Source organism: Arthrobacter sp. E1SS-5, assembly GCF_057073715.1.
Genome location: NZ_CP172703.1, coordinates 2,899,057 through 2,955,817, shown reverse-complemented (window position 1 = coordinate 2,955,817; position 56,761 = coordinate 2,899,057). Strand labels below are relative to the sequence as shown.

The following is a 56,761-nucleotide window of genomic DNA, read 5'->3' as shown; positions in this document are numbered from 1 at the left end:
TGGCCAACGAGCAGGAGCGCTTCCTCTCGGCACTGGCCGGCGTCAGTGACCCCGAAACCAAGCGCAAGATCATTGGCCGCGAGTTCATCCGCGCCTTCGAAGAAGCCGAACTGGCCATCATTGCCGAGGCCGCCGCGCACGGCGAGAAGATCAAGTTCCTGGTCCAGGGAACCCTGTACCCGGACGTCGTCGAATCCGGCGGCGGCGAAGGTGCTGCGAACATCAAGAGCCACCACAACGTGGGTGGCCTTCCCGAGGACCTGCAGTTCGAGCTCGTTGAGCCGCTGCGTGCGCTGTTCAAGGACGAGGTCCGCGCTGTCGGCGCCCAGCTGGGCCTGCCGCAGGAAATCGTTGGCCGCCAGCCGTTCCCCGGCCCGGGCCTGGGCATCCGGATCGTCGGCGACATCACCAAGGAACGGCTGGACCTGCTCCGCAAGGCAGACGCCATCGCCCGCGCCGAACTGACCGCGGCCGGCCTGGACAACGAGGTATGGCAAATGCCGGTAGTGCTGCTGGCGGACGTCCGCAGCGTCGGCGTCATGGGCGACGGCCGCACCTATGGCCACCCCATCGTGCTGCGTCCCGTGTCCTCCGAGGACGCCATGACCGCCGACTGGTCGCGCCTGCCCTACGATCTCCTGGCCAGGATTTCCAACCGGATCACCAACGAGGTGGACGGCGTCAACCGCGTGGTGCTGGACGTCACCAGCAAGCCGCCGGGAACTATCGAGTGGGAATAGCATCCTAAGTGGCCGGCCTCCGCCAGCGGGGGCCGGCCACTGCTTTTCCCCAACGAATCCTCCGCAAATTCCCGTGCTCCAGTGTTGCGGTCGCTCAAGTCCGGTGCCGAAGCGGCTACTCTCGAACCTATGCCGGTATGGTCCAGGGCGTCACGTGCAAACGCAGAAAAGAAGGCAGAAGTGTCAGTTGGTCAAGGCCACCCGGAGGGCTCGGAAGAGCTTCGTAAATGGCTGTCCGGGCTCAAACCCGTCACCGGCGCGGACACGATGCTGCGCTTCACCAAGACGCCCGAAGGTTCCATCGACCTCACCTCGGCACACCCCTCCGGACTCGCCCAGCTCATGGCCGGGCGCCGTACCCGCCTCTCCACCCTGATCCGGGACCGGCAGCAGTACGTGGTGGCGGCCAGGGCTTCGCGCAACATCCGGTCCAAGATCTTCGAGCTCGCCAACGACCGCGGCATCGACGCCGGGTACCTGTCGGCGGGCACCGTGGTGTGGACCTCCGCCGTCGGGGGTAAGCCCCAGCGCATCTCCGCTCCTGTGATGCTGACCGCCATTTCCCTCACGGTCCGGCCGGGGGAGGACGACTTTGAACTGCAGCTCACCGAGCAGGCGCAAATCAACCCTGCATTGGTGCGGCACCTGAAGAACATCCACGGCATTGTCTTTGACGTCAACGCCGTCACCCGCCTGGCATACAGCACCGCCCGGTTCGACCCCCAGCCGGTCCTTGACCGGCTGGCCACCCTGATTCGGCCCATCCACGGAGCGGAAACCCAGCACAACCTGCTCGTTTCCACCTTCGCCGACCTCTCCGGCAACCTGGACGACCCCTGGATCAACGACACCCACCCCATCGTGTCCGCGCTGGCCACCGCGGCCGGCGGCGAGATGGTGGACGTCGAGGAACCGGACCCGTCCCGCTTCCCGAACCTGGACAACCGGCACCCCAAGGATGAGCTGCTCCTGCTGGACGCGGACACGGACCAGCAGTATGTGATCGACGCAGCCCGCGCCGGGGACTCCCTGGTGGTCAGCAGCCCGCCCGGCACCGGCCAGACACAGACCGCGATCAACACCATCGGCGCCCTGGTGGATGCCGGCAAGACAGTGCTGGTGGTGGGCGACCGCCGTGCCAGCCTGAACGAGGTCTCCGGGAACCTGGAGTCGCTGGGCCTGGAGTCCATCCTGTTCCAGCTCACCGGGAACGTCACGGCCCAACAGCTGAAGGGCCAACTGGTCCGGGCGATTGTCCGCAACGAGAAGTCGTTGGAACCGCAGCTGGGGAACCTGCACAACACCCTTACCGAGCACCGGCACGCGCTGATGGACCACGTGGCATCGCTGCACAACGTCCGCGAACGCTGGGGCTGCTCGCCCTACCAGGCCATGCAGTCCCTCGCCGAACTTACCTCCATCCACCCGGCACCGGCCACTACCGTCCGGCTTAAGCGCAGCGTGCTGGACAGCATCCGGGACCGTGAGGAACTGGCTGGCCGTCTGCGCCGGGCTGCCGAGCTGGGCAGCTTCAGCAAGGCGGCCACCACCAGCCCCTGGCACGGCGCAAGGTTGCTGACCCGCAAGGAAACCGAGGAAGCGCAGGACCTGGTCCGGTCCGTGGCCAAGAGCCTTCCCATCCTCCGTGACCGCATGGACGCCGTTGCCGAGCACGCCGAAATCCGCTTGGGCGAATCCTTCGCGGAGTGGGGCGAACAGCTTGAACTGCTGCTTGCCGTCCGCGGCAGCCTGGACAAGTTCACCCCGGACATCTTCGACCGCCCGGTGACGGACCTGATCTCCGCCACTGCGCCGTCCTCGTGGCGGCGTGAGCGCGGCATCGAATTGACCGCCATGCAGCGCTCCAGGCTGCGCCGGGTGGCCAAGGAATATGTGCGCCCCGGCGTTCACATCGCGGACCTGCACTCGTCCCTGCTGCTGGTCCAGGAACAGCGGGCCCTGTGGGCGGGCTACGCCACAACACAGCGGCACCCCGCCGTTCCATCGGGCCTGGCCGAAATGAACGCCATGTACCGCTCCCTGGACAAGGAGCTGGCGCAACTGGGCGAGGCGCTGCGGCATACGGAAGACGGCGGGTCACTGACCGGTGTTCCCTACCGGCAGCTGATGGAACGCCTGGAACGCCTGGTGGCGGACACCGACACGCTCAAGACCCTGCCCGAACGCACGCTCCTCATCGAGAGCATGCGCGAGAACGGCCTCGGTGAACTCCTTGCCGACCTTGCCGAACGGGAAGTGCCCGAAGGATCGGTCGCGGCCGAACTGGAACTGGCGTGGTGGCAGTCCGCGCTGGAGGCCATGATCAGCGGTGACGACTACCTTGCCATGTCCGACGGCGACGCCCTGCGCCAGCTCGAAGCGGAGTACCGCCTCGCGGACAACGCGCATATTGCCAGCGGCGCAGCCCGGCTGCGATGGGCCCTGGCGGAGAGGTGGCGCACCGCTATTGCCGCCCAGCCGCGGCAGGCCGGCCTTTTGCGCAGCCTGCTCAAGGACGGACGGGTCTCCCTGCCCGCCCTCACCGCACAGGCTCCGGACCTGATCGGCATACTGGTTCCCGTCTGGTCTGTCAGCCCCTACCTCATGACGGGCCTGCTTCCAGCCGAACAGCACTTCGACGCAGTGGTGATCCTCGATGCGGAGGCCACCTCCCTGCAGGCGGTCCTGCCCTCGATTGCCCGTGCCCGGCAGGTCATTGCCTTCGGCGATTCCCGCATTGCCACGCCGCGGACCTTCACCGTAGGGGTGGAGCGGCTGGCGCCCGGAGAATCGGCGCACCACCGTGTGGAAAGCGCCTTTACCGCGCTCTCCGCCGTCCTGCCGGTATGGCAGCTCAACGTGGTGTACCGCGCGGTGGATGAGGACCTGGTCCTCCAGCTGAGCAAGAGCTTTTACGACGGCGGCCTGCGCCGTCTGCCGGAAGGCCAGTCCGCCACGGGGCTGGACCGCTCCCTGCTGGTTGAGTACCTGCCGGACGGCACCGGTCTGCCCAGTGCCGACCACGAGGGCGTGGAATCCGTGGTGGCAGAGGTCAACCGCGTTGTGGAACTGGTCTTTGAGCACGCCCGGCTGCGTCCCCGCACCTCGCTCGCCGTGGTGACCGCCAGCCTCCGGCACGCGGCCCGGATTGGCGAGTCAATACGGCTCCAGCTGTCCAATCAGCCCGGCCTGGCCGGATTCTTCGGGGCCGGCCCGGAGTCCTTCCGGGTGGTTGACCTGGAACGCGCCCAGGGCCTGGTCCGTGACCACGTCATCTTCTCGCCGGGATTCGGGCGGACCCCGCACGGCCGTGCCCTCCACAACTTCGGGCCGCTGTCCGCAGAGGGCGGCCGGGAGAAGTTTGCCCTTGCCATGACCCGGGCACGGCGCTCCCTGCACGTGCTGACCTGCTTCCGGCCGGAAGACCTGGACCACACCCGCCTCACCCATGGCGCGGTGGACCTGTACACGCTGCTGGACCGGGAGATCTCCGGCAACACCGACCTCGGCACCCCGGCGTCCCGTGCCGCTGCCAGCGAACAGGCGCTGGGAGCGGACCCCCTGGTGGCGGACCTGGGGGACAGGCTCCGCGCCCGCGGCGCCAGGGTTTGGCACCAGTACGACGGCGCCATCGACGTTGTTGCCGCGGCCGACCCCCTGAACACCATGGGCCAGGACGACCTGGACCTGCCCCGGCCTGTTGCCATCGAGTCCGACGGCACCAAGCAGTACCGGGCCATGAGCGTGCGTGAACGCAGCAGGCTGCGGCCGGAACTGCTGGAACGCCTGGGCTGGCGCTACATGCCGCTGTGGACCATCGAAGTCTTCACCGACCCCTCCACCTGCGCCGACCGCATTGCCGGGTACCTGGGACTTGAGAACATCGTGCTGCCGGGCAGGAGCACCACCTCCACGGGATTCCTTGACGACGACGTCCACCAGGCGCTCAATGGAATCGATACTGCACCATCCGCCGCCTCCTACCTGCCCGGCGGGGCGGCCGGAAACCTGGACAGCGACGGGGACCGCCAGGAAGCCGGGACAGTCCGGCACAGCGCCGACGGCAACTCGGACGGGTCCGGCGCGGACCGCTCCGGCGCCGGTTCGGGTCAGCACGGCCAGGGCAGGCGTGCCGGCAGCCCGAAAACCGAGGAGGCAGACCCCGTGAGCAACGAAAACCCGAGTAAGGAAGACAGGGCCGGGAACGCCGGGCCCGAGGAAGATATGCACCACGACCGGAACAAGAACCAAGAGACTGCACCAGGTGCTGGCCCTGCCTCCTCCGGGGACACTGCGGCATCCGCCCCGGCCGCACGCACAGCACAGGGTGGCAGTGAGGAAATCCTTCCGAGCAAGGCTGCTGAGGACGATGCCCGCAGCTGGGGTGACCGGGAGGACGATCACGACACCTGGCTGAAGGAACAGAAGCCACCGCACTGGGGCTGACCGCACTGTGCCTGATCGCACGGGGGCGGACCGCGGGGTCCGGGTTGGACGTGCGTATGGGTTGGCCCGGACATGCGGGATCGACTACCCGGCGTCCGGCTGGACCCGGCATGCGGGTTCGTCTAACTGGCGCTCCGGCTCTGCCCGGCGCGGCTCATGTCACGGCGGGCCGACCAGGACGAAGAACAGCCGGCCCTGGGTTGAGGCTCCGGCCAGGCGGGACGATTGTTCCGCGTTGGCGGCTACCACAATCAGTCCATCGGTCTCGGTGGTACCCAGCCATTGCCCGCCCTGGCCGCCGTTGTTCGACGTCCAGAGGACGGGGACGGCTGATGCCAGGACCTGGGAGGGGCCCTGCTGGTCAAACCCATTGGCCGATGTCAGCACCACGTTGACCAGCTGGCCGGGGGAGACCAGCTGGATGGATGCGGCGTCCGCCATGCGGAGGGGAACTGCCGCTGACCCTGGCGGCGTGCCCGCCAGCAGCCCCGGGCCGAGCAGTTGAGCGTCCGTGAGGAGTTGGCCCTTGCGCAACGGTGCGGCCAGTTGCTTGCCCGCTGCGGCCGCGTCATCCTGCAAGAATCCGTCAGCCACCATTCCCGGCGGCACCTGGAGGTGTGCCAGATCTGTTGCCGTCACGGCGGTCCCCGCAGGAAGATCCCGGGCTGCGGCCAAAGCCGTAACAGTGGCGAGCGGGGGAGGAGTGAGCTGCTGCACCGCAAGGGCTGCAGCTCCGCATAGCAACAACGCTGCGACGAGCCTGCGGTTGCGGTTCAGCCACCCGGCTAACCGTGCCCCCGGCGAACGGTCTTTACCGCGGCGTGCAACGTTTCCAGGGCTGGTGGGAGGCCGGTAGCGGTCGCGGCGACGGCTGGGAAGTCTGGACATGCGCCCACGCTAGTTGCGGTAAACGCGGCGGGGCATCCGGAACGAACGCTATGTGGACAAAGGCGGCCGGCGCTGGAACGCGCCGGCCGCCGTCGTACTTAAGACTTATTCCTGTTCAGCTGGCTGCTGCAGCCGGCGCCGAAACGGCGGGGGAAGCAGCGGGCGCAGCCGGAGCGGCGGCCGGCGCAGGGGAGACGGAGCTGCCCTTGGAATCGCGCGAGTCGGTGCGGTAGAAACCGGAGCCCTTGAAGACGACACCCACGCTGTTGAACTTCTTGCGCAACGTACCCTGGCATTCAGGGCAGGACGTCAGGCTGCTGTCCGAGAACGACTGGACAATGTCGAAGGCGTGGCCGCAATCCTTGCAGGCGTAAGCATATGTTGGCACTGGTGCTCCTCCTCTTGGGCAAACGAGAGGTCCCGTGCTGCCACCTGGTAAACCATTAGCAGTCGCAGGGCCTGAGTGCTAATTCTATCACTGCCCCCGGATGGCCCGGGGTCAGGCGCCGCCAGTGAGCGGCTGGTACCCGGACGGCACCAGGACCGCCGGGACCGGCCGGTCGAATTCCTCCGCAGGAATCCGTCCCGCAGGCAGCAATTCATCGTCGTAGATAACAGCGGCCAGCGGAATTTCCTTCCCGGCCGTCGCCAGATGCCCCAGGAACTTGTCGTAGTACCCGCCGCCCTGGCCGATCCTGTTGCCGGCACGGTCCACCGCGGTGGCCGGAATGAAAAGGACTGCCGCTTCACCTGCCGTCTCAGGCCCGTGCCGGGGACCGGCGGGCTCAAGGATGGGTGCATACTTACTGCGCTCGAAGCCTGCTTCGGGCGTCCAAAACACCCAGCTCAACTCCCTGCCGGGTTCGCACACCGGAAGCAGCACCTTGTGCCCGCTGCTGTGCAGGGCATTAATGAGCGGCAGGGTGGGCGGTTCCTGTCCCACCCCCAGGTACACGCACGCAATGCCGGGCTGGCCGCCGGTGACCGTCGCGGCCCAGGCTTCCCCGTGCACAGCCAGGGCGCTGCCTGCCGTCTCCAGTTGCGCCGGCGTCAGCCCCGCGCGCCGGCGCCGGTGGGAGGCCCGGATATCATCCTTGACGGCGTTCGTCTCCTGCAGCATGGTGTCCTTCCTGCGTTGCCGGTTCTGCACGGCTTCCGGCCGGGTGCCGGCCTGCCGCGCCGATGGTTACTTAAATGCTTGACGCTGACGTTAGATTAGTCCGGTGAGCACCAGTAACCCCAGAGTCCGCAAAGCCGTCATTCCCGCCGCGGGCCTGGGCACCAGGTTCCTGCCCGCCACCAAGGCGATGCCCAAGGAAATGCTTCCCGTCGTGGATAAGCCTGCCATCCAGTATGTGGTGGAGGAAGCCGTGCATGTAGGCCTCAACGACGTTTTGATGATTACCGGCCGGAACAAACGCGCCCTGGAAGACCACTTCGACAGGGTGCCCTCCCTTGAATCGACGCTGGAGGGCAAGGGAGACACCGAAAAGCTTGCATCCATCCAGGCGGCCAGCCAGCTGGGCGACATCCACTACGTCCGGCAGGGCGACCCCCACGGACTGGGTCACGCGGTACTTCGCGCAAAGCAGCACGTGGGCAACGAAGCCTTCGCCGTCCTGCTGGGGGACGACCTGATCGATGCCCGCGACGAACTGCTCAGCACCATGATCGACGTGCAGGCGAAAACGGGAGGGTCCGTCGTCGCGCTCATCGAGGTGGAACCCTCGCAGATCAGTGCCTACGGCTGCGCCGACATTCAGGAGATTGACGGCGAAGACTACGTCCGCGTCAACCGGCTGGTTGAAAAGCCCTCACCGGAGGAAGCACCGTCCAACCTTGCGCTGATCGGGCGCTACGTCCTGCACCCGGCAGTGTTCGAAGTCCTCGAGCACACTAAGCCGGGACGTGGCGGTGAAATCCAGCTGACGGATGCCCTCCAGGAACTCGCCTCAGGTGACGGCGAGGGGCATGGCGTCTACGGTGTGGTGTTCCGCGGCCGCCGCTACGACACCGGAGACAAACTGAGCTACCTCAAGGCCTGCGTCCAGCTGGCCGTCGACAGCGAAGACCTGGGTCCGGGCCTGCGGGAATGGCTGCCCGGCTTCGCCGTCGGCCTTTCCCGGTAACCCCATGCGCACAGGTCCCATTTGGCCGGTCACCCTTGAATGCGGCGACCTGGTCCTGCGGCCCATCCGGTACCGCGACAAGAAAGAGTGGACCGAGGTACGGTCGCGCAACAGCGACTGGCTGGCGCCGTGGGAGGCGTCCAACCCGGACCCTGCTGGTGGCCTCCCTGACTACCGGCACATGGTCCGCTCTCTCAATATCCAGGCTGCCCAGGCCACTGCACTGCCTTTCCTCATCACCGAATGGCAGCCGGGCCTTCGGAACCCCGCCATCGTGGGACAGCTGACAGTGTCTTCCATCGTCTGGGGTTCGGCCATGATGGCCACCCTGGGGTACTGGGTGGACCGGGACAGGGCAGGACGGGGGATAGCGCCCACCTCCGTGGCGCTGGTAACCGACCACTGCTTCCGGGCACTCGGCCTGCACCGGATGGAAATCAATATCCGGCCCGAGAACGGACCAAGCCTGCGCGTGGTGGAGAAACTGGGGTTCCGGGACGAGGGCTACCGTCCCCGCTTCCTGCACATCAACGGCAAGTGGGCAGACCACCGCTCCTTCGCCCTCACCGCGGAAGAAGTACCGGAAGGCCTGCTGGGTCCCTGGCTGGCGTCACGCCGGTCATAAACTTGATGGTTCGCCCACAGGGGCACGACACACCCTTGGTAATGCGGCCTGAGCAGGCATGATGCTCATACGGTTTTGAGTGTGGACTTCCCCCTTAGCAGCTCAGTGATCCTTGTGGTTGCCGTCGCGCTCTGGATTGTATGGGTTGCCCCTTACGTCCTCCGGAACCGCCGGCACCAATTCCAGCCTGCCGGCGACTTCCTGACAGACGCCCCCGCCGATGAAAGGCCGGATCCGCACCCCGGCCTGGTCCTGAACGTCGCCGCCCAGCAGGAGAAAGCCATGGAACCCAGGAAGAGTGCCGCACCCGCTGCAGGCACTGCAAGCACCCCACCCCCGGCCAGGTTCCGCGTCCGCTACGGCCGCACGGCCCTGGCCCTTGTGGGGCTGCTGTCCCTGGTCACCGCTTTCATCTCGGGCGTGCTGCTTCCGTTCGGCGTCGGTTCGCCGGCTCTTCCCCTCACCTGCACTCTGTTGACGGCCGCGTCGGTTGCACTGCTGCGCTGGCTCGCTGTCCGCGACCGCAAGGCGAAGGTGAACGCCGCCTTCCGCTCTGCCATGAGCGCCCCGGCACACCGCCCGGAAGACGCCGTCGTTATACCTGCCAAGCCCGAGGCTGCCCCCGTACTGCCGGAAAGCACCCTTTTCGATGCCGAAGCGGGCCAGGCGAAGGTTAAGCCGCTGACGGCCGTTGAGCTGCGTGAAGCGGCCCTCGCCGTCGCTGTGGCTGCAGGGGACACCAGCGCAGCGGCTCCGTCCGTCATTCCCGTGGGCACGCCCTGGGAACCGGTGGAGGTTCCCAAACCTGTTTACGTGGAAGCGGCCAAGGCTGAGCGCCCCGAGCCGCAGCCGCTGGAACTTCCGGAGGCGCCCAAAGCAGTCGGGAAGCCGTCCCTGAAGAAGGGCGCTGCCGGGGCCGCGGCAGCAGAAGCCGGCGAAGCGGAGCAGTTGGGCGCCCAGCAGTTGTCCAAGGCACAGAGCGCGCTGAGCAACCTCGACGACGTCCTCCAGCGCCGCCGCGCCTAAGGCCAGGCGGGGGAGCCCCTCATTCCGGACAGGTGCCCGCACGTCAATTGGCGTTAGGGATGGAAAATTTGTAGCCTAGGGACACCGGTTCCGCACCAGCCTGGAACACCTTGCAGGAGGCAGCCAGTTCCGGGGCTATAGCTCAGTTGGTAGAGCGCTTCGTTCGCATCGAAGAGGTCAGGAGTTCGAATCTCCTTAGCTCCACATCAAAGCCCGCTGGAAACAGCGGGCTTTTTCGTGCCTACCTGCCCGATGCTCCGAAGCCGGTCCGCGAAACGCTGGGCGGTGCCCGCCCCATTCCGATTGCCCGGGCCTAGAGTAGGCCCATGGGAATCATTATCGGCCTTCTGGTCCTCTGGCTCATCCTGTCCATCCTCGGCTTCGTCGTGAAGGGCCTTCTCTGGCTCGCCATCATCGGGCTGGTCCTCTTCGTTGCCACCGGCGTCTGGGGTTGGCTGAAACGCAGGACGAACGCCTGACCATCATCCGCCTGCCGGCGGCTGTTGGGCCGGTAGGCGGGGTAATAAACCATCCAAGGACCCTGGTCTTTTCGTACCGGCGGCGCCACGCTGGCTCCATGAGCCTTGCAGCGAAGCCGGGCGGTCCGGCGCCATTGGTTCCTCCGATCCGCCGTAACCTCGCCGCCAACCACGCCCTGCACCCGGACCGTCCGTGGATTCGTGTCACCCGGATCTTGACAGGCTTGCTCGTTCTTGCCGCGGTGGTCCAGAAGACCGTGGATGCCACCCTCCCCGGCAATGACGTGGACATCCCCCAGCTGTATTCGGAATTCACCGTGCAGGGGAACCTCGTTTTCGGTGTGGTCCTGATTATTTCCGGAGTACGCCTGCGGAGCTCTCTGCCGTCCTGGTGGGACCACTTTTTCGGGGCCTTGGTCCTGTACCTGGTGATGACCGGGATCATCTACGTGGTGCTCGTGGCTCCGCCAGGAGAACCCTGGTGGACCCTGGACTTGTATTGGCCACAGCTTGTCCACCACCGCCTGGCCCCGCTGGTGGCGGCCCTTGACTGGGTCTTGGTGACCCGTACGGTCCGCGGCCCCTGGTGGCGGCCCGTTGCGTGGCTGGGCTACCCCGTAGTGTTCCTGGCCTTCTCGTGGATCCGGGGCGGGTTGGACGGATGGTACGTCTATGACTTCCTTGATCCCACCCTCGACGGCGGCTGGCCCAGGGTGCTGGTGGCCACCGGACAGGTCCTGATCGCCTTCCTGGCGGTATCGGTCCTGGTGCATGCCGCGGGCAATGCGCGGGCGGCACTGGCAGCCGGAAAGGCTGCGGGGGCCAGGATCCCTAGATCCAGCCCTTCTTTTTGAAGATCCCGTACATGAGGGCCCCGGCGGCAACCATGAGCACCAGCGCGTAGGGATAGCCGAAGGCCCAGTGGAGCTCGGGCATGTTGTCGAAGTTCATCCCATAGATCCCGGCGACGAAGGAGGGCGCGAACAGGATGGCAGCCCAGGAGGAGATCTTCTTCACCTGCTCGTTCTGCTCGGCGCTGGCCTCATTCTGCCGGTTCGCGGTAAGCGTTCCGTCCAGGGTCAGGGCATTCTGCAACAGGTCCCGGAAGGAATCGGCCCGGGAAATCACCCGCTCAACATGGTCTTCCACATCGCGCAGGCTGTGCCGCAGGTCGCCTTCAACCTGGTACTTTTCGAAGCCCCTCTTGAGCTGGTCCAGCATCTCCGGCAAGGGGTGGATGGCGCGCTGGAACTGGATAACTTCGCGCGCCAGTTCATAGATCCGGCGGGACACGGCGGAGTCGCCGCTGAACAGCTGGTCCTCAATCTCGTCAATGTCGTTCTCCAACCCGGCCACCACCGGGGCGTAGTCGTCCACCACGCGGTCCAGCAGGGCGTACAACACCGCTTCGGGCCCGTGCTGGAGAAGATCCGGCCTTGACTCCAGACGCCGCCGTACCGTGGCCACACCCGCTGTTTCGGCGTGCCGCACGGTCACCACGAAATTCCTGCCCGTGAAGACGTGGAGTTCACCGAACTCCACGGTCTCGTCCTCGTCCAGGTACCTGGCCGGCCGCAGAACGGTGAAGAGGTTGTCATCGTAACGCTCCAGCTTGGGCCGCTGGTGGGCCGAAACAGCATCCTCCACGGCAAGGGCATGGAGCCCGAACTCGGCGGCCACGGCAGCCATTTCCTCGACGGTGGGCCGGTAGAGCCCGATCCAGGCCATACCGCCATGCCGGGCCAGGGTCTCAAAGGTCTGCTCCAGGCTTTCAGGCTCTGCGTGGCGGACGCCGTTGACGTAGACGGCGTTATCGATGATGGTCATTCAGGAAATCCTAGCGGCCGAAGCTGCGCCGGTGCTGAGGCCGCTGATGAGGGGCTCCGTCCGGTAGGGGATATGCGTGTGCAGGGCGAGCACCGTTTCTGTCCGGATCACGCCTTTGATCCTCAGGACCTGCCTCAGGGACGCCTGAAGGTTGTGGGTGTCCGTGGCCACCACCCGGCACCAGACATCGCCACGGCCGGAGATTTCGTGGACCTCCAGGACCTGCGGAATGAGCCTCAGCGCCGCCACGACCCCATCGAGCTCGCGGTGGGAAACCTCAATGGTCACGAACGCCACCACGTCATAGCCCACCGCCTCCAGGTCAACCTCACGCCCGCCCGGACGCAGCACCCCGGCGCGCAACAAGCGCCGCACCCGCGACTGCGCGGTGTTGCGGGCAATGCCCAGGGACTCACTAAGCTCGCCGATCTGGATCCGGGGATCCCTGATGAGGGCCAGGAGGATCTTCAGGTCGGTAGGGTCCAACTTGTTCAAAACCGTCACTCTCCATCACGTTGGAAGCCGGAAGTTGATGATCCTGCTCAATTATCCACGTGAAAACGGATTGATCACGCAACCCTGCCGCATTCTTGGAGCAACACAGTTGTATCCGCGCGCCGGCTCCCACAAGGACCACCTGCCGCGGCGATCCCTAAGGCGGCACATTGACGGTCTTCAGCGAACTGCGCATGCGTCCGGCAGCGGCAGCGCCCAGTGGATGGAATGCCTCGACCACGGCGCGGCTGGTGATATCCGGCGCGGCCATCTTCCTGCTCCTGGTGGGTGCCAACCTTGCCACGCCGCTCTACCCGCTGCTGCAGGCAAACCTGGGGCTCTCCAGCCTTGAGGTGACCGCAGCTTTCGCCAGCTACGTCCTGGCGCTGGTGGGAACCCTGCTGCTGGCGGGCCACTGGTCCGACCATATTGGCCGGCGTGCTGCCCTCCTGGTTGCTGTGCTGGCCGGGCTGGCTGGCGGCTGGATCTTTGCGGAAGCGGCAACATTGGCTGCCCTCTGTGCCGGGCGTGCGCTGCAGGGTATGGCCGTTGCGCTTGCCACCGGGGCAAGCGCCGCTGCCCTCCGTGAGCTGCTTCCGTCCCGCCCGGAGTGGGCATCGCGTTTTACCCTGCTGGCCTCATCCGGAGGAGTGGCCGCGGGCCCTGTCATCGGCGGGCTGCTGTCGCTGCTTCCAGGCCCCACAACGGCCCCGTACGTCGTCCACTCGCTGCTGCTGGCCGGGCTCCTGGTCCCGCTGTACCTGGTCCGTGCCCGCCCGGCCATCATGGCCCCCGCGGCGTCCCGCCCGATGCACGCCCTTGCGCCGCGCCGGCCGTCCGTTTCACGCCAGGCGAGGGGCGCTTTCTGGCTGGCCTCCGGCGTCGGCTTCCTGAGCTTTGCCGTGTTTGGCTTCTCCCTGTCCTTGGCACCGGGCTACTTTGCGCAGGTCCTGGGCACGGACTCCCGGCCGCTGATCGGTGTACTCGCCGGCCTGCCCTTGGCGGCGTCAGCCCTGAGCCAACTGGTGACCGTGCGCGGCCGCCTGACCCTCCCCGCGGGCCTGGCCGTCCTTGGCGTCTCCGTCATCCTATTGGGGGCCGCCGGCGCATGGCACAGCCCGCTGTTGCTGGTGGCGGCCGCCATTGCAGCCGGGCTGGGGCAGGGCCTGGCGTTCCGGATCGTCTTCAACGACGTTGCGGACAAGGTGGAGCCGGCCCGCCACGCCCAAATCATCAGCACCGTCTATGTCATCACCTACCTGGGGAGCGCGGTGCCGGTCCTGGGCCTTGGCTGGGCCAGTGCCGCGTTCGGCATGGCCCCGGCCGTCCAGGGCTTCGTCCTGCTGTGCGGCGCGGCGGCCCTTGGCCTGTCAGCCTGGACATTCGCCGCCATCGTCGTCCGGCGGCGAAAGTGACCTCCCCCGATAGACGGCGCTAGTTCGGAAGGGGACCGTGGTTGCCCTGGATGTGTTCGAATACGAGCGTCGTCTCGGTGTGCCCCACCACGGGATCGGTGGCGAGGTTGTCCAGGACCCAGTCCCGCAGGTCCTCGGTGCTCCCGACGGCGATGTGCAGCAGGTAGTCCACTGAACCTGAGGTGTGGAAGGTGGAGAGCACGGCCGGCAGGTGCGGGACGCGCGCGGTGAAACGGTCGATCTGGTCCCGGTCGTGGGCGCGGAGCCGCACGGCCACCAGCGCCTGTACGGACCTGCCGATCGCCGACAGGTTCAGCTTCGCCTCATAGCCCTGCACGATGCCGCGTTCCGACAGCGCGCGGGTGCGCATCAGGGCTGTGGACGGGGCGATCCCTACCAGTTCGGCGAGCTGTTTGTTGGAAATCCTGGCATCGGAAACGAGGGCTTCCAGGAGCCGTTCGTCAATGGCGTCCAACGGCTCAAGATGCGGCCCGGGCCTGGTGTTCCTGGGGTTCGTGCTCACTGCGGTTCCTTCCACGCGGTCTTCCGTTCATCCTAGACCGCAGAATTGCCGCCATCCGCGCAGCAGGGGCGCGCCCCGCCGAATATTCAGACCACGCTTGCGGCTGTTCAAGCCGCATAATTCATAAGTGGCGCGGCGGGCCTCAGGCAGGGAGCTTTTCGGTCCGGGGGTGGACGAAGGCGACAGTTGCGGCAGTGAGGCACGCCAGGGCCATAACGGCTCCCGCAAGGGCGCCCCAGCCCCAGGCCTGGAAGACCAGGCCGCCGGCCCACCCCAGGAGGCTGGAGCCCAGGTAGTAGGCCAGGTTGTACAGCGAGGCCGCCTGGGCCCGGCCGGTACTGGCGATGGCGCCGGTCCACCCGGATCCGATGCTGTGGGCGGCGAAAAAGCCCCCGGTGAACACCACCAGTCCGGTCAGGATCAGCACCAGGGACGAAATGAGGGTCAGGGCGAGGCCGGCCACGGCAAGCGCAAGTCCCGCGAGCAGGACGTTCCGGCGGCCGAACCTTGTGGTCAGGCCCGCCGCCCAGCGGGAGGAGACAGTGCCGGACAGGTAGGCCAGGAAGATCAGGCTGATCACTGTGGCGGGGAGTCCGAACGGCGCAGCGGAGAGCCGGAAACCCAAGTAGTTGTAAACGGCCACGAAGCCGCCCATCATCAGGAACGCCTGCGCGTAGATGGCCAGCAGCCGGACATTCCGCAGATGGGCCGCGAGCGTTTGGATGGCGCTCCGGAGGCCTGTGGCCTTAGCCGGAACGAATCCCCGGGCCCGGGGCACCAGGACAAGGAATACGACGGCGGCAACGGTCGCCAGCAGGGACACAGCCAAGGCCGCCGATCGCCAGCCCCACAGTTCGCCAACCGGCCCCGCCACGAGCCGGCCGGACAGGCCCCCGAGGGTGGTGCCGGCAACATAGCTTCCTGCTGCCAACGCGGCATGGGCTTTGCTGACCTCTTCGTTGAGGTAGGCGATGGCGATGGCGGGGATGCCGCCCAGGGCCATGCCTTCCAGCAACCGCAGCACAAGCAGCATGGTGAAGTTCGCGGACAACGGCACCAGCAGGCCCAGGACGGTGGCCGCGGTGATGCCCCACATCATGGCCTTCACCCGGCCAATACGGTCTGCCAGGAAGGACCAGGGGATCACCGTGGCGGCCAGCCCCACGGTGGCCAGCGAGATGGTCAGGGCGGCCTCGGCCGCAGTGATGTCCAGGTCGGCCGCCATGAGGGGCAGCACCGCCTGGGTTGAGTAGAGCTGCGCGAAAGTGGCCACACCGGCGCACGCCAGGCCGGCGAGGATCCGGCCGTAGGCCCGCGATCCCTTGGGGTGGCCACTCCAAGCAGTGGAAGGGCCGGTGCCGGCCGGTGCGTTCTGTGGCATCCAGTCAGCGTAGTCCTCCGCTGACGGATGCTTCCAATGCATGTTTCCTGCCAGACTGATATCAAAATCGGATTGCTCACGGCGGAAAGAGGAGCCATGGAACCGGACCGGAAACAGTTGGCCCAGCTGCTGCCGCTCCTGCCGCTACTGGCCGAGCTGGGCCGCACCGAGCACGTGACGGAGACAGCGGAACTGCTCGGAGTACCCCAGTCAACGGTGAGCAGGGCGCTGGCCCGGGCCAGCGCCGCCGTCGGCACCGAACTCCTGGTCCGGGACGGGCGCGGGGTCCGCCTGACTCCCGCCGCCCGTACCCTGCTGCCCTACATCGAGCACGCGCTCGCGGAGTTCCAGGCCGGGCTGGACCTGGTCCGGAATGAATCCGAGGTGGTCAGGGGCACTGTGTCCGTGTCCTTCCAGCACACCTTCGGCGAAGCCACGCTGCCCCTGCTGATCAGCGCCTTCCGCGCCCGGCACCCGGGAACCGCCTTCCGGCTCAGCCAGGGCGCCCGGAGCAGCTGCCTGGAGGAGCTTGCCTCCGGGGAAGCCGACCTTGCCCTCACCGCGCCCGTGGCCCCGCCCGGCAAGAACCTCGATTCGGCGCCCCTGTACCGGGAGCCGCTCCGGCTGGTGGTGCACCATGGCCACCCGCTGTCGCGGCAGCGGAAGGCGGCTATGGCCGATATCCGGACCGAGCCGTTCGTTGCCCTGGGGCCCGGGTACGGGCTGCGGTCCCTGACCGACGCCCTGTTCCGCGAGGCCGGGTACCGCCCGCGGATTGCCTTCGAAAGCCAGGATTCCCACACGGTCCGGGGACTGGTTTCGGCAGGCCTTGGCGTCAGCATCCTGCCGCCGGGAGGTGACGCACCCGGCCGGGTCTTGCGACCCGAAACGGGTGACCTGGGGTGGGTGGAAGTGGCGCTCGATTCCCCGCTCGCCTTCCGGGAGGTCGGCGTGAGCTGGCGGCGCCGGAAGCCTGAAAGTGAACCGGCTCCGGCCAGGCTCTTCCGCGAACTGGTGGTGGCCCAAGGCCCCGGCCTGTTGGCCGGGCTGGTCACCAAGGCGGGCCGCTGACCAGGTATGCCGTCCGACGGCGGATGGCGGGGCCAAGGGCCAGGGCGCGGCCGGGTGCCGCACCGGCAAGCCGTCCCCGCAAGTACCCTTGTGACGTGACGAACATCCAAAACCCATTCGCCCATCGCGTCGAGACGGCCGCAGAATCCCCAAGCGAGCCGGGGCACGGCATCCCTCTTCCTGTGAATCCGCTTCGCGGCGTCACGATCGGCCTGGACATCGGCGGCACCAAGACGCACGGCGTCCGCTTTGAGGACGGCCACCCGGTCGCGGACGATTCGGCGGGCAGTTCCAACGTCCAGAACGTCACCCGGGACCAGGCGGCCCGCAACCTGGCGGAGCTTTTTGGCCGGATCGGCGGTGGGCGCGTGGACCGGGTGTATGCCGGGTCCGGCGGAATCGACACCGACGAGGACGCCGCCGCCCTGGCTGCCCTGATCCAGCCGCTGGTCCCGGAAGCAGTCATCACCGTTGTCCACGATTCCCGCCTGCTGCTGGCGGCCGGCCGTGCCGGCACGGGCGTGGCCGTCATCGCGGGAACCGGCTCGGCCGCCTGGGGACGCAATGCCGACGGCGGCGAGGCCCGGGCAGGCGGCTGGGGCTACCTGCTGGGGGATGAAGGCAGCGGCTATTGGCTGGGGCGGGAAGCCGTTCGGCACAGCCTCCGCAGGATGAACCAGGGCCTGCCGATCGACCAGCTCACCGCAGCCCTTCTGCAGTCCTGCGGGCTGGACCACCCCAATAAGCTCATTGCGCTGTTCCACTCCCCGGACACCGGGCGCCGTTTCTGGGCCCAGCAGGCCAGGCACGTGGTGGAGGCGGCAGCTGCCGGGCACCAGGACAGTGCAGCCCTGCTGGACCAGGCCGGGCGGGACCTTGCCGCCCTGGCGGGACAGGTGCTGGGCCAGCTGAAAATTGAGGGGCCCGTAATCCTGGGCGGCGGGCTGGGGATGAACGTTGCGCCCCTGCAGGAGTCATTCCGCCGGAACCTTGCCGCGGCGGGCATCCTGGATGTGCGGGTCCTGGACCAGGAACCGGTGTTCGGTGTCCTGCAGCTCCTGGCAGAGCCCGCCTGACCCTTCAGGCAGGACTCCTAGCTGACGGAGCGCTTTCGGGGCGTCAGCCGAACGCCGGGAAGCGGGGGAGCCGGGATGCGTCCTGCTTCCGCCCCGGCGTCGGGACCGTGCCCGGGCACCAGGCCGTAGCGGGCGGCGGCCGTTTCGATATCCGGCAGCCCCGCCTGCGCTTCCCAGTCGTCCCGGGCCTGTTCCACTTCGTCGTGCGTGCGGCCCACGAAGTTCCACCACATCAGCAGTTCCTCACCGAACGGCTCTCCGCCAATCAGCAGGAAGCGGGTACCGGGGCGCGCCTGCATCCGCAGCTCGCTGCGGCCGGTGCCCAGGTAGCCCAGCGGCCCCGCCGGCAGGTCCTGGCCGTCCACCGCCAGGCCGCCGTCGAGCACCAAAATACCGTGCTCGAACGTGGGCTCCAACGGAAGCACCGTGTCGCCTTCGCAGGAGACGTCAGCCCCGACAATGGGCGAGTACATCGTGGCAGGCGATGCCTCTCCCGCGAGCTCGCCCACCATCACGGTGGCGGTGTAGCCCCGGCCGGCGGCGCGCGGCAGCTCGCGGTGCTGTTCGAACGCCGGTTCCCTGTGCCGGTCCCCGTCAGGAAGGGCAACCCACAGCTGCAGGCCCCGCTGCAGCGGCAACTCCTGGCCGCCGTCGGAAGGAAGCACCGCGAACTCCGAGTGCGACACGCCCTGCCCGGCAGTCATGATGTTCAGCTCCCCGGGGCGCACCACCACATCGCTGCCCACGCTGTCCCGGTGCCGGATGTGCCCCGCCAACGGCCAGGTCACCGTCTGCAGCCCGATGTGCGGGTGCGGAAGGACGGACATGGCGGTCCGGTCCGGGCCGAAGCTGTCCAGGAAGCACCAGGCGCCGATGGTGGGAAGCCCGCGCTGCGGCAGCGTCCGTTTGACGTTCATGGCGCGGACGCCTCCCAGGGGAACCTCACGTTCAGGCCACAGCTGAAGGCAGGGGCCTGAGGTTTCCTCGGCGGTGGCAGGCGGGCAGAGCTCTTCCTGGGGTGAAACTTCCAAGTTGGTCACGCCTTTACTTTAAGCACAGGGAGCCGAAGGGAGCGGCGCGCCTGCAGGATATTGATACCCATCCGCGCGGGCCAGGGCACCGAATGGTTACAGTAGGGATTCCTTTGCGTGGATTAGGGCATTAGCTGCTGAAGGCCGGCCCCGATTGGGCTACCGTAACTATCAGCATGCTGATGGCAATGTCGCGGTGCTGGGAGCACTCCGTCCGAGAGAACAGGTAAGTCCGCACCATGGACCAAGCGATGATCGAGTTCCAGAGCGTTACCAAGCAATATCCGGGCGGTCAGCCTGCCGTGGATGGGCTGTCCATGTCCATTGCCAAGGGCACCATCACTGTCTTTGTCGGCCCCTCGGGCTGCGGAAAGACAACTTCCTTGCGGATGATCAACCGCATGGTTGAACCAACGTCCGGGACCATCACCGTGGATGGCCGGGATGTTACCTCTGTGCCGGCGGCGGAACTGCGCCGTTCCATGGGGTACGTCATGCAATCCGCCGGGCTGCTGCCGCACCGTTCGGTGCTGGACAACATCGCCACCGTTCCCCGGCTGAACGGAGTGTCCAGGGCCGACGCCCGCCGTCGTGCAGGGGAGCTCCTGGATGTGGTGGGCCTGGCCCACTCCCTGGGCAGCCGATACCCCTCACAGCTGTCCGGCGGCCAGCAGCAGCGGGTGGGTGTGGCGCGTGCCCTCGCCGCGGATCCACCCATCCTCCTCATGGATGAGCCTTTCAGCGCAGTGGATCCCGTGGTCCGGGAGGAACTCCAGCAGGAGCTGCTGCGCCTCCAGAAGGACCTGGCCAAGACGATCGTGTTCGTAACCCACGACATCGATGAAGCCACCATCCTGGGCGACAAGGTGGCAGTCTTTGCCACCGGCGGCAAACTGGCCCAGTACGCCACCCCAGAGGAGATCCTTCGGGCGCCGGCCAACAACTTCGTTGCGTCCTTCGTCGGCCGGGACCGCGGCTTCCGGCACCTCGGTTTCAGCCCATCCGACGGAGTCGTGGTCCACCCGGTGCCGACGATCATCCGCTCCGAGGGCGGATACGAGTCTGATTCAAGCGCAGCGGGTGGCTGGCAGCTGGTGGCGGACGCGGACATGCGTCCGCTCGGGTGGACGGCGCCGGGCACCGAAACCGATATCATTCCCGGCGGTTCGCTGTTCCGGCCCGGAGAGAGCCTTCGGCGCGCCCTGGATGCAGCACTGTCTTCGCCGTCGGGCCTGGGCGTCGCCGTTGATGCGGACGGCAAGGTCCTTGGCGTGGTCCGGGGCGGTGAAGTGCTGGCCCTGATTGAGGAAGCACGCCAGGTTCGGCAGGCAGCCCTCTGATGGATTGGTTCCTTGCCAACAGCGGCATGATCTTCGAGCGCGCTGGCCAGCACTTGGTGTTGGCCATTGTTCCCATGGTCCTGGGCCTGTTGATTTCCATCCCGTTGGCGCAGTTGGCGCGTCGCAACAGGGCGTTGCGTTCCGTGGTGCTGACCGCATCCTCCCTCTTGTACACCATCCCGTCGCTGGCACTGTTCATCATCCTGCCCACCATCCTGGGGACCCGCATCCTGGACCCTCTCAACGTGGTGGTGGCACTGACCATCTACGCGGTGGCCCTGCTGGTCCGCGCCGCCCTGGATGCATTTGATTCCGTGGACGCGGACATCAGCCAGGCCGCGCAGGCCATGGGCTTCAAACCGCTTGCCAGGTTCCTCCAGGTGGACCTGCCGCTCTCGCTGCCTGTCATGTTTGCCGGGCTGCGGGTTGTCTCCGTCAGCAACATCTCGCTGGTCAGCGTTGCGGCGCTTCTGGGGGTCGGGAACCTCGGCATGCTCTTCACCGACGGCCTGCAGCGCGACTTCGTCACCGAAGTAGTGATTGGCATTATCGCCATCCTGGTCCTTGCGCTGGTGATGGACGCTGTCCTTGTCCTGCTGGAACGCATCCTCACACCTTGGGAGCGGGCTGGCAGCCGGCGGGACGGCAGCGTCGGGTCCCACCCCCTCGGAGCGGCCGCTGCCGAGCCGTCCGTGTCAACGGCGGGAGGACCAGCGTGAGCAACGTCTTTGCCGATACGTTCGCGTGGCTCGCCGACCCGCTCCACTGGTCCGGAAGCATGGGCATCCCAACCCGGGTGGGGGAGCACCTCCAGTACACCGGCCTGGTCATGCTCATCGCCACCGCAATCGCCGTTCCGGTCGGGCTTTTTGTCGGCCACACGGGAAAGGGCCGGGTGGCCGTCGTGGCGCTGGCCGGGGCCCTCCGTGCGCTTCCCACCCTTGGCCTGCTGATCCTGTTCGTGCTTCTGGCCGGCATCGGGCTGATGCCACCGGTCTGGGCCCTGGTGATCCTCACAGTCCCGCCGCTCCTGGCCGGAACTTACGCCGGGATCTCCAGCGTGGACCGGAACGTCGTGGACGCCGCCCGCGCCATGGGCATGACGGAACTGCAGGTCCTGTTCCGGGCCGAGCTGCCTAACGCGCTCCACGTTATGTTCGGTGGATTCCGCACAGGCGTGCTGCAGGTGATCGCCACCGTCTCCGTGGTTGCCTACATCAACCTGGGGGGCTTGGGCCGCTATCTCTTCGACGGCCTGGTCCTCAGCGACTTCCCCCAGATGCTGGGAGGTTCCCTCCTCATCGCTGTGCTGGCCATCGCGGTCGACCTCGTCCTGTCCCTGTTCCAGAGGCTGTTCCTGACCCAAGGGCCCTCGAAGCTGTCCTACCGCAGCCAGGAGGCTGCGGTTGATCTCACAGACCCCGCTGTTGCGGAGACTGTTGTACAAGGAGGTAAGTCATGAAAGATAGCCGTCCCCAGCGCCTCGGCAGGCGGGCATTCAGTGGCCTCGCTGCCGGAGTTGGCCTGGCCGTGGTGCTGTCCGCCTGCGGCGGTTCGTCGGATCCGCTGAAGAACGCACCCGCGTCCAGCAGCGGGGCTTCCGGTGAAGCAACTTCCCTGGTGGTGGGCTCGGCCGACTTCCCGGAGAGCCAGATCATCGCAGAGCTTTACGCCGGCGCGCTCAACGCCAACGGAATCACCGCCACCACCAAACCGAACATCGGCTCCCGCGAGGTCTATTTCAAGGCGGTCCAGGACGGTTCGGTGGACGTGGTGCCGGATTACAGCGGCAACCTGCTGCTGTACGTGGACAAGGAAGCCAAGGAAGTCTCCGCCGGCGATATCATCAAGGCGCTGCCGGGCAAGCTGCCCGACGGGCTGGCCGTGCTGGACGCAGCCAAGGCTGAAGACAAGGACGCCATGGTGGTCACCAAGGCAACAGCGGAGAAATACCAGCTGAAGTCCATCGAGGACCTGGCCAAGGTGTGCAGCGACATCGTGGTGGGGGCACCGGCCACGTTCGCCGAGCGCGCCTACGGCCTGCCGGGCCTGAAGAAGAACTACAACTGCGTCCCCAAGAAGCTGGAGCCTTTCAGCGACGGCGGGGGTCCGGTCACGCTGAAGGCGCTGCTGGAGGACCAGGTGCAGGTGGCTGACATCTACACCACCACGCCCTCCATCGCCGACAACGACCTGGTGGTGCTTGACGATCCGAAGAACAACTTCATCGCCCAGCAGGTCCTGCCGCTGTACAACAAGGCGAAGATGACGGACAAGGCAAAGCAGGCGCTGAACTCGGTGTCCAGCACCCTCACCACCGATGACCTGATCAACCTCAACCGCGCGGTCAGCGGCAGCCAGAAGCAGGACGCCAAGACGGCGGCCAACAACTGGCTCAAGGAGAAGGGCATCGTCAAGTAGGCATTGTGCCGCCCCTCCCGCGAGGGGAAACTTCGGTGCTGACGACGGCGGCTGCCGGACTTTCAAAGGTCCGGCAGCCGCCGTCGCCATGTGGTGGATGTCTCAACGGGGATGCATCCTTCCTGTGGCATATTTGAGGAATGGCAGAATTCAGGCAGTCCACGAAGCTTCACAACGTTCTCTATGACATCCGTGGACCGATCCTGCAGGCCGCCCAGCAGATGGAGGCGGAGGGCCACCGGATCCTCAAACTGAACATCGGCAACCCGGCCCCGTTCGGCTTCGAGGCACCGGACGCCATCCTGGTGGACATGATCCGCCACCTGCCGCACGCGCAGGGCTACAGCGATTCTCGCGGCATCTTCTCCGCACGCACCGCGGTGTCGCAGTACTACCAGACCCGCGGTATCCAGAACATCCACGTCGATGACATCTACCTGGGCAACGGTGTCAGCGAGCTCATCACCATGTCCCTGATGGCGTTGCTGGATGCCGACGACGAGGTCCTCATCCCCACGCCGGACTACCCGCTGTGGACGGCCTCCGTGGCGCTCGCCGGCGGCAAGCCCGTCCACTACCTTTGCGACGAGGAATCCGGCTGGCAGCCTGACCTTGAGGACATGGAAGCCAAAATCACGCCCCGCACCAAGGGAATCGTGGTCATCAACCCGAACAACCCGACGGGCGCCGTCTACCCGGAAGAGACGCTGAAGCGCATTGTTGCCCTGGCTGAAAAGCACGGGCTGGTGATCTTCGCCGACGAGATCTACGAAAAAATCCTGTACGAGGATGCCGTCCACGTAAACCTTGCCAAGCTCACCGACGACCACGTCCTGTGCCTGACGTTCAGCGGGCTGTCCAAGGCCTACCGGGTCTGTGGCTACCGGGCCGGCTGGATGGCCATATCCGGCCCCAAGAAGGAGGCCGCCGACTACCTCGAAGGCATCAACCTCCTGGCCAACATGCGCCTGTGCGCCAACGTCCCGGCCCAGCACGCCATCCAGACCGCACTGGGCGGCTACCAGAGCATCAACGACCTCATCCTCCCGGGCGGGCGCCTGCTGGAGCAGCGGAACAAGGCCTACGACATGCTCAACGCCATCCCCGGCGTCAGCACCCAGCAGGCAAGAGGCGCACTGTACCTCTTCCCGCGCCTGGACCCCGAGGTGTACCGCATCCGGGACGACGAGAAGTTCGTCCTCGACCTCCTGCGGGAACAGAAGATCCTGCTGTCCCATGGCCGCGCCTTCAACTGGGTCCGCCCGGACCATTTCCGTATGGTGACGCTGCCCAACGTGAAAGACATCGAGGAAGCCATTGGCCGGATGGGGGACTTCCTAAGCAGGTACCAGGGGAACTAGCCTGTGCTCACGGGCCGCCGGTCCGTGCAACCTTGCCGAAAGGATTCCCATGGCCCGCGTCGTCGGATTCGACCAGCATCCTGCCCAAACCCTTCGGGCGGGGGAGGGTTTCTCCCTGGCCGCAGTGGATCCCAACTCGACCCCCGGCTACAGCGGAAACAAGGATGACGGCAAGTTGCTCCTCGCGGAGATGGACGACGAACTTTCCGAGCTGCAGGAAAAGCTCTTCGCCGAGTCCCGCTTCGGCGGGACCAAGCGGGTCCTGCTGATCCTGCAGGCCATGGACACCGCCGGCAAGGGCGGGATCGTCAGCCACGTCATGGCGTCCATGAACCCGCAGGGAGTCCAGTTCAAGGCGTTCAAGGCACCCACCGACGAGGAAAAGTCCTACGACTTCCTGTGGAGGATCGAGAAGGAAGTGCCGGCCGCCGGCATGGTGGGTGTGTTTGACCGTTCCCACTACGAGGACGTCCTCATCCACCGGGTTCACGGATGGGCCAGCCCGGATGAGATCAAGCGACGGTACGTTGCCATCAACGAATTCGAGGCGAGGCTGACGGATTCCGGTACCAAGGTGGTCAAGGTAATGCTGCACATCAGCGGGGACGAGCAGAAGGAACGCCTGCTGGCCCGGCTGGACAATCCTGCCAAGCACTGGAAATACAGCCACGGCGACCTGGACGAGCGTGCCTTTTGGAACGACTACATGGACGCCTACCAGGCGGCGATCGGCGAAACGAGCACGCCGGACGCGCCCTGGCACGTCGTCCCGGCCAACAAGAAATGGTATGCCCGGATCGCGGTCCAGCAGCTGCTGCTGGGCGCCCTGTCCGGGATGAATCTCAAATGGCCAAAGGCTGAATTCGACGTCGCCACGGAGCGCGAACTGGTGGCCCGTTCCTGAAAATCCGCTGCTGGGGATCCGCTGCCGACATCCGTTCGGCGGACTTATTGCTGCGGGTGACCCGCTAGCTACAGTGGTTGGTCCCGGGCTGCAGCCAGGCGCTTCCGCGCGCCTTCCAGCCACTCCTCGCAGCGCGCGGCCAGTGCCTCGCCCCGTTCCCACAGCGCCAGCGATTCCTCAAGGCTTGCGCCTCCCGCCTCCAGCCTGCCTACCACGGCGATGAGCTGTTCCCGGGCTTCCTCGTAGCTCAGAACTGCGACGTCCGGCTCTGGTTTCTGTTCCGTCATGCTTTTTCTTCCAACTCCTCGTGGTGGTCTGTGTTTCCCGGTTGGGATCCGCCGGTGGACTGCACAGGTCCAGTGGACGTGGCGCCGAGGCGCCCCTCTGCCACGCGGATGGACAGGGCGGCACCGGCAGGCGCCTCGGCGGGGCGGCGGACAACTGCGTGCCCGGCTTCGGCGATCCGCGCGGCCTGGTCTCCCGCCAGTTCGACGACGGCGTACCCCCGGTCCAGCGTCTTCTGCGGGGACAGCGCGCGTACCTGGGCTTTGAGGTGTTCAAGCTGGTCTGCTGCGCGCACCACGGTGGAACTTACGGCAGCGGACGAACGGCGCAGGAGCCGTTCAATTTCCTCGGCCCGGACCGAGACCATGCCTTCTGGCGCCGCCATGACGGGCCGCGAGTGCAGGGCCGCCAACCGGTCCGATTCCCGGTCCACCAGCCGCTCCACGCAACGGCGCAGCTGTTCGCGCGCCTGGCGTACTCCGGCAAGCTCTTCAGAGACCTCCGGCACGATCCGCTTGGCGGCATCGGTGGGGGTGGAGGCGCGCAGGTCCGCGACATAGTCCAACAGCGGACGGTCTGCCTCGTGGCCGATGGCGCTCACCACGGGAGTCGCGGCGGCAGCCACCGCGCGGATCAGGTCTTCGCTGTTGAATGGCAAAAGGTCTTCCAGCGCTCCGCCGCCGCGGGCGATGACGATCACGTCCACCTCCGGCCGGGTATCCAGTTCGCGCAGGGCACGGACCACCTGGGCCACGGCCGTGTTCCCCTGGACGGCCACCTCGCGGATCTCAAATTCAACCGCCGGCCACCGCAGGGCTGCGTTGCGCAGGATGTCCTTCTTCGCATCTGAGTCGCGGCCTGTGATAAGGCCAATCCGGTGCGGCAGCAGGGGCAGGGGCTTCTTCCTGGAGTCTGCGAACAGGCCTTCCGCCGCCAGGGCCTGGCGCAGCCGCTCAATCCTTGCCAGCAGGTCACCAAGTCCCACCGGCCGGATGTCCCGCACCATCATGTTGAGCCTGCCCGTTTTCAGCCAGAACTCCGGCTTCAGCAGTGCCACCACCCGCGACCCGCGCTCCAGTGGAATGTTCTGGCGTTCCAGCACCTTGGTCCACACGGATGCCGGCAGAGAGACCTCTGCGTCCACGTCGCGAAGAGTCAGGTAGGCGTTGCTGCCGCGGCGGTTCAGTTCGATGACCTGGCCTTCCACCCATGCGGACGGTGTTCGGTCAATGTGGGCCTTCAGCTTCTGCGACAGCAGCTGCAGGGGCCATGGGTTGTCCGGGCTGGTTTCCGCGGCGGTAGCCGGCAGCGTACTGGGGGCGGCACCCGGAAGGGACGCCTGCTCAGACATGCGGACGCCATAGGGAAGCTGGTGCAGCGGGCATGCGGTCCTTCATCTCTTTGGGGGCTTCATTCAACCTTATACATAAGGTGTAGCACCGGGGACTGACAGGGACAGCCCAACTGTCCTGCCTAGGATGGGTGTAGGCCCCCAACCCCGAAGGACCTGTTGTGCGTACTTTTGTCTCTGCCATTGCCACCGTGCTGGGCATCCTCCTGGCCGCTGTCGCCGTTCCCGCCATCTGGGTGGACCGGAACATTGTCCAGGAAGACGGGTTTGTCCGCCTGGCCGCTCCGCTCGGCAAGGACGGGGACTTCCAGCGGAAACTGGCTGGGGCGGCCGTGGGAACGATTGACACCGGATCAGTCCCGGGATTTCTTTCGGGACTGGTCGAACCGATGCTTGAAAAGGCGGCGGAGTCGCTCACCGGGCTGCCCGGCTACCCGGCGGCTTGGGAGGAGACGCTCCGCCGAAGCCACCGTTTGAGTTTCGCCGACCCCTCGGCGGATCCCCAGGCCGGCGCTTCGCCGTCTTCGCTGACCCTCGACGTGGCCCCTTTGGTAGCCCTCGGCGCGGAGGAGATCTCCCGGACCACGCGGCTTCCCCTGAATCCGCCAGAGCAAACCCTGATCAACGTCGGCCAGCCCGCGCAAAGGGAATGGACGGAGCGCCTCGCCACTTATGCGCCGATGGGCTACATCCTGGCCATCGGTTCGGCTGCAGCGTTCCTGCTGGCGTTGGTCGCTGCGCGGCGCCGCTGGACCGTGCTGTTGGCAGCCGGCGTTGGCGGATTGGCGGTCGCCGCCCTGTGGGGGGCTGGGTTGCAGCTGGGCTCGGCCCGTGCCCAGGCAACCGACACCGGCAATGCAATGGCCAACATGTTCCGTGACGAGTTCCTGGCCGCCGCGGGCGCGGACTTCCAGGGGTGGATCACCGCTGCAGCAATCACAGGTGGCGTCCTGGCGGCAGCGGGCATTGTGACGTTGTTCGCATCCCGAAAACGGGCGCGGACCAGCCGGTAACATGGAGGGATGACCACCACGGCCGTTCCCCTTTCGATGCCAACCATTCCACGCAGGCGCCGTTCGCCTGAGGAAGTAGCAGCCGCGGCTCCCGTCAACGGTCCCAAGAAGGTGCTGCTGGCTGCCCCCCGCGGCTACTGCGCCGGCGTTGACCGGGCCGTCATTGCGGTCGAGAAGGCGCTGGAACACTACGGCCCACCCGTGTATGTCCGCAAGCAGATCGTCCACAACGTCCACGTGGTCAGCTCCCTGGAGGAAAAGGGCGCCATCTTTGTGGACGAGACCGACGAAGTTCCCGAGGGCGCTTTGGTGATTTTCTCCGCCCATGGCGTCTCCCCGGCTGTGGTCCAGTCCGCGGAAGACCGCGGCCTGCGCACCATCGATGCCACCTGCCCGCTGGTCACCAAGGTGCACAGGGAAGCCGTCCGCTTCGCCAAGGACGATTTCGACATCCTCCTGATCGGCCACGACGGCCACGAGGAAGTGGAAGGCACCTCCGGTGAAGCGCCGGAGCACATCCAGATCATCAACGGCCCCCACGAAGTGGACAAGGTGACCGTCCGCGACCCCGAAAAGGTCATCTGGCTTTCCCAGACCACGCTGAGTGTTGACGAGACCATGGAGACCGTCCGGCTGCTCAAGGAACGGTTCCCCACCCTGCAGGATCCGCCCAGCGATGACATCTGCTACGCCACCACCAACCGGCAGGTGGCCATCAAGAAGATCGCGCCCAAGGCGGATCTGGTGATCGTGGTGGGCTCGGCCAACTCGTCCAACTCCGTCCGGCTGGTGGAGGTGGCGCTCGAGTACGGTGCCAAGGCCTCCTACCGCGTCGACTTCGCCAATGAGGTTGACGAAGCATGGTTTGAAGGCGTTGCCAGCGTGGGCGTCACGTCGGGGGCCTCCGTGCCGGAGGTGCTGGTACAGGACGTGCTGAGGCTCCTGGCCGATTACGGTTATGGCACCGTGGAGGAAGTGGTTACGGCCGAAGAAGACCTGCTGTTCTCACTGCCCAAGGAGCTGCGCGCAACCCTGAAGCAGTCCGGCGACGTCAGCCGCGCCCTGGGCGGCCGCCGGTCCCGCAACTGAAAACAATCAGGGCACACAGCCAGCGCAATTAATCAGCATTTGAGCGGTGGGGCCGGGCAGTCACTGACTGCCCGGCCCCACTTGTCTTCAGGGGCGCGTCAGGCCGCTTCGTCTTCACCCTGAAGTTCGGGTGCCACCAGCGCGCGCGGGGTTACCTCCACCACCGGAGGCGTGGTGAGGCCCGACTCTTCGAGGCTGTTAAGTTTCCGGGCGGTGGGGAGGATCCGCGCTTCCAGGGTCCCGACCATGGCGTTGTAGCGGTCCACAGAAGTCTTCAGTGAAGATCCCAGCTTGCTGACGTTCTCACCCAGCGTGCCCATCCGGTCATACAACTGCCGTGCGAGCTCGAACAGTTCGCGCGCACTGTCCGTCAGGACGTCCTGGCGCCAGGTGAATGCCACGGATTTCAGCACGGCCAGCAGGGTGCTTGGGGATGCGAGTACAACATTGCGGGACAGGGCGTGGTCCAGGAGCCCGGCGTCAGCTGTCAAGGCGGCCGCCAGGATGGATTCGGCCGGGATGAAGCACACCACCAGTTCCGGCGAGTTCCCCGGGATGTCCCAATACTTCTTGGTGCCCAGCGCATCGACGTGTGCCCTCAGGGCCTTGGCGTGTGCGGTGAGCAGGGCCTGCCGGTTCCTTCCGTCTTTCGCAGTGGATCCCACCGGCCGGCCCGGGCCCGGATCCACGGCGCCCAGTTCCTGTGCCTCGAGGTAGGACGAGAGCGGAACCTTCGCATCCACCACCAAATGCTTTTCGCCCGGCAACTGCACCACCAGGTCCGGGCGGACAGCTGAGTCATGGCCGGCGCTGTGGACCTGTTCCACGAAGTCCACGTGGCGGAGCATGCCCGCAGCCTCCACCACCCGGCGAAGCTGCACCTCTCCCCACTGGCCCCTGGCGCTGTTTGAGCGCAAGGCCGACTCCAGGGCATGCGTGGACCGGATGAGCTGTTCATCCGAGAGCCTGGCCTCCTGCAGCTGCTGGGCCAACTGGCCGTACTGCTCAACCCGGTCCCGCTCCAGCAATGCCACCTGCTGCTGGACAGCGGAGAGCTTCTCGGCCACCGGGGCCAGCGCGCGCAGCACACTGCCGTCCTGGGTCCTTGCCTCACCCAGCTCACGGTTCTGTGCCGCCAAAAGCCGGCGCTCGGCGTCGGCCGCTGCCAACTGGGCCGTGACCTCCGAAAGGCGGGACGAAACCTGGTCAAAGTCCGCCTCCAGCCCATGCGAGTTCCGGCGCAGGGAAAAGTAGGTGGCAGCGGCGCCGGCGAGGGCGCCCAACAGCAGCATGAAGAGGGCCAGAATCAAGGCAAAAGCATCCATGGCTTCACTGTTGCACGGGGCTCTGACATTCACCGGCAGTGACATTCCCCGGTACTGTCCCCGGCGGCCCGGCGGGTAGAATCAATGCTCGTGGCTCTTACTATTGGCATCGTCGGACTGCCCAACGTCGGCAAATCAACCCTCTTCAACGCGCTTACCCGCAACCAGGTCCTGGCCGCGAACTATCCGTTCGCCACGATCGAACCCAATGTTGGGGTGGTGAACCTCCCGGATCCCAGGCTTCAGAAGCTTGCCGGCATCTTCGGTTCCCAGCGCATCCTGCCCGCAGCCGTGTCCTTCGTCGACATTGCCGGCATCGTCAAGGGAGCATCCGAGGGGGAGGGGCTGGGCAACCAGTTCCTGGCCAACATCCGCGAGGCTGAGGCCATTGCCGAGGTTGTCCGGGTCTTCGACGACCCCGACGTGGTGCATGTCGACGGCAAAGTGGACCCGCGCTCGGACATGGAAACCATCAACACCGAACTGATCCTCGCGGACCTGCAGACCATCGAAAAGGCCATCCCGCGGATCGAAAAAGAAGTCAAGATCAAGAAGCGCGAAGCCGCCGAACTCGCAGCAATCAAGGCCGCGCAGGCAGTGCTGGAACGCGGTGACACCATCTACTCCTCCATAAAGAGCGACAAATTGGAGATGGAACACCTCAAGGAACTGGGCCTGCTGACGGCCAAGCCCTTCATTTACGTCTTCAATGCCGACGAAGGCATCCTGGGCAGCCCGGAGAAGCAGGAGGAGCTGCGGGCCATGGTGGCTCCGGCAGACTGCATTTTCCTTGACGCCAAGCTCGAAGCGGACCTCGTCGAACTGGACGAGGAAGAGGCCCGCGAGATGCTCGAGATGAACGGCCAGGACGAGTCCGGCCTGGACCAGCTGGCCCGCGTCGGCTTCCACACTCTGGGGCTGCAGACCTACCTCACGGCCGGCCCCAAGGAAGCACGGGCCTGGACCATCCGGCAGGGGGATACGGCACCGCAGGCGGCAGGTGTCATCCACTCCGACTTCCAGCGCGGCTTCATCAAGGCCGAAGTCGTCTCCTTCGAGGACCTGGTCGATGCCGGCTCAATGGCCGAGGCAAAGTCCCGCGGCAAGGTGCGGATCGAAGGCAAGGAATACGTCATGGCCGACGGCGACGTGGTTGAATTTCGGTTCAACGTCTGAGCAGGCCCACACACCGGCCCTGCAATGCAGTGCCTCCGCAACACTAAGGCAGCCCCGCAAGAGCGTGGGCTGCCTTAGTGTTGCGTTATGACACCCCGTCCGCCCGTGCGACTGGTCCTGCCCCACCAGCTTTTCGAGCAGCAATGGGTGGGTGCGGGCAAGGACACCATCTTTGTGCTCATCGAGCACGATCTTTACTTTCGCCAGTATTCCTTCCACTCCCACAAGCTCGTCCTGCACCGGGCATCGATGGCAGGCTTCGCCCGCCAGCTGGGTGCCCTCGGGCATGAAGTGGTGGTCCTCCACAGCGACGGTTCCCAGTCCTCCCGCGACCAGCTGGCCGACGTGATCCGCCGGCGGCGGCCGCGCACCGTCACCTGGTTCGACGTCGTCGACGACTGGCTTGAACAGGACCTTGTGGCCGGGCTTGCGAACGGCGGCTACACCATGCGCAGCGAGGACGTGCTGGAGACGCCCAACTTCTTGACATCCCGCGACCAAATTACGCAATGGTTTGCCGCCAACCGCCCCAGGCTGCACGACTTTTACGTCTGGCAACGCCGGCGGCTCGGCATCCTCGTGGAGAAGGGGGGAGCGCCCGTTGGCGGGAAATGGTCCTTCGACGCCGGCAACCGCAAAAGGCTGCCCCGGAGCTACACCCCTCCCGCAGTAGGCAGGTTCGGGGACCACCAGGCCCTCCAGGGGCAGGGAATGTTCGATCTGGACGCGCCGGCCAACCCCGCGGAGCCGCAAGATCCCCGCGACAGTGACGCTGCCCGGGATGTGGAATCGGCCATCCATTGGGTGGCCGAGGAATTCCCGGACGCGCCCGGCGATCCCCGCCTCTTCGCATGGCCCACCACCCAGGAAGAGGCCAGGGAGCACCTGGCGGAGTTTGTATCTGACCGCCTCGACGGTTTTGGTCCCTATGAGGATGCCATTTCCACCACGCATCCGTTCATCAACCATGGACTGCTGACGCCAATCCTCAACATCGGCCTGCTGAACCCTGCGGACGTGTTGGAGGCGGTCCTGGACGGTGCAGGCGACAACACCCCCCTTGCCTCCCTGGAAGGGTTCGTAAGGCAGGTCATTGGGTGGCGGGAGTACATGCGGTCGACGTACCGGCTGCGCGGGCGCCGGATGCGAACGGTCAACCTGCTGAACCACCGGAACGAACTTGGTACGGGCTGGTGGGATGCCCGCACCGGCTTGGCTCCGGTGGACTTGGTTGTCTCCCGCGTCCTGGACACCGGATACGCCCACCACATCGAACGCCTAATGGTGCTCGGCAATGCCATGTCCCTGCTGCGGATCCACCCGGACGCTGCCTACGAGTGGTTCATGGCGATGTTCATTGATGCCTACGACTGGGTCATGGTGCCCAATGTCTACGCTATGAGCCAGTTCGCCGCCGGCGCCGACATCACCACCAAACCCTACGTATCCGGCAGCAATTACCTGCGGAAGATGTCGGACCTGCCGCCGGGGGAGTGGACCGCCGACTGGGATGCCCTTTACTGGATTTTCGTTGACGGCCACCGGCAGGTCTTTGCGCGCAACCCGCGTTCGAGAATGCTTGTGTCCCTCCTTGACCGGTTGGGTGCCGGGGTGCTGGAGGACCACCAGCGGAGGGTTGCGCGGCTCGTCAGCGGGCCTGGCTGTGAGCGTCTGCTGGTGGAACCACCGGGCGTTGCTGAGCGGTGATCGCGTCCCCTGCACAGGGCGCAGCACCAAGTATCCTGAAGTTGTAGGGCCCGATTCCCGGCGACCCGAGTCTTCCCAAGAGGAAAAACACAAGGAGGCGGCATGCCGGTACGGCGTCTTATGCAATTGCTCGTCGCCGCATTGTCGGCCGCCCTGGTTCTCTCCGGTTGCTCGGGCGGCGGCGCCCCGTCCGTTGTGGTGGGGGAGGCAAAGCGCGGTGGCAGCGTTACGGTGGCGGAGGTCAACGCCTTCTCCTCGTTCAACCCTTACAGCGCCAATGGCAACACCGACATCAACTCGAAGATCGGTGCCATCACACACTCGGGCTTCTTCTACCTCGATGACACGTCCAAGGTTGTCCGCAACGATAAGTTTGGCCACTTCGAAAAGGTTTCCGACCAACCGCTCAAGGTGAAGTACCTCGTCAACGAGGGAGTCAAGTGGTCCGACGGCGCGCCCATCGGAGCGGCCGACCTCCTATTGAGCTGGGCCGCAGGGTCGGGCTATTACGACGATGTCGATCCTGCTGCCCGCAAGGGAACCAAGTACTTCTCGGTTGCCTCCGATACCACTGGCCTCGCCGGCACCCGGTTTCCTGAAATCGGATCCGACGGGCGTTCCATCACCATCGAGTACGCCGCACCGTACGCGGACTGGGAAGTGGCGTTCGACGTCGGACTCCCGGCCCACGTCGTTGCCGCCAAGAGCGGACTCAACGATGAGGAAGACCTGGTGACGCTGCTCAAGGACACGCCACGGGGCAACCCGGACAAGCCTGCGTCGAACCCTGCACTCAAGAAAGTCAGCGACTTCTGGAACACCGGGTTCAACACAAAATCCGTGCCCGACGACCCGGCACTCTACCTGTCCAGCGGCCCCTACATCGTCCGGGACATCGTCCCGGAAGTCTCGATGAAACTTGTCCGCAACCGGGACTACACATGGGGCGCCGAACCCTGGCTGGACGAGATCAATGTCAGGTTCACCGGGGCGGTACCGGCAGCGGTGGATGCCCTCCGCAACGGCCAGGCCGACATCATCTCACCCCAGCCCTCAGCCGCCACGGACAGTCTGCTGACCGGCCTGTCGGGCCAGGGCATTACCGTGGAACGGTACAAACAGTCCGGCTACGACCACCTGGACCTCAACTTCTCCGGGCCCTTTGCGAACAAAGATGTCAGGGAAGCCTTCCTCAAAACAGTGCCGCGGCAGGCGATTATGGACGCCGTGGTGGGCAGCCAAGTGCCGGACAACAAGCCGTTGGATTCACAGGTGTTCCTGCCGGGACAGCCAAAGTACGACGACACCGTGAAGAAAAACGGTTCCTCCGATTACGCCAAGGTGGACATTGAAGGGGCAAAGAAGCTCCTGAAGGATGCCACCCCCAGCGTCCGCATTCTCTATAACCGCGATAATCCGAACCGGGCCAAATCGTTCGCCCTGATCCGCGACTCGGCCGCACTGGCTGGATTCCGGGTAGTTGACGGCGGGCAGGGAAGCGCCGACTGGGCCGCCGCGCTCAGCCGCGGCGGGTATGACGCAGCCTTGTCCGGATGGATCGGCACGGAGGCTGGGGTCAGCCGGGTGCCGCAGATCTTCCGCACCGGCGCGGGCAGCAACTTCACGGGATATTCCGACGCCGACGCGGACAAGATCATGGAGCAGCTGGCCGTGACCACGGACCTGGGCAAACAGGACGAACTCCTGGCCGAAATCGATAAGCACATCTGGGAGGACGCGTATGGCCTCCCGCTCTACCAGACGCTGGGAACAACGGCCTTTAGCTCCCGGGTAGCGGGCATCAAGACCAGTCCCGGCCCCCTGGGCATCTGGTGGAACGTTTGGGAGTGGCGGCTGTCCAACCCGGCCGCGTGACTTAGGGTCTTTCGCCCCTTGCCCCGGCTGCCCCTGCCCGATTCGCCGTACGGCTTACCGGCGAGTAGCATGTGACGTGCCTAACTTCCCACCCATCCCCGGGGCATTGCACTGCGCCGGTCACGGTTTGGCAACGGAGTACCAATATCTGGACTACGTGCAGTTAGGCTAACTCGTATTGTGTAGGTTCCGTCACAGCGGCCAGCTGCGTCCGGCCTACGGGGAAGCACAAGATTCCCCTATATCTCTCCCACAACTCATAGGAGGCGGAATGCGTTTTACGCGCACTTCCAAAGCACTGGGCATCGTGGCAATCGCCACGCTTGCCCTGACCGGGTGCGGCGCCGGCGGCGGCGGCAGCACTGACGGATCCAGCAACGCTGCCGGGGATCCGAACAAGGTCATCACCGCCTACAGCAACGAGCCACAAAACCCGTTGCTGCCGGCAAACACCAATGAGGTTTACGGCGGCCGCGTCGTGAACCTGCTGTTCGAAGGCCTCCGCAGCTACGACGCGAATGGCAAGGCCGTCAATGCACTGGCCGATTCCATCGAGTCATCAGACGCCCAGAACTGGACCATCAAGGTCAAGCAGGGCCAGAAGTTCACCAACGGCGAGGCCATTACGGCAAAGACCTTCGTGGACTCCTGGAACTTCGCCGCAAACTCCAAGAACCTGCAGAACAACGGATTCTTCTTCGAGTCCATCGCCGGCTATGAAGATGTCTCGGCGGTGAACACTACGAAGAGCGCCGACGGCAAGACCACCAGCACGCCTGCCCCCAAGGCGGACACGATGTCCGGCCTGCAGGCCACTGACGATTCCACCATCACGGTTAAGCTTGCCCAGCCCGAGGCTGACTGGTCGCTGCGCCTTGGCTACTCCGCCTTCTACCCGCTGCCTTCCGCCGCGCTGGCCGATCCCAAGACCTTCGGTGAAAACCCGGTGGGTAACGGACCGTACAAGTTCGAAAAGCAGGGCTCCTGGGTCCACGACCAGTCGATCACCCTGGTGAAGAACGCCGACTACAAGGGCACCCGCGAGGCCAAGAACGGCGGCGTTACGTTCAAGTTCTACACCGACCCGGGCCCCGCATACACGGACCTGCAGTCGGACAACCTGGATATCACCGACGTTCTTCCGTCCAACGCTTTGAAGACCTACGTCAACGACTTCCCGGACCGCAACGCCACCAAGGCTGTAGCCACCGATTCCACCCTGAACATCCCGGGCTACAACCCGAACTTCCAGGGTGAAGCCGGCAAGCTGCGCCGCCAGGCACTGTCCTACGCCATCAACCGCGAGGAAATCGCCAAGGTGGTCTTCAACGGCACCCGCACCCCCGCCAAGGCCTTTGCCCCGCCGGTCATCGACGGATTCAAGGAAGGCCTCAAGGGCAGCGAAGTCCTGAACTTCGATCCCGCCAAGGCAAAGGACCTGTGGGCACAGGCAAACAAGATCCAGCCGTACGACGACTCCAAGCCGCTCCAGATTGCCTCCAACACCGATGGTGGCAACAAGGAATGGATCGACGCCGTGGCCAACGGCTTCAAGAACAACCTCGGCATCCAGGCTGAAATCCAGCCGTTCGCCAAGTTCGCCGAAGTCCTGAACCTGCGCAAGACCCAGCAGCTGCCTGGCCTGACCCGCGCCGGCTGGCAGGGTGACTACCCGTCGCTGTACAACTTCCTGGGACCGGTCTGGGCCACAGGCGCATCCTCCAACTACGAGAAGTACTCGAACCCCGAGTTCGACAAGCTCCTCAAGGAGGGCCTGGCTGCCAAGAGCACGGACGAGGCCAACGCCAAGTTCAACCAGGCACAGGAGATCCTGTTCCAGGACCTGCCCGGCCTGCCGCTCTGGGACCAGGCACGCCCGATCGTGTGGAGCAACAACATCGTGAAGGCCGAAACCGGCTGGAACGGTGAAATTCTCTACTACGGCATCACGGCCAAGTAGTTCCAAGATCTAACTTGCCGACAAGCTGATGGGGGTTCCGGTTACGTCCGGGCCCCCATTGGCTTGCAAGCGGCAGGAAGGCATTCATGAACGTGTTATCCCCCCTTCCGGAAGGCAGGTAATCCTGTGATCCGGTTTATTCTGCGCCGACTCCTGCAGGTGATCCCTGTGTTCCTCGGCACTACCCTCCTGGTGTACTACATGGTGTTCGCACTGCCCGGTGACCCCATCGCCGCGCTGTTCGGCGACCGCCAGCCCCCGCAGGCAGTCATCGACACCCTGCGCAGCCAGTACCACCTCGACCAGCCCTTCTGGGTCCAGTACGGTCTGTTCCTCAAGAACCTCTTCACCTTCAACCTGGGCAATGACTTCACCGGCCAGCCCATCGCCGCCAGCCTGGCGCGTGTCTTCCCGGTTACGGCGATGCTCGCCATCGAGGCGCTGGCCATCCAGGCCATCTTCGGCGTGGCCTTCGGCGTGTTCGCCGGCCTGCGCCGCGGCGGCTGGTTCGACTCCACCGTCCTGGTGGCTTCGCTGGTGGTGATCGCGGTTCCCACCTTTGTCCTCGGCTTCGTTTTCCAGCTCGTCTTCGGCGTGCAGCTGGGCTGGGCCAAGCCGACGGTAGGTGCCAATGCGAACTGGGGCACCTTGTTGCTGCCCGCAATTGTTTTGGGGCTTGTTTCGTTTGCCTACGTCCTGCGCCTGACCCGCGCTTCAGTCAGCGAAAACATGAACGCCGACTACGTCCGGACTGCCACGGCCAAGGGCCTGTCACGGCCCCGGGTGGTCCTGGCACATATTCTGCGTAACTCGCTGATCCCGGTGGTGACCTACCTGGGCGCCAACCTTGGCGGCCTGATGGGCGGTGCCATCGTCACGGAGGGCATCTTCAACGTTCCCGGTGTCGGCAACAAGCTTTACCAGGCAGTCCTCCGCAGTGAAGGTCCCACCATCGTCTCCATCGTCAGCGTGCTGGTGCTGGTGTTCGTCGTGGCCAACCTGCTTGTCGATCTCCTGTACGCCTGGCTTGACCCGAGGATTCGCTATGACCAGTAATAACAGCCACTTCGTGGCCCCCATTGAAGAGACGCCGCTGCAGGCGACGGATGCCGTCAAGACTGACCAGGCCCCGCTCAGCCTGTGGGCCGACGCGTGGCGCAAGCTCCGCCGTCGTCCGCTGTTCATCATCTCGGCACTGCTGATCCTTGCCCTGATCGTCATTGCGCTGTTCCCCGGACTTTTCACGTCCACGCCGCCCAACGAAGGCTGCGAACTGGGGAACTCGGAAGGCGCCCCCACTGCCGGACACCCGTTCGGCTTCACCTTCCAGGGCTGCGATGTGTACTCCAGGGTGATTCATGGCACCCAGGCCTCGCTGTCAGTGGGCCTGCTCTCGGTGCTCTGCGTTCTGGTGATCGGCGTGACCATTGGCGCCATTGCCGGATATTACGGCGGCTGGATTGACGCTGTGCTTGCCCGCCTGGGTGACATCTTCTTCGCACTGCCTCTGGTTCTTGGCGCGCTGGTGATCACGCAGTTGCCCTTGTTCCGCGAGAACAAGAGCGTGTGGACCGTGGTGTTCGTCATTTCGCTCCTGGCGTGGCCGCAAATGGCACGCATTACGCGCGGCGCAGTCATTGAGGTACGCAATTCCGACTTTGTCACCGCAGCCCGCTCGCTGGGTGTTTCCAAGTTCGGCGCGCTGATCCGCCACGTCCTGCCGAACGCCCTGGCTCCGATCATCGTCCTGGCAACGCTGGAACTTGGCGTGTTCATCGTGGCCGAAGCCACGCTGTCCTTCCTGGGCATTGGCCTGCCGCAGAGCATCATGTCCTGGGGTAACGACATTGCCGGCGCCCAGGCGTCCATCAGGACCCGGCCGGAAATCATGCTCTACCCGGCCGCGGCGCTGTCCATCACGGTGCTGAGCTTCATCATGCTGGGCGACGCTGTACGCGACGCCCTCGACCCGAAGAGCCGTCAGCGATGAGAGATAAAGAGATGACAAGTCCAGACGTCCGCATTGATGAGGCCGGCACCACCGGCGTCAGGCCGCTGCTCGAAATCCGCGATCTCGCCATCACCTTCAAGACCGGTGGCGGCGAGGTCCAGGCAGTGCGGAACGCACACCTGACCATCATGCCGGGTGAAACGGTCGCCATCGTGGGGGAGTCGGGTTCCGGCAAATCCACCACGGCCCTCGCGGCCATTGGGCTCCTGCCCAACAACGGCCGGGTGTCCGGCGGACAGATCCTGCTCGACGGCGAGGACATTGCCCACACCACCGAGCAGCGCATGATCGAGCTGCGCGGCAACACGATCGGCATGGTTCCGCAGGACCCCATGTCCAACCTCAACCCCGTGTGGAAGATCGGCTACCAGGTCCGGGAAACACTGAAGGCAAACGGCCGCCCCAGCGGGCCGGACGATATTGCCAAGGTGCTCTCCGAGGCGGGGCTGCCGGACGCCAAGCGCCGGGCCAACCAGTACCCGCATGAGTTCTCGGGCGGCATGCGCCAGCGCGCGCTGATCGCCATTGGCCTCTCCTGCCAGCCCCGCCTGCTGATTGCGGACGAGCCGACGTCGGCCCTCGACGTCACCGTCCAGCGGCAGATCCTGGACCACCTGGAGACGATGACCAACGAACTGGGCACCTCGGTGCTGCTGATCACCCACGACCTGGGCCTTGCAGCCGAGCGTGCAGACAAAGTGGTGGTCATGTACCAGGGCCGCGTGGTTGAAGCGGGCCCCTCGCTGGAACTGCTCCGCAACCCGCAGCACCCGTACACCCAGCGGCTCGTGGAGTCCGCGCCGTCCCTGGCCAGCCGCCGTATCCAGGCTGCCAGGGAGCAGGGCCTGGAGACCGCGGACTTGCTGGCACCGGCAGCCGAGACTGCAAAATCGGACACCTTCCTGCAGATCCAGGACCTGCGCAAGGTCTACAAGCTGCGCCAGGGGCTGGGCAAGACGACGGACTTCGCCGCGGTGGACGGCGTGAGCTTTGACGTCAGGCGGGGAACCACGACGGCGATCGTGGGTGAGTCGGGTTCCGGCAAGTCCACGGTGGCCAAGATGGTGCTCCAGCTGGAAAAGCCCACGGAGGGCAGGATCCTGTTTGACGGAGTCGACACCTCGGCACTGAAACCTGCCGAACTGTTCAAGTTCCGCCGGCGCGTCCAGCCCATCTTCCAGGATCCGTACGGCTCCCTCGACCCGATGTACAACATCTACCGCACCATTGAAGAACCGCTTCGGGTGCACAAGATCGGGGACCAGGCCAGCCGGGAGAAGAAGGTGCGCGAACTGCTGGACCAGGTGGCTCTGCCGCAGTCCACCATGCAGCGGTACCCGAACGAGCTGTCAGGCGGTCAGCGGCAGCGTGTTGCCATTGCGCGCGCACTGGCGCTGGACCCCGAGGTCATCATCTGTGACGAGGCAGTTTCCGCCCTGGACGTGCTGGTGCAGGCACAGGTGCTGAACCTGCTGGCGGACCTGCAGGCCAACCTGGGCCTGACTTATCTGTTCATCACGCACGACCTTGCCGTGGTGCGGCAGATCGCGGACCACGTGTGCGTGATGGAGAAGGGCCGCCTGGTGGAGACCGGTTCCACGGACGAGGTCTTCGAGTCGCCTAAGCAGGACTACACGAAGGCCCTGCTCAATGCCATCCCCGGCGCGAAGCTGATGCTTCCGCCCGAGGTGGCATAGCCGGGGCGCAGCGGGAGCTTTGATCCTGACGGTTGGAGCCGGGGCCTTCTGGTCCCGGCTTCAGCCGTTTTTGCCGTTCGCTCCGGTAGATGCCAGCGACTGTGCGGCGCCCGGGGCAGCGGGAACCCCGAGTTCGCGCATGCGGCGCTCCAGGACCCCGCCAAGCTGCTTCCGCCCTTCGGCATCCATATGGACGGCGTCGGCAAGGTGCTGGGTCAGGTTGTATTTGGTCAGCCAGTCGCCGGTGCTCACGAACGTGACGCGCTGCCGGGCTGCGATGCCCGCGAGCAGTGCGTCCACCTGGCTCCGCCGGCCGCCGCCGTCCTGGGCTCCGCGCGCAAGGGTTCCCACCATCACGATCCGGGTGCCGGGGTACCTGGCTTTCAAGGCGTCGATGAGCCGGTTGGCGTTGGAACTGATTTGCGCGTCGGAGGCTCCCCGGGCAGCGTCGTTGCCGCCGCCTTCAATGACGATCAGGCCTGGTTCTCCGGTCGGCATCAGCCAGTCGCCCCGTTCGAGGGCATCGATGTAGTTGCCCACTTTTCCGTTGGCAGCGGTGAACCCCGTGCCGCCGTAGCCGCAGAAGTGGACGTTGTAGCCCAGGCCTGCCAGGGCCCTGCGCGGCCAGCTGTCATCGGGTACGGACTGGGAGTCGCCGATCAGCACGGCGGTGCTCCTGGGATTCGCCACCACCACCTCATTGCGTCCAAAGACCGGGTTGCGGTAAATCTCACCCGGGAACAGTGCAGGGCGGGTCAGTACCGTTGAGAGGTCGACTCCTGACGCGTACGGCGTTGCATTAGGCTGGCCGACGGCGTTGGCCCTGAGCAGTGCGGATGGCAGATAGCTCTCTGTGGTGGCCGCTTCATTAGGTGCCACGTCTGCCTGCTGCCCGGGGGCGGCAAGGACAAGTCCCGTGGCAAGGGCCAGCACCGCGGCGCGCGCGAGCACGCGCGCGGGACCAGGGGATTCTTTGCGGGGCGATGGGCTGCTCATCAACAGCAATAATGGGGCATTGACGGGTATTTATCCAGTGAGTGTGACCTGGCAGCCAGGGGTGATCCCGGGGCCCGATGGCAGCCCCGGATCCGTCCGGATTTAGGCCTTCACTTGCCGCAGCGTTTAGACTGGGAGAAGACGCCCTGTGTTAAGGGCCAAGTCCGTCGTGCGTTCCAGTTGGAAATGTCGCGATACAACAGCTGACTCCACTGAATCGAGCCATTACGCATGTCTGAAACCACCACCAACACCGCGGTAGCCACTGCATCGCGCAGTGATCTGCGCAACGTCGCGATTGTGGCCCACGTTGACCACGGCAAGACCACTTTGGTCGATGCCATGCTCAAGCAGACCAACTCCTTTGCCGAGCACAACCACCTCGAAGACCGCGTGATGGACTCCGGTGACCTCGAGCGCGAAAAGGGCATCACCATCCTGGCCAAGAACACCACGGTGGCCTACAACGGTCCGTCCTCCAACGGCGAGACCATCACCATCAACGTTATCGACACCCCCGGCCACGCCGACTTCGGCGGCGAGGTGGAGCGCGGCCTGTCCATGGTCGATGGCGTCGTCCTCCTCGTTGACGCCTCCGAGGGTCCGCTGCCGCAGACCCGCTTCGTCCTCCGCAAGGCCCTCGCCGCCCACCTGCCTGTCATCCTGCTGGTCAACAAGACCGACCGTCCCGATGCCCGCATCGAGGAAGTCGTCCACGAGTCCATGGACCTGCTCCTCGGCCTGGCCTCCGACCTGGCGGACGAAGTTCCCGACCTCGACCTGGACAAGATCCTCGAAGTTCCCGTCGTCTACGCTGCAGCCAAGGTTGGCCGCGCGTCCCTCGAACAGCCCGCTGACGGCACCGCCCCGGAGAACGAGGACCTCGAACCGCTCTTCAAGACCATCGTCGAACACATCCCGGCCCCCACCTACAACCCCGAGGGCGTCCTGCAGGCCCACGTCACCAACCTGGACGCCTCCCCGTTCCTGGGCCGTCTCGCCCTGCTCCGCATCTACAATGGCACCCTCCGCAAGGGCCAGCAGGTGGCTTGGGCCCGCCAGAATGGTGAGCTCAAGACCGTCAAAATCACCGAACTGCTCGCCACCAAGGCTCTTGAGCGTGTTCCTGCCGAGTCCGCCGGCCCCGGCGAAATCGTCGCCGTCGCCGGCATCGAGGACATCACCATTGGCGAAACCCTCACCGACGTCGAGAACCCGCAGCCTCTGCCGCTGATCACCGTGGACGACCCCGCGATCTCCATGACCATCGGCATCAACACCTCCCCGCTGGCCGGCAAGGTTAAGGGCGCCAAGGTCACGGCCCGCCAGGTGAAGGACCGCCTGGATAAGGAACTGATCGGTAACGTCTCCATCAAGGTGCTCCCCACCGAGCGTCCCGACGCCTGGGAAGTCCAGGGCCGTGGCGAGCTGGCGCTGGCCATCCTGGTTGAGCAGATGCGCCGCGAAGGCTTCGAGCTCACCGTGGGCAAGCCCCAGGTGGTTACCAAGACCATTGATGGCAAGATCCATGAGCCCATGGAGCACATGACCATCGACGTGCCTGAGGAATACCTTGGTGCCGTGACGCAGCTCATGGCAGCCCGCAAGGGCCGCATGACCAACATGGCCAACCACGGTACCGGCTGGTGCCGCATGGAGTTCATCGTTCCGGCCCGTGGCCTGATCGGTTTCCGCACCCGGTTCCTCACCGACACCCGCGGCGCCGGCATCGCAGCCTCCATCTCCGAAGGCTACGAGCCCTGGGCCGGCCCCATCGAGTACCGCACCAACGGTTCCATGGTTGCCGACCGCGCCGGTGTTGTTACCCCGTTCGCCATGATCAACCTGCAGGAACGCGGCTCCTTCTTCGTGAAGCCCACGTCCGAGGTCTATGAAGGCATGATCGTGGGCGAGAACTCCCGCGCCGACGACATGGACGTCAACATCACGAAGGAAAAGAAGCTCACCAACATGCGTGCCGCTTCCTCCGACACCTTCGAGAACCTGACCCCGCCGCGGGAGCTCACCCTGGAAGAGTCCCTGGAGTTCGCCCGCGAGGACGAGTGCGTCGAGGTGACCCCGGAGGCCATCCGTATCCGCAAGGTGATCCTGGACACCAACGAGCGCGCCAAGGCCAACCGCGCCCGCGCCAAGGCCTAGTAACTCCGCAGGTCCACAGAACGCCACCGGTATTCACCGGTGGCGTTCTGCTTTAACGGGCTCGCCGGCGCAATGGCGTAGCGGTTCATTGTGTAGGGACTGTCAGTGCACAACGAGCCGCGCTGCCACCGCGCACGGACGGTTGTCCACATAGCGGTTTCCCGGCCCTGCGTCCGGCTCCGTAACCGGCAAGCATGCAGTTATGCCGACTGTTTCCGAAGCCCTGGCTGCCCTAGGGGGTGTTGCCAGTACCCACGCACTGTCAATGGTGGGAGTTTCACGCCGTAACCTGGAGTCGGGGGTGGCCACGGGCTCAGTCCAAAGGATTGCCCGGGGCGTCTATGCCCACCCGCAGGCGGACCCGGGACTTATCCACGCGGGCCGCCATCACGCGGTCCTGGGCTGCGTCTCGGGCTGCCAGCGCTGCTGGCCTGTGGGTTGTCAGCCAACCCGACAGACCGCATCTGGCCGCATCCCACGGCAGGCCGATCCCTGGTTGCATCGTGCATCGCAGCCGGATTCCGCTGACACCCCTGGACGTCGTGTGCCAGTCGTTGCGCTGCCTGGCGCCACTGGAGGGGCTGACCATTGCGGAATCCGCGGTCAAGAACGGGCTCATCCAACTTCCTGCCCTGCGGGAGCGGTTTCCGGCCGTCCGCGAAAAGGGCCTCCGGGAGTTGGTGGCACGGATCCGCCCCCAATCCGGGTCCGTCTTAGAAACGATGGCGCGGTATTTGTTGGAGGAAGCCGGGCACACGGTCGAGCTGCAGGTCAGGGTCCCTGGGATGGGACACCTGGACCTGCTCGTTGACGGCCTGCTTGGTATTGAGACGGACGGTTACGCCCACCACAGCAGCCGGGAGGCTTACCGCGAGGATAGGCGGCGTTGGAATGCGGGCGTTCTCCGCGGAGTGCCAACCTTGCGCGTGACCTTCGAGATGGTGCTTAACGAACCCCGGGAGCTCGTGCAGATGGTCCAGCAGGCTCTTGCCACGTACCGTTCTGCGCAGTGAAGGCGGGCTTCATTGCGCAGGGACAGTCCCTGCGCAATGACTTCGCCGCTTACTGGGCAGGAGGGGACTGGCGGGCAGCAGGTCGCCGGCGCGGGGGAGCGGGCGGGACTTCCTTGGCCGCCACCACGCGGTCAAGGGGAATTACGACGTCGGCCTGCCGGGTGCGCACGGTGCAGGAACCGGCGTCGCAGGCCAGCAGATGCCCCAACGCGTCCGTGAGGCCACCTTCGATTTGGTAGCGCACCACCACCCGCGTGCCTGGCTCAGCTGAGGCAAGGAAACGCGCTGGCGCAGGTACTGGCTGACTCACCAGTTCATACTAGGGTGCCCGGCTAGGTTCGCGGGAACGGGCTGGGAGATAATAGGCTCAGATGTCAGACTCCGGCTGTGCCGCCGGATGCAAGAGCCGGCGGGACGCCGGAACCCCAACGTGGAGAGGCCAGGGACGTGACGTACGTAATCGCGCAGCCGTGTGTGGATGTCAAGGACAAGGCATGTATTGAAGAATGCCCCGTCGACTGCATCTATGAAGGTGAGCGTTCGCTGTACATCCATCCGGATGAGTGCGTCGACTGTGGCGCCTGCGAACCGGTGTGCCCGGTTGAGGCGATCTACTACGAGGACGACACCCCGGAGGAATGGGCCGACTACTACAAGGCAAACGTCGAGTTCTTCGATGACCTTGGCTCCCCGGGCGGCGCAGCCAAGGTCGGCAACACCGGCAAGGACCACCCGATGATCGCCGCCCTGCCGCCGCAGAACCAAGACCACTGACGCGGACGGACAACGTGACCGCAGCAGTGAATTCGTTTGGCCTGGACCTGCCCGACTACCCCTGGGAGGCCATGGCACCGTACGTGGCCAAAGCCGCTGAGCATCCCGGTGGAGCCGTCAACCTCTCCATCGGGACGCCGGTGGATCCCACGCCGCAGCTGGTGCAGGATGCCCTGAAGGCGGCCGCCAACGCACCCGGCTACCCCACGGTCCACGGCACTCCGGCGTTGCGGGAGGCCATCGCTGGCTGGTTCGAACGGCGGCGCGGCGTGTCCGGCCTCGATCCCCGCAACATCATGCCCACCGTGGGCTCCAAGGAACTCGTTGCGTGGCTGCCGCTGCTGCTGGGCCTCAAGCCCGGAGACGTCGTCGTACGTCCCAAGGTGGCCTACCCGACGTACGATATCGGCGCGACCCTTGCGGGGGTCACGTCCGTGGCCACGGACAACCTGGACGAGCTGGACGAGGCCACCCGCGCACGGGTCCGCCTCATCTGGGTCAACTCGCCGGGCAACCCCACGGGCAGCGTCCGCGATGCGGAGTCCCTGAAGGCGCTGGTGGTCCAGGCCCGCGAACTGGGTGCCGTGGTGGCGTCGGACGAATGCTACGCGGAGCTCGGCTGGGGCGGCTGGGACGTTCAGCGCGGCGGCCAGCGCGTCCCCAGCATCCTCGATCCCCGCGTGGCCGGCGGCTCGCACCAGGGCCTGCTCGCCGTCTACTCGCTCAGCAAGCAGTCCAACCTGGCCGGCTACCGCGCAGCGTTCGTGGCCGGCGACCCGGACCTGATGCCGAACCTGGTCAACAGCCGCAAGCACGCAGGCATGATCGTGCCGTACCCCATCCAGGAAGCCATGCGGGTGGCCCTCGGCGACGACGCGCACGTTGAGGCGCAGAAGGACCTGTACCGGGGCCGGCGCGATCGCCTGTTCCCTGCGCTGCTGGACTTCGGCTTGGAAATCAAGGATTCCGACGCCGGCCTCTACCTTTGGTCGACGGCAGGAGAGGGCACCTGGGACACCGTTGCCCGGCTGGCTGAGCGGGGCATCGTCGTGGGGCCAGGGGTCTTTTACGGGGATGCGGGCAATGGCTATGTCCGTGTCGCCCTGACCGGCTCAGATGAGCGGATCGATGCAGCTGTGGCGCGGCTGGCCGAAGTAAGCTCCTAAGGGCACGTAATATTCGTGTGACTCGCCCCACATCGGGCGTGTTCCAGGCCGCACTGGCGGGCCGCGGATTAGTGACACCCGCCAAGGAGCGGTACTTTTTAACTGATCAATGGTGGCTTTCTACAAGAAGGCAGCCCGGGTGTTGGAACCTGTCTCTTCAGGCTTCGTGCACGGCTCACCTGATGTTGGATCAAGCTTTCGACAGAGGCCAAAGACGCCTCATGAAGGGGACTCCATGACTGAGACCAACAATGCTGCGACCCTGCTCCACGCAGGTGGCGAGCTGAAGCTCCCGCGCATCCAGGTTGTTGAAGGGAACGAAGGTTACGACGTCTCCAAGCTGCTGAAGCAGACCGGTGCCGTTACCTTCGACCCCGGGTTCATGAACACCGCAGCAACCACGTCCGCCATCACCTACATCGATGGCGATGCAGGCATCCTGCGCTACCGCGGATACCCCATCGAGCAGCTGGCGCAGCACTCCAGCTTCCTGGAGGTGTCCTACCTGCTGATCTACGGCAACCTGCCCACGCCCACTGAGCTGGACGAGTTCGACCAGAAGATCCGCCGCCACACCCTGCTGCACGAGGAGCTCAAGGGCTTCTTCGGCGGCTTCCCCCGCGACGCACACCCCATGCCGGTGCTCTCCTCGGCCGTGTCCGCGCTGTCCACCTTCTACCAGGACTCGCTGGATCCGTTCAACGCCGAGCAGGTGGAGGTTTCCACCATCCGCCTGATGGCCAAGCTGCCGGTCATCGCCGCCTACGCACACAAGAAGTCCATCGGCCAGCCCATGCTGTACCCGGACAACTCCATGAACCTAGTGGAGAACTTCCTGCGCCTGAGCTTCGGCCTGCCTGCCGAGCAGTACGAGCTGGACCCGGTGATCGTCAAGGCACTTGACCTGCTCCTCATCCTGCACGCGGACCACGAGCAGAACTGCTCCACCTCCACCGTGCGCCTGGTGGGCTCCTCCAACGCCAACCTGTTCGCCTCTGTGTCGGCCGGTATCAACGCCCTCTTCGGACCCGCCCACGGCGGCGCCAACGAGGCCGTGCTGAAGATGCTCCGCCAGATCCAGGCCGAGGGCCTCAAGCCCGAGGACTACATGGAAAAGGTCAAGAACAAGGAAGACGGCGTCCGCCTCATGGGCTTCGGGCACCGCGTCTACAAGAACTACGATCCGCGCGCCAAGATCGTCAAGGCCACGGCCCACGAGATCCTCAGCAAGCTCGGCGGCAACGACGAACTGCTGGATATCGCCATGCGCCTGGAAGAGAAGGCGCTCAGCGATGACTACTTCATCCAGCGCAAGCTCTACCCGAACGTGGACTTCTACACCGGCCTGATCTACAAGGCCATGGGCTTCCCCGAGAAGATGTTCACGGTCCTGTTCGCCATTGGCCGCCTGCCGGGCTGGATTGCCCAGTGGCGCGAAATGATCAGCGATCCGAACACCAAGATCGGCCGCCCGCGTCAGCTGTACATCGGTGAGCCGGAGCGCGACTACCCGGCACGTTAGCAATAACGACGACGGCCGCCCACCTTCCACAGGTGGGCGGCCGTTTCGCGTTCAAATACCATCGATTGCTGCCTACTTGTCGTTCTGGGGCCCCAAAACGACAAGTAGTCAGCAATCGACGGGGGAGGGTCAGGAGGCGTAGCCCTGCGGGTTGTTTTTTTGCCAGCGCCAGTGGTCCTCGCACATCTGGTCGACGGTCTTGGTGGTGGACCAGCTCAAGTCCGCCAGCGCGGAGGTGGCGTCGGCCCAGAAGGCAGGAAGGTCTCCCGCACGGCGGCCAGTGATCTCGTAGGGGATGGGCCTGCCCACGGCCTTCTCGAACGAACGGAGGACCTCCAGGACGGAGGAGCCCTTACCGGAGCCCAGGTTCCAGCGGAAGACGCCGGTGCGTCCCGCGATATGGTTCAGTGCCGCGACGTGCCCCTCGGCGAGGTCCACCACGTGGATGTAGTCGCGCAGGCAGGTGCCGTCGGGAGTGTCGTAGTCGCCGCCGAACACCATGAGCTTCTCGCGGCGGCCAACGGCCACCTGGGCGATGAACGGGACAAGGTTGTTGGGGATGCCCTGGGGGTCCTCGCCGATGCGGCCTGAAGGGTGCGCGCCCACCGGGTTGAAGTAGCGCAGCAGTGCTATGTGCCAGCGGGAGTCGGCCGCGCCGAGGTCGGAGAGGATGTCCTCGATCTGTTCCTTGGTGCGTCCGTAGGGGTTGTTGGCGCCGATCTCCATCTTCTCCACATAGGGGATGGGGTTGTGTTCGCCGTAAACGGTGGCTGAGGAGCTGAAGACGATGGACCGGACGTCATGCCGGTCCATGACGCGGATCAGGTTCAGGGTGCCTACCAGGTTGTTGTAGTAGTACTTCAGCGGCTCCTGCACCGATTCGCCCACGGCCTTGAGTCCGGCGAAGTGGATGACGGCATCAATGGCGCTGCCGGCAAAGACCTTTTCGACGGCGGCCTCGTCCACCAGGTCCACGTGGTGGAATTCGGCGGCCTTGCCGCTGAGTTCAGCCACGCGCCGCAGCGATTCCTCGCTGGAGTTGACCAGGTTGTCGATGACGACCACGTCGTGGCCGGCTTCCTGCAGGGAAAGAACAGTGTGGGAACCGATGTAACCGGTGCCCCCTGTAACCAAGATTTTCATGGCTCAACGCTATCCCACGCGGACCGCCCGCCGCGGCAGCGTTCCGGATGCCGGGCGCCCGGGTGCGGTGGTGGAAGCACATCCGTGCTAATAAGGATGGTGCCCAAAATAGTTGACGCCGACGCAAGGCGGCAGGATGTTGTCCAGGCGGTCCTCCGCATTATTGCCGTCGACGGGCTGGAGCGGGCGTCCCTGCGCGAAGTGGCGGATGAAGCCGGGCTGGCCGTTGGTTCTGTCCGGCACTACTTCCAGGGGAGTGAGGAGCTGCTGGCCTTCTCCTTCGGGACGGTGGTGGACCGGGTGGTTTCCCGGCTGGAGGGACTGCTGCCGCCCGTGCAGGATGCAGCCGGGGGCAGCCCGGAGCAGCGGGCCGCGGTTTTAACCCTCCTGGGCGGCATGCTTCCGCTGGACGAGGAAACAGCCATGGAGGCCTGCGCCTGGCTGGCCTTCAAGAACGCCGCGCGGATCAGGCCCTTCCTTACCGCCGAAGCCGACCGCAGCCACCGCGAGGTCGCGGCCATCGTGGGCGGCGTGGTGGCCTCCCTCCTCCCGGACGACGAACCCCAGGAGAACCTGGTGGTGGAGGCCGAACGGCTCCTGGCCACCCTGGACGGCCTGCTCATGCATGCCTTGCTGCAGCCAGGATGGATGACCGCGCAGATGTGCCGCGACGTCCTGGAGCGGCACCTGGACGGACTGCCCCGCTAATCGGCCGGACCCGCCCGCCGGACGGCAGGTACTACCGCGAAATGGCTGCGGGAATAGACTGATAGCCGGGCACGCCGGACCGGTCACGGCGCCCCGCAGAAGCAGGCCAGGGAAGGACTTCGGATGCAGCACGCAAGCGGTTCAGGGTGGCAGATCACTACGGACACGTCCGGGCCGATGATGATTGCGCTCTACGTCCGGGACGCGGCCGGCCTCAATGGCGTGGGCCGCCCCATGCTGTCCCACGCGGCGCCCAAAATCCGCCCCGCCGATCACAAACACCTGACCGCAGACGTGGGCGGCCTCAGCGCACTGAAGACCGAATGGGAGGCCTGGTGGGAACAGCTGCTCAAGGCCTATCCGCAGTCGTCGCCGGAACTCTCGCCGCCCAGCTTCGAAGCCTTCGGCAACTCCCCGGCCCTGCAGCGCGTACTGCAGGCACACTTCGGGTCCGCGCTTACCTGGGCCAGGGAGCGCAGGAGCGAATATGCAGAGCTCGAAGCCGAGCGCGTGGCCACCGGGACCGACCAGCTGCTCCAGGACATGGTTGACGACAGGCTGATGGAAGTGGGCCGCGACCCGCGGGATTTCAAGCTGACCATCATCGAGCTGCCGCTGGATGAGCAGCGGGCCTGGTACCTGGAACCCGACAAGATCATCATGAGCCAGGAGCTGATGAGCCAGCCCGAGCTGTTCCGCAGCTACGTCCAGCCGGTGCTGGAAATCCTGGTCTAGGCCCCGCACAGGAGGCCCGACGGCGGCGCTCAGCTGCCGCCGTCGGCCGTCCGTACAGTGATGCGCACCTCGCCGTCAGGGGAACCTGTCACCTGCCAGCCGTCGCCGCCGGCACGCTGCCATGTGTGCCCCTCCACATCCACCCGCACGACGGACAGGTCCTTGGCGTTGGCGACCGCCCACTGGGCAACCGACCATGCGAGTGCCCCCTGGGAGTCCACTACCAAGGTGGCACCGTCCACCCGGCTGTCCACGCCGCCATAGGCCTGGTCCAGTTCGGTGGCCACCGCCGCGGAATTCCCGCCCGCGGTGGGGGAGCGCAGCGTGCACTGGACTCCGGCCGGCGTTTGTCCGGTGAGCCCCGACGCGAATGCCCGTCCCATTTCCTCATGCTGCGCGTATGCCTTTGGAAAGGCGGAGCGCTGGACCTGCTGGGCGGCATCGGTGATGTCAAGGGTCTCGTAGCCGGGAATCTTCACCAGCGCGTCGTAGAACGCGTTGACGGCGTAGTAGGGGTCCATGATCTGCGCCTCGGTGCCCCAGCCCTGGGAGGGCCGCTGCTGGAAGAGCCCGCGCGAATCGGGGCCGGCCTGGTCGCCGTGGCCGATGTTGCGCAGCTTGGACTCCTGCATGGCCGTGGCCAGGGCGATGGTGGCGGCACGCGGGGGCAGGCCCCGCCGGACAGCCGCCGCAGTGATCAAAGCGGCATTGGCAGCCTGGTCGGGTGCCAGCTCCCCGCTCCGGTCGCCGGACCTGGCTGTGCAGCGTTCCGAAACGAGGGTCTCGGAACGCTGCACAAAATACACGGCCGTGTAGATGCCCCCGGCTATCAGCGCGAGGGTAAGGAGCAGCACCGCCAGGCGCCGCAGGCCGCGCCTGCGCGCCACAGACAGAGGTGCCATGAAGGAACTAGTTGGCGTGCAGGGCGTCGTTCAGTTCAACGGTCTGGCCCTTGCGGGGAAGGGCCTCCACTGCGCCGGTGGTGGAGTTGCGGCGGAACAGCAGGTTGGGGACGCCGGAGAGTTCGGCGGCCTTGACGATCTTGGTGGTGTCTTCGCCTACCTCGTCCTTGGGCCCTGGAACGCGGACGCGGGTGCCTGCCGTGACGTAGAGTCCTGCCTCCACCACCGAATCGTCGCCGATGCTGATGCCCACGCCGGAGTTGGCGCCCAGCAGGACGCGCTCTCCGATGGTGATCTTTTCCTTGCCCCCGCCGGAGAGGGTGCCCATGATCGAGGCGCCGCCGCCAACGTCGCTGCCGTCGCCGGTCACCACGCCGGCGGAGATCCGGCCCTCCACCATGGAAGTACCCAGCGTGCCGGCGTTGAAGTTGACGAAGCCTTCATGCATGACCGTGGTGCCGGCCGCGAGGTGGGCACCAAGGCGGACCCGGTCGGCGTCGGCAATCCGGACGCCGCTGGGCACCACGTAATCCACCATGCGCGGGAACTTGTCGATGCCGTAGACGGTGACGGCACCACGGCGCCGCAGCTTTGCGCGGGTCAGTTCGAAGCCCTCGACGGCGGCCGGCCCGAAGTTGGTCCACACGACATTGGGGAGCTTGCCGAAGATGCCGTCCAGGTTGATGGTGTTGGGCTGGACCAGGCGGTGTGAGAGCAGGTGCAGGCGCAGGTAGGCGTCAGCGGTGTCGGCGGGGGCCTCATCCAGGTTGATCTGGACGAAGACCACCTTCTGCTCCGTGCCGCGGTCCTCGTCGGCGCCATTCTCCGCGATGCGGGTCAGGGCTTCGTCGGCGTTTTCCACGGAGCGGAGGTCTTCCGCCGCAACACCAAGTGCCGGTGCCGGGAACCAGACGTCCAGGACGGTCGCCTCGCTGCCGGCAATGGCGATGGTGGCCACGCCAAAGCCATAGGCGGAACGGTCGTCAGCGGTTGAGGTCAGGGTTTCGGGCACGGCGGAGGAAGCGGTCTCAGTCATGTGCCCCAGTCTATCGAGGGCCGGGCGGGCGGTTCGAACTAGACTGGCTTCGTGACTGCTGAAACCGCCCCTGATCCTGCCGTGTCCACCCTTGACCTCCGCCAGGACGTGGCCTTGCTGACCGCAGCCCTGATGGATATCAACAGTGTGTCCGGCAACGAAACGCAGCTGGCGGACGCCGTCGAGGCCGCCCTGCTGGAGGTTCCGCAGCTCAGCGTGGTGCGTGACGGTGATGCGATCATCGCGCGGACGGATCTCGGCCGCAGTGAACGGGTGATCCTGGCCGGACACTTGGACACGGTCCCGCTGCCGCTCACCGAAGGTTCCAGGGGCACTGTCCCCTCCAGCTGGGAGTCCGGGGTTCCGGGCGAGGGCATCCTCTATGGCCGCGGCGCCACGGACATGAAGGGCGGTGTGGCGGTGCAGCTGGCTTTGGCCGCAGGATTGTTCGACGGCGGCGCGCAGCCCAAGCGGGACGTCACTTTTGTGTTTTATGACCACGAGGAAGTGGAGGCGGTCAAAAGCGGCCTGGGGCGCCTGGTCCGGAACCACGGAGACCTGCTGCAGGGAGACTTCGCCATCCTGCTGGAGCCGACCGACGGCACAGTGGAGGGCGGCTGCAACGGGACGAGCCGGTTCGAGGCCAGCACGGCGGGGGAAGCAGCGCACTCGGCCCGGGCCTGGATGGGAAGCAACGCCATCCACGCCGCAGCGCCCATCCTGGCCCGCCTGGCAGCCTATGAACCCCGGACCATTAACGTCGACGGGCTGGAGTACCGGGAAAGCCTTAACGCGGTGAAGATCAACGGCGGCACCGCCGGCAACGTCATCCCGGACCGCTGCGTAGTGGAGATCAACTACCGGTTCGCTCCGGACAAGACGCCGGACCAGGCCGAAGCGCACGTCCGGGAACTGCTGGAAGGCTTCGACGTGGTGCGGACCGATGCCGCTGCCGGGGCCCGGCCCGGGCTGCAGCACCCGGCCGCCGCCTCCTTCGTTGCCGCCGTGGGAGCCGAGCCCAAGCCCAAATACGGCTGGACCGACGTCGCCCGCTTCAGCGAACTGGGCATCCCGGCGGTGAACTTCGGCCCCGGCGATGCGCTGCTTGCGCACAAGGACAACGAGCACGTCCACGCCGACGCCATCCGCAAATGCCTTGCCGCGCTCCAAAACTGGCTCGCTGCCTGAGGAAGACTTAAGCAGTAGAGGGCCGGAACTCCCGCGGGAGAGTTCCGGCCCTCTTTCGTGGAAAGCCGCGGGGACTAGGGAGCCGCAGCTTCCAGGACGTCCGGTTCCGCCTTGGCCGTTCCGCCGGCGGCTTTCTTGGAGCCGCGGCGCTCGATCCACACGGCGAGCCGTGAGACCGAGATGTTGATGGCGATATAGATGGCAGCAGCCACGAAGAATACGGGGAACAGGTACTGCGGACCCAGGAAGTCCGCCATGACCTGAACCGCGCGCAGCAGCTCACCGTAGGCCACGATGTAGCCCAGGGAAGTGTCCTTCAGGAGCACCACCATCTGCGCCACCAGCGAGGGCATCATGCGCCGGATGGCCTGCGGCAATTCGATCAGCATGCGGGACTTGTAGCTGGTCAGGCCGATGGCCAGCGCCGCCTCGCGCTGTCCCTTGGGCAGGGACTGGATGCCGGCGCGGATGATCTCCGCGAAGACGGCGGCGTTGTAAAGCACCAGTCCGGCGATGACGGCCACAAACGCGGAGGTGCGGAACCCCAGCAGGATGAAGAGCATCATCAGGACCACGGGCATGCCGCGCAGGAATTCCAGGATGATCCGCATGGGGACCCGGATCGCGGCCGCGTCGGAAATGCGCAGCAGGCACAGCAGCAGGCCCAGCGGGAAGGCGATCACTGCAGCAATGGCCGCCGCGGCAAGCGTGGCGCCGAGCCCGTTGCCAAGCAGCCGCCACACGTCGGCGCGGGTGAAGATCTGCCAGCGGCGGGCCTCGAAGATGCCCTGCTGGCCAAGGGTCATGATGATCCAGGCCAGCAGGCCGAGGATCAGCAGGCCGCCGATGATCGATGCAATGAGGGAGATCCGGCGTGCTTTGGGGCCGGGAACGTCGTACAGGACGGAGCTCATCGGGCAATCGCCACCTTTCGTTCCACCGTGTTGGCGAGGATTCCCAGCGGAACGGTGAGGAGCAGATAGAAGAACGCGGTGCCCAACAGGACGGTGATGACGGCATCGCCGTTGGCGTTGGCCAGCTGCCGGCCGTAGCCGAAAAGTTCAAGGACGAAGAACGCGCCGGCCACGGAGGAGTTCTTAACCAGGGCGATCAGGATGTTGATCAGCGGCGGGATCACCGTCCGCAGGGCCTGGGGGAGGATGATGAGCGTTAGCACTTGGCCGAACTTCATGCCGATACTGCGGGCGGCTTCGGCCTGGCCCACGGGCACGCTGTTGACACCTGAGCGGACAGCTTCGGCGATGAACGCTGCGGTGTAGGTGCTGAGGGCGATGATCGCGGCGACTTCGAACTGCTCAAACTTGACCCCAAGCCGCGGGAGCACGACGGCTGCGAAGAAGAAGGCGATGGTCAGCGGGGTGTTGCGCAAAATCTCCACGTAGACGGTGCTGAAACCGCGCAGCGCCGCAACCGGGGAGACGCGCGCCGCGGCCAGCAGGGTGCCGAGGATCAACGCGAAGATACCGGAAACGACGGAGAGGAAAAGCGTACGAAGAAAACCGCTCCAGTACAGGGGCAGGTTTTCAATGATGACGTCCATAAGATCCTTCGGCTGTAAGCGTGGACGGATTAAAAGCTGTGCTGCCGGGGCCGTTGTGCGGCCCCGGCAGCGTGGACGCTGTTTAGTAGCGGTCGATGGCCGGGAGGCTCGGTGCGGTCTTGATGACCGAACCTGCAGTGGCTTCCCAAGCCTTCTTGTAGGAGCCGTCCTTTTCGAAGGACTCCAGCTGGTCGTTGATCCAGTTACGGAACTCGGTGTCGCCCTTCTTCAGGCCGATCCCGTAAGGCTCCTTGGTGAAGGTTTCGTCAGAAGCCAGCTTGAAGGCGTCCGGTTCCTTGTCGACGAAGCCGGCGAGGATCACGTTGTCAGTGGTCACGGCTTCAACCTGCTTGTTGCGCAGCGGCTCGAGGCAGGCGGAGTAGGTGGCGGCCGGAACCAGTTCCGCACCGTACTTGTCCACGATGGTGGCTGCCGGGGTGGAACCCGTGACGGAGCAGACCTTCTTGCCCTTGACGTCCTCGGGCTTCTTGATGGTGTCGTTGTCCTTGTTCACCATGAGTGCCTGGCCGGCTTCGTAGTACGGGCCGGCGAAGTCCACAACCTGCTTGCGCTTGTCGCTGATGGTGTAGGTGGCGATGACCAGGTCCACCTTGCCCTGCTGGATGAAGGGCTCGCGGTTGGCCGAAACGGTCTCCGACCATTCGATCTTGTCCGCGGGAATGCCCAGCTTGGCGGCGATCAGCTTGCCGATCTCAACGTCGAAACCGACAGGCTTGCCGTCCAGGCCCACCTGGCCGAACAGCGGCTGGTCGAACTTGGTGCCGATCTTGATGGTGCCGGCGGAGGCCAGCTTCTCCATGGTGGTTCCGGCAGCGAAGGAGGGCTTCTCGACCGGGCTCGGGTTGCTGGACCCGCCGGAGTCGCCGCCGCCGCAGGCGCTGAGGGACAGGGCAAGGGCAGCGGTAGCCGCCACGACGAAAGACTTTCGCCGGGACATAAATGTCTTCATGACATTCCTTTCATTGATGGCCGTGGGTTTTCCGGCCTGGATGCGAACTGAAGTGTGTTTGTTCGGTTGAGTCAGTGGGTGAGCAGCTTGGACAGGAAGTCCTTGGCGCGGTCACTCTTCGGGTTGGTGAAGAATTCCTCCGGGGTGGCATCTTCCACGATCTGGCCATCGGCCATGAAAACCACCCGGTCAGCGGCCTTGCGGGCGAAGCCCATCTCGT

General features: G+C 65.6%; 53 protein-coding genes and 1 tRNA gene (2 of these 54 running past the window's edge). 34 read left to right on the top strand and 20 right to left on the bottom strand.

What is annotated here, in order from left to right:
- Positions 1-740: the end of a glutamine-hydrolyzing GMP synthase gene (gene guaA / locus ACIGJD_RS13680; RefSeq protein ID WP_483686651.1), read on the top strand. 850 nt of this gene lie to the left of the window's left edge; only the last 740 of its 1,590 coding nucleotides appear in the window; its start codon lies off the left edge, out of view; the stop codon is at positions 738-740.
- Between the two features lie 180 nt (positions 741-920).
- A complete protein-coding gene (locus tag ACIGJD_RS13675; RefSeq protein WP_483686650.1) occupies positions 921-5,186 on the top strand; it encodes an AAA family ATPase in 4,266 nt (1,421 codons plus the stop codon).
- Positions 5,187-5,345: 159 nt separating this feature from the next.
- Here the strand turns inward: ACIGJD_RS13675 and ACIGJD_RS13670 are convergent, their stop codons facing one another.
- From ACIGJD_RS13670 to ACIGJD_RS13660, 3 genes are all read right to left on the bottom strand, one after another.
- Entirely contained in the window at positions 5,346-5,825 is a 480-nt protein-coding gene (locus ACIGJD_RS13670) for an RcpC/CpaB family pilus assembly protein (RefSeq protein ID WP_483686649.1), read from the bottom strand.
- A gap of 364 nt (positions 5,826-6,189) precedes the next feature.
- Positions 6,190-6,462 (bottom strand): FmdB family zinc ribbon protein, encoded by a 273-nt coding sequence (locus ACIGJD_RS13665; RefSeq protein WP_483686648.1) that lies wholly within the window; start codon positions 6,460-6,462, stop codon positions 6,190-6,192.
- Between the two features lie 111 nt (positions 6,463-6,573).
- A complete protein-coding gene (locus ACIGJD_RS13660; RefSeq protein ID WP_483686647.1) occupies positions 6,574-7,194 on the bottom strand; it encodes a 5-formyltetrahydrofolate cyclo-ligase in 621 nt (206 codons plus the stop codon).
- A gap of 103 nt (positions 7,195-7,297) precedes the next feature.
- On the opposite strand from ACIGJD_RS13660, the gene galU reads away from it, so the two are divergent.
- The 6 genes from galU to ACIGJD_RS13630 all read left to right on the top strand — a co-directional run bounded on the left by galU (position 7,298) and on the right by ACIGJD_RS13630 (position 11,187).
- Positions 7,298-8,203, top strand: a complete 906-nt coding sequence (gene galU / locus ACIGJD_RS13655; RefSeq protein WP_483686646.1) for a UTP--glucose-1-phosphate uridylyltransferase GalU — start codon at positions 7,298-7,300, stop codon at positions 8,201-8,203.
- Between the two features lie 4 nt (positions 8,204-8,207).
- Positions 8,208-8,828, top strand: a complete 621-nt coding sequence (locus ACIGJD_RS13650; protein WP_483686645.1) for a GNAT family N-acetyltransferase — start codon at positions 8,208-8,210, stop codon at positions 8,826-8,828.
- Positions 8,829-8,933: 105 nt separating this feature from the next.
- Positions 8,934-9,854 (top strand): hypothetical protein, encoded by a 921-nt coding sequence (locus tag ACIGJD_RS13645; protein WP_483689502.1) that lies wholly within the window; start codon positions 8,934-8,936, stop codon positions 9,852-9,854.
- Positions 9,855-9,985: 131 nt separating this feature from the next.
- Positions 9,986-10,058 (top strand) — tRNA-Ala (locus tag ACIGJD_RS13640).
- Positions 10,059-10,180: 122 nt separating this feature from the next.
- The gene (locus ACIGJD_RS13635; protein WP_286398066.1) at positions 10,181-10,333 is read left to right on the top strand and encodes a hypothetical protein; all 153 of its coding nucleotides are present in this window, start codon (positions 10,181-10,183) and stop codon (positions 10,331-10,333) included.
- A 98-nt stretch (positions 10,334-10,431) separates the two neighbouring features.
- Positions 10,432-11,187, top strand: coding sequence for a Pr6Pr family membrane protein (locus ACIGJD_RS13630; RefSeq protein WP_483686644.1), 756 nt, complete (start codon positions 10,432-10,434; stop codon positions 11,185-11,187).
- Here the strand turns inward: ACIGJD_RS13630 and corA are convergent.
- Together corA and ACIGJD_RS13620 are read right to left on the bottom strand one after the other, a co-directional pair.
- Positions 11,165-12,160 carry a magnesium/cobalt transporter CorA gene (corA, locus tag ACIGJD_RS13625; RefSeq protein WP_483686643.1) on the bottom strand — a complete coding sequence of 332 codons (996 nt, stop codon included), beginning with the start codon at positions 12,158-12,160 and terminating at the stop codon, positions 11,165-11,167. The two genes, ACIGJD_RS13630 and corA, sit on opposite strands and share 23 nt — an antisense overlap.
- Positions 12,161-12,655, bottom strand: a complete 495-nt coding sequence (locus tag ACIGJD_RS13620; RefSeq protein ID WP_483686642.1) for an Lrp/AsnC family transcriptional regulator — start codon at positions 12,653-12,655, stop codon at positions 12,161-12,163. It abuts the gene before it with no gap.
- A gap of 170 nt (positions 12,656-12,825) precedes the next feature.
- Here ACIGJD_RS13620 and ACIGJD_RS13615 point away from each other — a divergent pair, with 170 nt between their 5' ends.
- Entirely contained in the window at positions 12,826-14,070 is a 1,245-nt protein-coding gene (locus tag ACIGJD_RS13615) for an MFS transporter (RefSeq protein WP_483686641.1), read from the top strand.
- 19 nt (positions 14,071-14,089) lie between these two features.
- On the opposite strand, the gene ACIGJD_RS13610 is transcribed toward ACIGJD_RS13615, so the two are convergent.
- Together ACIGJD_RS13610 and ACIGJD_RS13605 are read right to left on the bottom strand one after the other, a co-directional pair.
- A complete protein-coding gene (locus tag ACIGJD_RS13610) occupies positions 14,090-14,593 on the bottom strand; it encodes an Lrp/AsnC family transcriptional regulator (protein ID WP_483686640.1) in 504 nt (167 codons plus the stop codon).
- A gap of 142 nt (positions 14,594-14,735) precedes the next feature.
- Positions 14,736-15,974: an MFS transporter gene (locus tag ACIGJD_RS13605; RefSeq protein WP_483686639.1), complete on the bottom strand. Its 1,239-nt coding sequence runs from the start codon at positions 15,972-15,974 to the stop codon at positions 14,736-14,738.
- A 96-nt stretch (positions 15,975-16,070) separates the two neighbouring features.
- Between ACIGJD_RS13605 and ACIGJD_RS13600 the strand changes: the two genes are divergently transcribed.
- Positions 16,071-17,045 carry a LysR family transcriptional regulator gene (locus ACIGJD_RS13600; protein WP_483686638.1) on the top strand — a complete coding sequence of 325 codons (975 nt, stop codon included), beginning with the start codon at positions 16,071-16,073 and terminating at the stop codon, positions 17,043-17,045.
- 170 nt (positions 17,046-17,215) lie between these two features.
- Positions 17,216-18,121 (top strand): N-acetylglucosamine kinase, encoded by a 906-nt coding sequence (locus ACIGJD_RS13595; protein WP_483689501.1) that lies wholly within the window; start codon positions 17,216-17,218, stop codon positions 18,119-18,121.
- A gap of 17 nt (positions 18,122-18,138) precedes the next feature.
- On the opposite strand, the gene ACIGJD_RS13590 is transcribed toward ACIGJD_RS13595, so the two are convergent.
- Entirely contained in the window at positions 18,139-19,161 is a 1,023-nt protein-coding gene (locus ACIGJD_RS13590) for a pirin family protein (RefSeq protein ID WP_483686637.1), read from the bottom strand.
- Positions 19,162-19,391: 230 nt separating this feature from the next.
- On the opposite strand from ACIGJD_RS13590, the gene ACIGJD_RS13585 reads away from it, so the two are divergent.
- The 6 genes from ACIGJD_RS13585 to ACIGJD_RS13560 all read left to right on the top strand — a co-directional run bounded on the left by ACIGJD_RS13585 (position 19,392) and on the right by ACIGJD_RS13560 (position 25,178).
- Positions 19,392-20,492, top strand: a complete 1,101-nt coding sequence (locus tag ACIGJD_RS13585; RefSeq protein WP_483686636.1) for an ABC transporter ATP-binding protein — start codon at positions 19,392-19,394, stop codon at positions 20,490-20,492.
- Positions 20,492-21,211 (top strand): ABC transporter permease, encoded by a 720-nt coding sequence (locus tag ACIGJD_RS13580; protein WP_483686635.1) that lies wholly within the window; start codon positions 20,492-20,494, stop codon positions 21,209-21,211. Before ACIGJD_RS13585 ends, ACIGJD_RS13580 begins: the two co-directional genes overlap by 1 nt.
- Positions 21,208-21,954 (top strand): ABC transporter permease, encoded by a 747-nt coding sequence (locus ACIGJD_RS13575; protein ID WP_483686634.1) that lies wholly within the window; start codon positions 21,208-21,210, stop codon positions 21,952-21,954. Before ACIGJD_RS13580 ends, ACIGJD_RS13575 begins: the two co-directional genes overlap by 4 nt.
- Positions 21,951-22,913, top strand: coding sequence for an ABC transporter substrate-binding protein (locus ACIGJD_RS13570; RefSeq protein WP_483686633.1), 963 nt, complete (start codon positions 21,951-21,953; stop codon positions 22,911-22,913). The genes ACIGJD_RS13575 and ACIGJD_RS13570 overlap by 4 nt, the downstream gene beginning before the upstream one ends.
- A 140-nt stretch (positions 22,914-23,053) precedes the next feature.
- Positions 23,054-24,274, top strand: coding sequence for a pyridoxal phosphate-dependent aminotransferase (locus ACIGJD_RS13565; RefSeq protein ID WP_483686632.1), 1,221 nt, complete (start codon positions 23,054-23,056; stop codon positions 24,272-24,274).
- 49 nt (positions 24,275-24,323) lie between these two features.
- Positions 24,324-25,178, top strand: a complete 855-nt coding sequence (locus ACIGJD_RS13560) for a polyphosphate kinase 2 family protein (protein WP_483686631.1) — start codon at positions 24,324-24,326, stop codon at positions 25,176-25,178.
- 68 nt (positions 25,179-25,246) lie between these two features.
- Here ACIGJD_RS13560 and ACIGJD_RS13555 read toward each other — a convergent pair whose 3' ends face one another.
- Both ACIGJD_RS13555 and xseA read right to left on the bottom strand, forming a co-directional pair.
- The gene (locus ACIGJD_RS13555; protein ID WP_483686630.1) at positions 25,247-25,465 is read right to left on the bottom strand and encodes an exodeoxyribonuclease VII small subunit; all 219 of its coding nucleotides are present in this window, start codon (positions 25,463-25,465) and stop codon (positions 25,247-25,249) included.
- Entirely contained in the window at positions 25,462-26,814 is a 1,353-nt protein-coding gene (gene xseA / locus ACIGJD_RS13550; protein ID WP_483686629.1) for an exodeoxyribonuclease VII large subunit, read from the bottom strand. The genes ACIGJD_RS13555 and xseA overlap by 4 nt, the downstream gene beginning before the upstream one ends.
- Positions 26,815-26,975: 161 nt before the next feature.
- Here xseA and ACIGJD_RS13545 point away from each other — a divergent pair, with 161 nt between their 5' ends.
- Both ACIGJD_RS13545 and ACIGJD_RS13540 read left to right on the top strand, forming a co-directional pair.
- Complete coding sequence (locus tag ACIGJD_RS13545) at positions 26,976-27,827, top strand: hypothetical protein (RefSeq protein WP_483686628.1); 852 nt, start codon at positions 26,976-26,978, stop codon at positions 27,825-27,827.
- 9 nt (positions 27,828-27,836) lie between these two features.
- Positions 27,837-28,916: a 4-hydroxy-3-methylbut-2-enyl diphosphate reductase gene (locus ACIGJD_RS13540; RefSeq protein ID WP_142133187.1), complete on the top strand. Its 1,080-nt coding sequence runs from the start codon at positions 27,837-27,839 to the stop codon at positions 28,914-28,916.
- A gap of 98 nt (positions 28,917-29,014) precedes the next feature.
- On the opposite strand, the gene ACIGJD_RS13535 is transcribed toward ACIGJD_RS13540, so the two are convergent.
- A complete protein-coding gene (locus tag ACIGJD_RS13535; protein WP_483686626.1) occupies positions 29,015-30,241 on the bottom strand; it encodes a DNA recombination protein RmuC in 1,227 nt (408 codons plus the stop codon).
- Positions 30,242-30,331: 90 nt separating this feature from the next.
- Between ACIGJD_RS13535 and ychF the strand changes: the two genes are divergently transcribed.
- From ychF to ACIGJD_RS13500, 7 genes are all read left to right on the top strand, one after another.
- On the top strand, positions 30,332-31,417 hold the full coding sequence (ychF, locus tag ACIGJD_RS13530) for a redox-regulated ATPase YchF (protein WP_142133189.1): 1,086 nt from the start codon (positions 30,332-30,334) through the stop codon (positions 31,415-31,417).
- 87 nt (positions 31,418-31,504) lie between these two features.
- Positions 31,505-33,124 carry a cryptochrome/photolyase family protein gene (locus ACIGJD_RS13525; RefSeq protein ID WP_483686625.1) on the top strand — a complete coding sequence of 540 codons (1,620 nt, stop codon included), beginning with the start codon at positions 31,505-31,507 and terminating at the stop codon, positions 33,122-33,124.
- Positions 33,125-33,226: 102 nt separating this feature from the next.
- Positions 33,227-34,999 carry an ABC transporter family substrate-binding protein gene (locus tag ACIGJD_RS13520; RefSeq protein WP_483686624.1) on the top strand — a complete coding sequence of 591 codons (1,773 nt, stop codon included), beginning with the start codon at positions 33,227-33,229 and terminating at the stop codon, positions 34,997-34,999.
- A 271-nt stretch (positions 35,000-35,270) separates the two neighbouring features.
- Positions 35,271-36,959, top strand: a complete 1,689-nt coding sequence (locus ACIGJD_RS13515) for a peptide ABC transporter substrate-binding protein (protein ID WP_483686623.1) — start codon at positions 35,271-35,273, stop codon at positions 36,957-36,959.
- Between the two features lie 126 nt (positions 36,960-37,085).
- The gene (locus ACIGJD_RS13510; RefSeq protein WP_142133193.1) at positions 37,086-38,015 is read left to right on the top strand and encodes an ABC transporter permease; all 930 of its coding nucleotides are present in this window, start codon (positions 37,086-37,088) and stop codon (positions 38,013-38,015) included.
- Positions 38,005-38,949: an ABC transporter permease gene (locus ACIGJD_RS13505; RefSeq protein ID WP_483686622.1), complete on the top strand. Its 945-nt coding sequence runs from the start codon at positions 38,005-38,007 to the stop codon at positions 38,947-38,949. Before ACIGJD_RS13510 ends, ACIGJD_RS13505 begins: the two co-directional genes overlap by 11 nt.
- Before the next feature lie 11 nt (positions 38,950-38,960).
- Complete coding sequence (locus ACIGJD_RS13500; protein ID WP_483686621.1) at positions 38,961-40,667, top strand: dipeptide ABC transporter ATP-binding protein; 1,707 nt, start codon at positions 38,961-38,963, stop codon at positions 40,665-40,667.
- A gap of 60 nt (positions 40,668-40,727) precedes the next feature.
- Here ACIGJD_RS13500 and ACIGJD_RS13495 read toward each other — a convergent pair whose 3' ends face one another.
- Positions 40,728-41,663 carry an SGNH/GDSL hydrolase family protein gene (locus tag ACIGJD_RS13495; RefSeq protein ID WP_483686620.1) on the bottom strand — a complete coding sequence of 312 codons (936 nt, stop codon included), beginning with the start codon at positions 41,661-41,663 and terminating at the stop codon, positions 40,728-40,730.
- A gap of 231 nt (positions 41,664-41,894) precedes the next feature.
- On the opposite strand from ACIGJD_RS13495, the gene typA reads away from it, so the two are divergent.
- Together typA and ACIGJD_RS13485 are read left to right on the top strand one after the other, a co-directional pair.
- Positions 41,895-43,823 (top strand): translational GTPase TypA, encoded by a 1,929-nt coding sequence (gene typA / locus ACIGJD_RS13490; protein ID WP_142133197.1) that lies wholly within the window; start codon positions 41,895-41,897, stop codon positions 43,821-43,823.
- 503 nt (positions 43,824-44,326) lie between these two features.
- The gene (locus ACIGJD_RS13485; protein WP_483686619.1) at positions 44,327-44,836 is read left to right on the top strand and encodes a hypothetical protein; all 510 of its coding nucleotides are present in this window, start codon (positions 44,327-44,329) and stop codon (positions 44,834-44,836) included.
- Positions 44,837-44,885: 49 nt separating this feature from the next.
- Here the strand turns inward: ACIGJD_RS13485 and ACIGJD_RS13480 are convergent, their stop codons facing one another.
- The gene (locus ACIGJD_RS13480; RefSeq protein WP_483686618.1) at positions 44,886-45,146 is read right to left on the bottom strand and encodes a putative acetyltransferase; all 261 of its coding nucleotides are present in this window, start codon (positions 45,144-45,146) and stop codon (positions 44,886-44,888) included.
- 137 nt (positions 45,147-45,283) lie between these two features.
- Between ACIGJD_RS13480 and fdxA the strand changes: the two genes are divergently transcribed.
- From fdxA to ACIGJD_RS13465, 3 genes are all read left to right on the top strand, one after another.
- Positions 45,284-45,610, top strand: a complete 327-nt coding sequence (fdxA, locus tag ACIGJD_RS13475; protein WP_026265673.1) for a ferredoxin — start codon at positions 45,284-45,286, stop codon at positions 45,608-45,610.
- 14 nt (positions 45,611-45,624) lie between these two features.
- Positions 45,625-46,776 (top strand): succinyldiaminopimelate transaminase, encoded by a 1,152-nt coding sequence (gene dapC / locus ACIGJD_RS13470; protein ID WP_483686617.1) that lies wholly within the window; start codon positions 45,625-45,627, stop codon positions 46,774-46,776.
- Positions 46,777-47,011: 235 nt separating this feature from the next.
- Entirely contained in the window at positions 47,012-48,298 is a 1,287-nt protein-coding gene (locus ACIGJD_RS13465) for a citrate synthase (protein WP_056334606.1), read from the top strand.
- Between the two features lie 129 nt (positions 48,299-48,427).
- Here the strand turns inward: ACIGJD_RS13465 and galE are convergent, their stop codons facing one another.
- Positions 48,428-49,441, bottom strand: a complete 1,014-nt coding sequence (galE, locus tag ACIGJD_RS13460; protein ID WP_483686616.1) for a UDP-glucose 4-epimerase GalE — start codon at positions 49,439-49,441, stop codon at positions 48,428-48,430.
- 99 nt (positions 49,442-49,540) lie between these two features.
- Between galE and ACIGJD_RS13455 the strand changes: the two genes are divergently transcribed.
- Both ACIGJD_RS13455 and ACIGJD_RS13450 read left to right on the top strand, forming a co-directional pair.
- Positions 49,541-50,149, top strand: coding sequence for a TetR/AcrR family transcriptional regulator (locus ACIGJD_RS13455; RefSeq protein ID WP_483686615.1), 609 nt, complete (start codon positions 49,541-49,543; stop codon positions 50,147-50,149).
- A gap of 123 nt (positions 50,150-50,272) precedes the next feature.
- Positions 50,273-50,884 (top strand): hypothetical protein, encoded by a 612-nt coding sequence (locus tag ACIGJD_RS13450; protein ID WP_483686613.1) that lies wholly within the window; start codon positions 50,273-50,275, stop codon positions 50,882-50,884.
- A 29-nt stretch (positions 50,885-50,913) separates the two neighbouring features.
- On the opposite strand, the gene ACIGJD_RS13445 is transcribed toward ACIGJD_RS13450, so the two are convergent.
- Together ACIGJD_RS13445 and dapD are read right to left on the bottom strand one after the other, a co-directional pair.
- Positions 50,914-51,771 (bottom strand): transglycosylase SLT domain-containing protein, encoded by an 858-nt coding sequence (locus tag ACIGJD_RS13445; protein ID WP_483689500.1) that lies wholly within the window; start codon positions 51,769-51,771, stop codon positions 50,914-50,916.
- A gap of 22 nt (positions 51,772-51,793) precedes the next feature.
- Complete coding sequence (dapD, locus tag ACIGJD_RS13440; protein WP_483686612.1) at positions 51,794-52,822, bottom strand: 2,3,4,5-tetrahydropyridine-2,6-dicarboxylate N-succinyltransferase; 1,029 nt, start codon at positions 52,820-52,822, stop codon at positions 51,794-51,796.
- A gap of 51 nt (positions 52,823-52,873) precedes the next feature.
- Between dapD and dapE the strand changes: the two genes are divergently transcribed.
- On the top strand, positions 52,874-54,010 hold the full coding sequence (gene dapE, locus ACIGJD_RS13435) for a succinyl-diaminopimelate desuccinylase (protein ID WP_483686611.1): 1,137 nt from the start codon (positions 52,874-52,876) through the stop codon (positions 54,008-54,010).
- 74 nt (positions 54,011-54,084) lie between these two features.
- On the opposite strand, the gene ACIGJD_RS13430 is transcribed toward dapE, so the two are convergent.
- The 4 genes from ACIGJD_RS13430 to ACIGJD_RS13415 all read right to left on the bottom strand — a co-directional run.
- Positions 54,085-54,924 carry an amino acid ABC transporter permease gene (locus ACIGJD_RS13430; protein WP_483686610.1) on the bottom strand — a complete coding sequence of 280 codons (840 nt, stop codon included), beginning with the start codon at positions 54,922-54,924 and terminating at the stop codon, positions 54,085-54,087.
- Positions 54,921-55,571, bottom strand: a complete 651-nt coding sequence (locus ACIGJD_RS13425; protein ID WP_142133208.1) for an amino acid ABC transporter permease — start codon at positions 55,569-55,571, stop codon at positions 54,921-54,923. Before ACIGJD_RS13425 ends, ACIGJD_RS13430 begins: the two co-directional genes overlap by 4 nt.
- Before the next feature lie 82 nt (positions 55,572-55,653).
- Positions 55,654-56,541, bottom strand: coding sequence for a glutamate ABC transporter substrate-binding protein (locus ACIGJD_RS13420; RefSeq protein ID WP_483686609.1), 888 nt, complete (start codon positions 56,539-56,541; stop codon positions 55,654-55,656).
- 71 nt (positions 56,542-56,612) lie between these two features.
- A protein-coding gene (locus ACIGJD_RS13415; RefSeq protein WP_483686608.1) for an amino acid ABC transporter ATP-binding protein crosses the window boundary here: on the bottom strand, positions 56,613-56,761 show its 3' end. Its footprint extends 607 nt past the window's final position; only the last 149 of its 756 coding nucleotides appear in the window; its start codon lies off the right edge, out of view — the gene reads right to left on this strand; its stop codon occupies positions 56,613-56,615.

What these genes read in the sequence shown, in the direction of transcription:
- corA (WP_483686643.1), bottom strand. Translation starts at nt 12,160, where the DNA reads ATGACCATCATCGATAACGCCGTCTACGTCAACGGCGTCCGCCACGCA.
- ACIGJD_RS13635 (WP_286398066.1), top strand. Translation starts at nt 10,181, where the DNA reads ATGGGAATCATTATCGGCCTTCTGGTCCTCTGGCTCATCCTGTCCATC.
- ACIGJD_RS13565 (WP_483686632.1), top strand. Translation starts at nt 23,054, where the DNA reads ATGGCAGAATTCAGGCAGTCCACGAAGCTTCACAACGTTCTCTATGAC.
- xseA (WP_483686629.1), bottom strand. Translation starts at nt 26,814, where the DNA reads ATGTCTGAGCAGGCGTCCCTTCCGGGTGCCGCCCCCAGTACGCTGCCG.
- ACIGJD_RS13585 (WP_483686636.1), top strand. Translation starts at nt 19,392, where the DNA reads ATGGACCAAGCGATGATCGAGTTCCAGAGCGTTACCAAGCAATATCCG.
- ACIGJD_RS13600 (WP_483686638.1), top strand. Translation starts at nt 16,071, where the DNA reads ATGGAACCGGACCGGAAACAGTTGGCCCAGCTGCTGCCGCTCCTGCCG.
- dapD (WP_483686612.1), bottom strand. Translation starts at nt 52,822, where the DNA reads ATGACTGAGACCGCTTCCTCCGCCGTGCCCGAAACCCTGACCTCAACC.
- ACIGJD_RS13505 (WP_483686622.1), top strand. Translation starts at nt 38,005, where the DNA reads ATGACCAGTAATAACAGCCACTTCGTGGCCCCCATTGAAGAGACGCCG.
- galE (WP_483686616.1), bottom strand. Translation starts at nt 49,441, where the DNA reads ATGAAAATCTTGGTTACAGGGGGCACCGGTTACATCGGTTCCCACACT.
- ACIGJD_RS13525 (WP_483686625.1), top strand. Translation starts at nt 31,505, where the DNA reads ATGACACCCCGTCCGCCCGTGCGACTGGTCCTGCCCCACCAGCTTTTC.
- ACIGJD_RS13535 (WP_483686626.1), bottom strand. Translation starts at nt 30,241, where the DNA reads ATGGATGCTTTTGCCTTGATTCTGGCCCTCTTCATGCTGCTGTTGGGC.
- ACIGJD_RS13650 (WP_483686645.1), top strand. Translation starts at nt 8,208, where the DNA reads ATGCGCACAGGTCCCATTTGGCCGGTCACCCTTGAATGCGGCGACCTG.
- ACIGJD_RS13570 (WP_483686633.1), top strand. Translation starts at nt 21,951, where the DNA reads ATGAAAGATAGCCGTCCCCAGCGCCTCGGCAGGCGGGCATTCAGTGGC.
- ACIGJD_RS13540 (WP_142133187.1), top strand. Translation starts at nt 27,837, where the DNA reads ATGACCACCACGGCCGTTCCCCTTTCGATGCCAACCATTCCACGCAGG.
- ACIGJD_RS13450 (WP_483686613.1), top strand. Translation starts at nt 50,273, where the DNA reads ATGCAGCACGCAAGCGGTTCAGGGTGGCAGATCACTACGGACACGTCC.
- ACIGJD_RS13580 (WP_483686635.1), top strand. Translation starts at nt 20,492, where the DNA reads ATGGATTGGTTCCTTGCCAACAGCGGCATGATCTTCGAGCGCGCTGGC.
- ACIGJD_RS13495 (WP_483686620.1), bottom strand. Translation starts at nt 41,663, where the DNA reads ATGAGCAGCCCATCGCCCCGCAAAGAATCCCCTGGTCCCGCGCGCGTG.
- ACIGJD_RS13500 (WP_483686621.1), top strand. Translation starts at nt 38,961, where the DNA reads ATGACAAGTCCAGACGTCCGCATTGATGAGGCCGGCACCACCGGCGTC.
- ACIGJD_RS13555 (WP_483686630.1), bottom strand. Translation starts at nt 25,465, where the DNA reads ATGACGGAACAGAAACCAGAGCCGGACGTCGCAGTTCTGAGCTACGAG.
- ACIGJD_RS13660 (WP_483686647.1), bottom strand. Translation starts at nt 7,194, where the DNA reads ATGCTGCAGGAGACGAACGCCGTCAAGGATGATATCCGGGCCTCCCAC.
- ACIGJD_RS13515 (WP_483686623.1), top strand. Translation starts at nt 35,271, where the DNA reads ATGCGTTTTACGCGCACTTCCAAAGCACTGGGCATCGTGGCAATCGCC.
- ACIGJD_RS13560 (WP_483686631.1), top strand. Translation starts at nt 24,324, where the DNA reads ATGGCCCGCGTCGTCGGATTCGACCAGCATCCTGCCCAAACCCTTCGG.
- ACIGJD_RS13465 (WP_056334606.1), top strand. Translation starts at nt 47,012, where the DNA reads ATGACTGAGACCAACAATGCTGCGACCCTGCTCCACGCAGGTGGCGAG.
- ACIGJD_RS13630 (WP_483686644.1), top strand. Translation starts at nt 10,432, where the DNA reads ATGAGCCTTGCAGCGAAGCCGGGCGGTCCGGCGCCATTGGTTCCTCCG.
- ACIGJD_RS13420 (WP_483686609.1), bottom strand. Translation starts at nt 56,541, where the DNA reads ATGAAGACATTTATGTCCCGGCGAAAGTCTTTCGTCGTGGCGGCTACC.
- ACIGJD_RS13425 (WP_142133208.1), bottom strand. Translation starts at nt 55,571, where the DNA reads ATGGACGTCATCATTGAAAACCTGCCCCTGTACTGGAGCGGTTTTCTT.
- ACIGJD_RS13430 (WP_483686610.1), bottom strand. Translation starts at nt 54,924, where the DNA reads ATGAGCTCCGTCCTGTACGACGTTCCCGGCCCCAAAGCACGCCGGATC.
- typA (WP_142133197.1), top strand. Translation starts at nt 41,895, where the DNA reads ATGTCTGAAACCACCACCAACACCGCGGTAGCCACTGCATCGCGCAGT.
- ACIGJD_RS13605 (WP_483686639.1), bottom strand. Translation starts at nt 15,974, where the DNA reads ATGCCACAGAACGCACCGGCCGGCACCGGCCCTTCCACTGCTTGGAGT.
- ACIGJD_RS13520 (WP_483686624.1), top strand. Translation starts at nt 33,227, where the DNA reads ATGCCGGTACGGCGTCTTATGCAATTGCTCGTCGCCGCATTGTCGGCC.